Origin of the sequence: Phyllobacterium sp. (assembly GCF_037994425.1) — a bacterium.
In the GTDB taxonomy this organism is placed as follows: domain Bacteria; phylum Pseudomonadota; class Alphaproteobacteria; order Rhizobiales; family Rhizobiaceae; genus Phyllobacterium.
In genome coordinates this window covers 1-54,247 of sequence record NZ_JBBNAM010000275.1, presented here as the reverse complement: position 1 = coordinate 54,247, position 54,247 = coordinate 1, and the positions used below count along the sequence as shown (strand labels likewise).

The window sequence follows — 54,247 nt, the reverse complement described above, 5'->3', positions numbered from 1 at the left end:
TCTTGAAATCACCGCCCATCGTCGCGGCGAAGCAGGCCGGATCGGTCTTTGGCAGGTTGAGCATAAATTCCTTGAACTTTGCCTTCATATTGCTGTCGAGCGACGTGCGGACAACGATCGGACCATTCGGGATCAGCGGCGACTTCCACAGTTCGACGAAATCCTTCATGTCAATCAGGCCCTTGTCGACCATCTTGCGCAGATTGCCGGAGGTATAGCCTTCGTCAAACTTGCCGACGCCCGAGCCGAAGGTCGTGCCGGCATCGAACTTGCCGTCCTTGACGGCGAGAACGAGGTTTTCGTGGCCGCCGCCGAACCCGGTTTCACCGAAGTAGTCCTTGACTGATACCTTGATGTCTTTCGGCAGGGATGTGACCGGGATGAGGTAGCCGGAGGTAGAATCCGGGTCGGCAAATCCAAGCTTCTTGCCCTTCATGTCGGCAAGCGTCTTGATACCGCTGTCCTTGCGGGCGATCATGATCGAATAGTAGCCCGTTGCACCGTCGGTCTGCACTGTCGTCAGGATGGGTTCGACAGCCTTCGGATTGGTGAGGTAGATCTTGGCAAAGCCCGAAGCGCCGAGTTCGGCATAATCAAGCGTACCGCCGAGGAGACCTTGGATGACGCCGTCATAATCCGTCGCCGGGAAGAGCTTGACTTCCTTAACGCCAATAGCCTTCGGCAATTGGTCGACAATGCACTGGTAGTTACGTAGGCGATCGGCCTCGTTTTCACCGCCAATGATGCCGACGCGGAATGTTTCGAGGTTTTCAGCGCGCGCCATCGAACCGGCCAGCATGGCACCAATAGCGATCGCGCTAAGAAGGGCTTTCTTGAACATAGTTCTCTCCTGTCAACGTCTTAGTGAGTTTGTGATCAGTTTTATGTTGGCCCGTATCGTGGGCGAGCCGGTCTCGTTGCACTCAACGCGCGGCCAGAACGACCTCCAGCTCTGAAATCGGCTTGGGTGAGCCGCGGCCGATACTCGTCGAAGTAATTGCTTCTGAAAATGCGTCCTTCATGCCGTCCGCCCCATAGATGCGACGTGCAGCAAGCTCGGTCAGATCGTCGGGTCCACCGTCAAAAACGACCTTCCCACCCTGCATGCCGATGATGCGCTGGCAGAAATGGCGGGCCGTATCGAGCGTGTGCAGATTGGTGATGACCGTCAGTCCTTCCCGCTCATTGATGTCGCGCAGCGATTCCATCACCACCTGCGCGTTGCGCGGATCGAGCGAAGCGATCGGCTCGTCGGCGAGAATGACCTTTGGATTCTGCATAAGCGCACGAGCGATCGCTACACGCTGTTGCTGCCCCCCGGAAAGCGTCCCCGCCCTTTGCAGGGCAGTCTTTACAATGTCGAGACGCTCCAGCGCTGCGAGCGCCATTGCGCGCTCCTCGCGTGTGAACATGCCGAGCAGGCTCTTGATCGTCGAGCGATGATTGAGGCGTCCAAGCAGAACATTGGTCAGGACGTCGAGGCGCGGGACGAGATTGAACTGCTGAAAGATCATGGCGCAGTCGCGCTGCCAGTTGCGCAACGCCGCACCGCGCAACTGCGCGACATTGGTGCCCTCGAACAGGATCGCGCCCTCTGACGGATCGACAAGACGGTTGATCATGCGCAGCAGGGTCGATTTGCCGGCGCCTGATCGGCCGATGACGCCGACCATCTGACCTTGCGGGATCTCCAAGCTGACATCGTCAATGGCTACGAATTTGCCAAAGCGCCGCGTCACGTTTTCAATCTTCAGCATATGCAAGTCCTTGTTGGGCTGCACTGTCCTAGGACACGGATGTGAAGGTGCGATGTCGTTTTTGTTTCAGGTGGATGACAACTTGATGTCAGTCCGGCAACGTCATCGCTCGTTTGATTTAGGCCGCGTGCTTTTCGATAAAAGCCTCGATGGACAGGGAACGAAAATCGTCGAGCGCGGAGCGCAACTTGGCGTGGTCCCAGTTCCACCAGGCGAGTATCTGCAGTTGTTCCGCCGTTTTCCGGTCGAAACGATCGCGTATTTTGCGTGCTGGCACGCCCCCGACGATCGTGTATGGATCGACGTCCTTCGAGACAACGGCCCCTGCCCCGATCACGGCACCATCGCCGACAGTGACGCCCGGCAGGATGGTTGCACCATGGCCTATCCAAACGTCATGACCGATCGTGACCGTATTGGTGCGTCGCCAATCGAAGAACGCCTCGTCCACGGTGCTATCGTTCCAATAGTCGCCGGAACGATAGGTGAAGTGGTGAAGTGTTGGACGCCATGTCGGGTGATTGGGTGCGTTGAGGCGCACGCTCGACGCGATGTTAGCGAATTTGCCGACCTTGGCGCACCAGGCGGAACCATCCTGCATGATGTAGGAATAGTCGCCGAAGCTGGATTCGCTGAGCCGGCAGCACTCGGCCACTTCCGTATAGCGCCCGAGTTCGCAGCCTTCCACGCTTGCTGTCGGGTGTATCAGCGGGGTCTCGGAAAGTTTCGTCATGCTGCTAACCCGCCTGTGCTCGAAAATGCTGTGACATCAATGATCCGGTCGGCGACGGCCTCACGCACATCCTCGTCGTGGAAAATGCCGAGCATGGCGACGCCAGCCGCCTTCTTCGCCTGAATCATCGCCACAACGACGTTGCGGTTCTTGGCGTCGAGCGAGGCTGTGGGTTCATCGAGAAGCAGGATCGGATGATCGGTGATGAAACCACGCGCGATGTTGACACGCTGCTGTTCGCCTCCGGAGAAGGTGGCGGGCGGGAGTGCCCAGAGGCGTTCGGGCAGATTAAGACCGGAAAGCAGCGATGCCGCCTTGCTCCGGGCTTCGTCGCGGTCGATCCCACGGGCGACAAGCGGCTCAGCGACAACGTCGAGCGCCGAAACGCGCGGTACGGTACACAGGAACTGGCTGACATAACCAACCATCTCGCGGCGGATACCGAGCATGGTACGTGGATCGGCCGAGGCTATGTCGACGAGGCGATCCCGGTAGGGCACGATGATCTGCCCCTGATCCACGGCATAGTTGCCATAGACCATCTTCAGGATCGAGCTCTTGCCGGCGCCCGAGGGGCCGCCGAGAACGGCGCATTCCCCCGCCTTGATCGAGAACGTGACATTGGCGATCACCGGCAGGCGAATTCCGTCGCGCAGGTGCATGGTGAAACTCTTGGCAACATCGGAGACAACAAGGGGTGTCGGCATGATCTTCTCCTAGACCTGCAGGATGGATGAAACGAGGAGTTGGGTGTAAGGCGCTTGCGGATCATCGAGGACGCGGTCCGTAAGCCCGGTTTCGACGATATGGCCGTCCTTCATCACCATCATTCGGTGTGAGAGCAGCCGTGCGACCGCGAGGTCATGGGTAACCACGATCGCTGCGATACCGAGATCGCTGACGAGGCCGCGCAGGAGATCGAGAAGCCTTGCCTGGACCGATACGTCAAGACCGCCGGTCGGCTCGTCCATGAAGACGAGGCGAGGATTGGTGACGAGATTGCGTGCAATCTGTAGCCGCTGGCGCATGCCGCCGGAGAAGGCGCGCGGCTCGTCATCGATGCGGTCCTCGGCTATCTCGACCCGCCCGAGCCAATCGGCAGCGGTCGAACGGATCCGGCCGTAGTGCCGGTCGCCGACCGCCATGAGCCGTTCGCCGACATTCGCACCCGCAGAAACGGTCATGCGCAGGCCGTCGGCCGGGTTCTGGTGCACGAAGCCCCAGTCGGTGCGCATCAACAAACGCCGCTCGGCTTCGCTGATCCGGTAAAGGTCACGGAATTGACCGTCCCGCATACGATATTCGACGGATCCCGCTGACGGGGCGAGGCGTGTCGCGAGACAGTTTAGAAGCGTTGTCTTGCCCGAACCGGACTCGCCGACTATCGCGAGTACTTCGCCCGGCCAAAGTTCGAACGATACGTTCTGGCAGCCGATCCGGCTTCCATAGAATTTCGAGAGCCCGCTGACTTTGAGAAGTGGTGTATCGTTCATTCCGCTGCCTCCGCCGGATTGGCCGCAAGATGGCCGCGATGGCCATTCCTCTGCCGGTCTTCACAAAAATCCGTGTCCGAACAGACGAACATGCTGCCGCCCTTGTCGTCGAGGATCACCTCGTCGAGGTAGCTGCCCTTGGCGCCGCAGAGCGCGCAGGGCTCGGAAAACGTCTGGATTTCAAACGGATGGTCCTCGAAGTCGAGGCTGACAACCTCCGTATAGGGCGGGACGGCATAAATGCGCTTTTCCCGTCCTGCGCCGAAGAGCTGAAGCGCCGGCGATCGGTGCATCTTCGGATTGTCGAATTTCGGCGTAGGCGACGGATCCATGACGTAGCGTCCCTCGACCTTCACCGGATAGGCGTAGGTCGTCGCTATGTGGCCATGGCGGGCGATGTCCTCGTAGAGTTTGACATGCATCAGCCCATACTCTTCGAGGGCGTGCATCTTGCGCGTTTCCGTCTCGCGGGGTTCGAGGAAGCGCAGCGGTTCGGGGATCGGCACCTGATAGACGAGGATTTGCCCGGCCTGCAGGGGCGCTTCGGGGATGCGATGTCGCGTCTGGATGATGGAGGCCTCTGTCGTGCTTGTCGTGACGCGCACATTGGCGGTCTTCTGGAAGAAGGCGCGGATCGACACGGCATTCGTCGTGTCGTCGGCGCCCTGATCGATCACCTTGAGCGTATCGTCGGGGCCGATGATGGCGGCAGTGACCTGAACGCCGCCTGTCCCCCAGCCATAGGGCATCGGCATTTCGCGCGAGGCGAAAGGCACCTGGTAGCCCGGGATGGCGATAGCCTTCAGGATGGCGCGGCGGATCATCCGCTTCGTCTGTTCGTCGAGATAGGCAAAGTTATAGGTTGCTAGTTCGGTCATTCTGCAGCCTCCTGAACGTCGCGGCGTTCGTGTTCGACCCGCATCCGGCGCACCAGATCGAGTTCGGCCTGGAAATCCACGTAGTGCGGCAGCTTCAAATGCTCGACAAAGCCGGTCGATTGGACATTGTCGCTGTGGGAGATGACGAATTCCTCGTCCTGGGCCGCGGCGGTGACATCCTCGCCAAGCTCCCTTGCACGCAATGCACGATCGCATAGCGACATGGACATGGCCTTGCGCTCGCTCTGGCCGAAGACGAGCCCATAGCCCCGGGTAAATTGTGGCGGCTGTTTCGACGAGCCCTTGAACTGGTTGACCATCTGGCATTCGGTGAGGCGGATGCGGCCGAGGGTGAGCGGGAAATCGAGTTCCGCGACTTCAAGCTCGACTTCGACTTCGCCGATACGAATTTCGCCGACGAAGGGATGGCTGCGGGCATAGCCGCGCTGCGTCGAATAGGCGAGGCCCAGAATGAAACCCTCGTCGCCGCGCGCCAGCGCCTGGAGACGCAGGTCGCGTTCAAGGGGAAAAGCCAGGGGCTCGCGGGTCAGATCGCCCGGGACCGCTCCTTCCGGCAATTCCCCGTCTGCCTCGATCATCCCGTGGTGACCGAGAATATCGGTTACGCGCGGCGCCCGCTCGTGAGCTTCTGCCCGTTCCTCGGGTTCTTCGACGGGCATATCGGCCGCGAGTTCCGGATCGAGCAGGCGGTGGGTATAATCGAACGTCGGTCCCAGCAACTGACCGCCCGGCAGGTCCTTGAACGTTGCCGAGATGCGCCGCTCGATCGCCATGTCGGCGGTTTCGACGGGCAGCGTATAGCCGAAGCGCGGCAGGGTCGTGCGGTAGGCACGAACGAGAAAGATCGCCTCGATCATATCGCCCCGCGCCTGCTTGATAGCGAGCGCGGCAAGCTCAACATCGTAGAGCGAGCCTTCCGCCATGACCCTGTCGACGGCGAGCGCAAGCTGCTCGACGATCTGGTCGAGCCTGATCGATGGTACTGAACGGTCGCCCCTGCGCCTGTCGGCGAGAAGCTTATGCGCATTGCGGATGGCAGCTTCGCCACCCTTGACTGCAACATACATGGCTAATCCTCCTTGGTCGCAACGCGCGTCGTGCGCGGCAGGGCGGCAAGTGTATCCCTGCCCGCAAAGACCAGGTCGACACCGCGTGGAAAGGCGGCGCGGTTGGCCGCCCACTGATCGATGAACATTCTTGGAAGCCGACTCGGCGCAAATTGCTGCGTATCCTTGATGCCGGGGCCATTTAATGTGAGCGTTGTCGAACCGTCGAATCCCTCGACCTGCATGATGATAGTCGTCGAGCGATCCGGATATTCCGCCGTGCCCCTGGCAAAGATTTCGAACGATGGCATGGCCGCGATCTCGCGTACGAGCGCGAATTGCGCGCCTGCAGGTTCCGACACCAGTTCGAGCCCGGTGTGGAACTTCAACCAACCGATTGCCTCTTCCGACGATGCAATCGATTTGTCGCACCAAACGGTCGCGTCGTGGTCGAATAGGGTCACGGCGATCGATGCCATGACCGGTGTTAGCGGTGCCGGCGCTGCCACCAATTCCGGCACTGCAACGATAAGGCCGGGTTTGGCCATGGCGTCCATAAGCCCCCGGAAGATTTGTTGCGATCCGAGAACCGCGTCGGCGAAACCGCCCTCGAAAACCTGTGCGGCCGTACTCATCAATCGTCACCCCGTACCATCGTGAAGAAATCGACCTTGGTAGCCGCCGTTTCCGCGCGTCTCGTCTTGAGCTCGTCATCGAGCCGCTGTGCGATCGGCGCCAACACCGTCGTTTCGACGGCGTCGCGGTGCGCATTCTGCTGCCAAAGGGCGTCGAAGACGGCGGCAAGGCGGACCTTCTCGCCTTGGCGTCCGAGCGCATAAGCGTGGCCAACGGCACCGCCATCGAGCCGCACGGTTGCGCGGGTAACGGTCGCCTCCCCGAGGTTGAATGCTGCGCCGCCTCCGCCAATGCGGCCGCGAACCATGACCAATCCGGTTTCAGGCCCCCGCAGGGTTTCGACATGCGGCTTGTTATTCCAGCCGGACCAGAATTGGTGCATTTCATCAGCGGTAGCCTGCGCGAGCAACGCCATGGCGGCCTTGCGTCCGGCGTCGCCGGTCATCGGAAATTCCTGGTTTTCAATGGACATTGACACCTCGCTCAAATTTGTCTATTTATCTATACAACTAGACAATGAGGCCATCTATAAAGCCGGTCAATGACAGGAGCATGACAAAGCGTGACTTCAGCGAAATTCATTACGCGCAACAGCGGTGTCGCCGTCTGGCGCCAGATCGCGGATCAGATCCGCGGCGACGTCACGGCGGGGAGAATGGCGAGCGGTGCGCGGATGCCCCCTGAGACTGAGTTGGCGGCGCGCTTTTCCGTCAACCGCCATACAATCCGCAGTGCAATCGCGGCCCTTACGAAGGAGGGCGTTCTTCGCGCCGAGCAAGGACGTGGCACTTTCGTGGCCAATAGCCGGAAACTGATCTACCGCATCGGCGAGCGCACGCGCTTCTCGGAAGTACTCGCGACACAGGTTCGCGAAACCAGGGGTGTTTTGCTTTCCCATCGTATGGAGGTTCCCGCGCCAGAGGTAGCAGAGGCGCTGGGCATGTCTTCTGGCGAGGTCGTCCGCATCGATACCCTGCACATGGCGGACGGCAATCCTATCAGCTGCTCCACGGCCTGGTTCGACGCCGGCCGGGTCCCTAACGCCGCGGAGGACTATCGCACGTCCGGTTCGGTAACGTTTGCGCTTAAAGCCGCGGGAATTGCCGACTATCGGCGAAAATCCACGATCATCGCCGCCCGCCATGCCGATGCGGAGGATTTGCGCCACCTGCGCCTCTCGCCGGGCGCCATCGTGATAGTTGCAACCGCGATCAATGTCGACATGGATGATCGTCCAATCGAATATGCCAAGACCCGTTTCGCCGCCGACCGTATGGAAATCGCAATCAACAACTAGCCCGGCTGAGCTACCACATGGTCTTTGCCGCGCGCTCCGGCCATTCCCGATCATAAGCCTCGCCGCCGACGCGCTCTTCGCTGAGCGCAGCGAGGATCTGGCCGGGTGTCGGGAATTCTTTCGGCGAACGATGCTTCTGGGGATTCCAGAGCTCGGAGCGGATCAGGGCACGGGCGCACTGAAAATAAGCCTCCTCCACTTCAACGACAATGACCGAGCGCGGCGCCTTGCCCTCCACGGCGAAACTGTCGAGCAGGGATTCATCGGTGTCGAGGAAAGCCCGGCCATTGACACGAAACGTCGTGGTAAGGCCCGGGATCAAGAACAGCAGCGCCACATGCGGGTCGCGAACGATGTTACGCAGCGAGTCCACCCTGTTGTTCCCGCGCCGGTCCGGCATCATCAAGGTGCGCTCGTCGTGAACGCGGACAAATCCTGCGAGATCGCCGCGCGGCGAGCAATCGAGCCCTTCGGGGCCGGCCGTCGCCAGGGCGACGAACGGCGACCCCTCGATCAGCCGTCGGTATTCTGGCGTAATTCGATCGGCGACCTTCGCTGTCGACGCCTCCGTGACGCCGCTATAGATGGCCTCGAGCTCTTCGATTGACGTGATGCGCGACATTCAATTCTCCATACAATGTGGCGCGGCTAACATTGCATTATTAAGCGAATATGACAGCCCTCGCCTTCGGAACTTTCCCATGACAGCGGCCGCCCACTCGTATATCAGTCGCAGCCTGGCGTTTCGATTCCAACATTCGCATCGTGAATGTTTGAATCGAAGAACCGCTAGCAACTCAATGAATTCTAGTGGAGCTTTGAATTTGACATTCGAAACGAGCCTGAAGTCGGAGCGGGCTCGAATGCCAAATTCGCTCCACTAGCGGAATTGCGGAGGATTTCGTGAGCGGATTTGCAGCTATCGGCGAGTGCATGATCGAACTCTCAGGCGCCAATGGCGACCAGTGGCGCATGGGCTTTGCCGGCGACACGCTGAACACCACCTGGTATGTCCGCGCTCTTGCCGATCCGGACCTCGCCGTCGATTACGTGACCGCATTCGGTGACGATCCCTTTTCCGTCAAACAAAAAGCGTTCCTGCGCGACCATGGCATCAACACGGCCAACAGCCCGACCATTATAGGCGCCCGCCCCGGCCTCTATGCCATTACTTTGACCGGTGCCGAACGCTCGTTCACCTATTGGCGAAACGACGCCGCTGCTCGGCAGTTGGCGGATGACCCCGACGCGCTCGCCAAAAGCCTGGAAGGGCGCCGCATCATCTATTTCTCCGGCATTACCATGGGCATCCTTAGCCCGAAAAGCCGGCAGACTGTCCTCAACGCCATCAGCAATGCCCGGCGCCACGGTTCGCTCATCGTGTTCGACGCCAATTACCGACCGCGCTTGTGGGAAAATGCCGAGACGGCGAGACAGGTGCTGAGCAATGCCTTCCATGTCACCGACATTGCCTTGCCGACGTTTCCCGATGAAAATGCCCTCTTCGGCGACGTGACGCCGGCGGAAACGGCCCGCCGCCTCGCCGGCTACGGCGTCAAGGAAATCGTCGTCAAGGATGGTACCGAACCGGCGCTGGTGGTCACCGGAGGCGTGAGCACGGAGGTTCCGGCCGCGCGCGCCGAGGCCGTCGATACGACGGGGGCCGGCGATAGTTTCAATGGCGGCTATATCGCCGCACGCCTCGCCGATTTCGATCCCGTTGCCGCCGCTGCGAAGGCCCACAAGGTCGCAGCGCGCGTTGTCGAATTTCACGGCGCACTTGCCCCCATGGATGAGGCGCGGAAAGCGTTCAAAGCCTAGAGCCTTGCTCCAAGCAAGAACCTCCGACCTATTTCGACTTTCTGAAGCTGTACTTGGTCATCTGACTGTAGGTTTCGTCCGGCCGCAATATCGCCTGGGGGAAATAGGGAAAGTGGGTTGAATCGGGCCAGACCTGTGCCTCGAAACAGAAGCCCGCATAGTTGCCATAGGTGTTCCCGGTCAGCCCGATCGGTGGCCGTCCACCCAGCGTATTCCCCGCGTAGAATTGCACACCAGGCTCGGTGGTGAGCACGTTCATTTCCACGCCCGACTTTGCTCCCTGGGCCGATGCGACCAATCGCAATGGCTGGCGCTGGCTCGATAGGCAGAAATTGTTGTCGTAAACTACCTGCTCGCCGCCTTCCTCCCGCCGGATCGATCGGTACGCACGAAAATCATGAGTGGTCCCCTCAACCGGAAGAACGCGGCCGTCCGGAATTAGATCGCCATCGACCGGCAGATAGGCCTGTGCATCGATCCGCACCTGATGATCGAGCGCATCGGTCGCGCCTCCGTCATCAAGATTGAAGTAGCTGTGGTGGGCAAGGTTGCAGATGGTCGCCTTGTCGGTCACGGCATCCATTCGCACCGCCAGCGTTCCCTTCGATTCGAGCATGTAGGTGCAGGTGATGTTGAGGTTGCCGGGAAAACCCATCTCGCCATCCGCAAGCTGGATGGTGAGCGTCACATAATCGGTTCCGACCGCAACGACGTCCCAGTTGCGCTTGCCGGCGCCATGGCTGCCGCCGTGGATATTGTGCCCATCGTGAAAATTCTTCTCCAGCGCATAGGTTTTGCCATCGATCGACAGTTCGCCGTCACGAATGCGGTTGATCGAACGGCCGACAGTCGCGCCGAGATAGGGCGAATGAGCCGGATAGTCGGCGAATTCCTGATAACCGAGGACCAGCGGTGGTTCGTGGCCCCTGAGGCGCAGGTCCTGAATAACTGCGCCCCATGTTAGAATCTTGGCGGTCAGGCCGCCGCCCGAGATCGTGATGCGATGAACCGCTTCGCCCGCAGGCAGGGGGCCGAATATTTCCGTGTTCATTTACAGGCCGAGACCTCCGACGCAGACATATTTGGTATCGAGGTAGTCTTCGATGCCCTGATGCCCGCCCTCCTTGCCGAGGCCCGATTCCTTGACGCCGCCGAAAGGCGCCTCAACCGTGGTGATCATGCCTTCGTTGACACCGACCATGCCGTATTTCAGCCCTTCGGAAACGCGGAACACGCGGCCGAGATCCTGCGTGTAGAAATAGCTCGCAAGGCCGAACTCCGTGTTGTTGGCAAGGTCGATCGCCTCCTGCTCGGTCTCGAACTTGTAAACCGGCGCGACCGGACCGAAAATTTCTTCCTTGGTGAAGAGCATGTCTTCCTTGGCGTCGCTGATGATGGTCGGCTCATAGAAGCTGCCGCCGAGCGCATGGCGCTTACCACCGGTGACCACCTTGCCGCCCTTTTGCTTGGCGTCGGCGACAAATTCCTCGACCTTCTCGACCGCCTTCTCGTCGATCAGTGGCCCCTGCTGGGTTCCAGCTTCGAGGCCATCACCGACCTTGAGCTTTTCCGTCGCGGCGGCAAATTTCTCGACAAAAGTGTCGTAGATGCCGGACTGGACCAGGAACCGGTTGGTGCACACGCACGTCTGGCCGGAATTGCGGAATTTGGCAATCATCGCCCCTTCAACGGCACGGTCAACGTCTGCATCGTCGAACACGATGAAAGGCGCATTGCCGCCGAGTTCCATCGACACCTTCTTTACGGTGTCCGATGCCTGCTTGATGAGAATCTTGCCGATCGCGGTCGAGCCGGTGAAGGTGATCTTGCGCACGAGGGGATTGCTGGTGATTTCGCCGCCGATCTCCGAAGCTGAACCCGTCAGAATGTTGACGACGCCTTTCGGAATGCCGACTTCCTCGCATAGCGCTCCCCAGACAAGTCCTGAATAAGGTGTCTGCGTCGCGGGCTTGACGACGGCGGTGCAGCCGGCGGCGAGCGCCGGCCCGATCTTGCGGGCAAGCATCGACGACGGAAAATTCCAAGGCGTTATGGCGCCGATAACGCCCACCGGCTCTTTGGTGACGAGGATGCGGCGATCGGCCCAGGGCGAAGGAACAATATCGCCATAGGTGCGCCGCGCCTCTTCCGCATACCAGAGAATATAGGCCGCCGACATGCCGACCTCGCCCTTGGATTCGAATAGCGACTTGCCCTGCTCCAGTGTCAAAAGCTCAGCCAGTGCGTCCTGGTTGTCGAGGATCGCGTCGTGCAGCTTACGCATCAATTTTGCGCGCTCGAGTACCGATGTCTTCCGCCATGTCTTGAAAGCTTCGGCGGCAGCGTCGATGGCGCGCCGCGTTTCGGCCTTGCCGGAATTCGGAACGGTACCGATCTTCAGGCCGGTTGCAGGGTTGACGACGTCGATCGTCTTGCCGGAATCGGCGCCCACCCACTCACCATTGATCAGGTTCGCCTGCTTCATGAACGGGCTGGATTTCTGCAACATCATGTTTCTCCCTGTGCTCGAAGGGTTATTGTTGTCCGTGAGTTCCGTGAAGGATAACCCTGCATTGCTATGGCAATGTGCGTCTCGTGAAGACGTTGCGGCCACCCTGCTCCTTTTTGCCGAAAGCTGCAACAGCCTTGCTTAACCGTAAATATGGCTGACGACGAAAACCCAGAATGCGAGGGTTACCGCCGAGAGGGCTGTCGCCATGACCATTGAATTCGACGCCAGTGCCTGTCCCGTGCCGAAGCGCGTCGCGATCAGATAGGAGTTGACACCGGCAGGCAGGGCCGCCGACGTCACGGCAATTTTGGCGGTGAGCGGGGGGAGACCGATCAGCCAGGCCGCAGCCAGTACCACGGCGGGCATGATGAAAAGCTTGATTGCCGACATGACGAGCGAAGCGGCAATATGACCTGACACACCGAATTTCTTGAGACCCATGCCCATGGCAAACAGTGCGACGGGACCGGCGACACTTCCCAGCGTCTGAATGAGGGAATCTGCGACGGGAGGCATGCGCAGGCCGGTCAGGCGCCACAACCAGCCGGCGAGAATTCCGATAGCGAAGGGATTGCGCAGCAGGCTCTTAAAAAAAGTGGCGACGACAGCGGTCAAGTGGCCCTCGCCTTCGAAAACGCCATCGCGGCGCATGGCCACTTCGTGCAGTGTTATCGAAGCAGCCATCATGATCGGCATGTGCACGGCGACGATCAGTGAAAGGATGGCAAACCCCTCCTGGCCGAAGACCCCAAGCATCAGCGGCATGCCGAGGAACACGAGATTGGAGAACGCGCCGGAAACGCCGGCGACCACCCCGGCGCGATTATCGCGGCCAAAGATCATTTTGATTGCGATGTCGGCGGCGATCCAGGCAATGATGACCCCGGTGAAATAGGCAAACCATAATTGCCACGGCGCAGCGCCGTGAAAATCCGCCGTTACCATCGTACGGAACAAAAGGAGCGGCGCCGCAACGACAAAGACAAAATCCGACAATCCATCGCCCACCCGCTCGTCCAGCAGCTTGAAGCGGGCTGCAGCGTAGGCGATGGCAATCACACCGAAGACGACAATGATTGTTTCAACGAGACCCATCGTTTTCCGCAATAGGCGCGCAGGTCATGCTGCGCAAGCGGTTCCAAAGACTTCACTTTATTTTTCTTCGCCAAATCACCATCTCGCTTGATAAGGAGACCTGATGTCGAAGCGATTCCATCCACTAAGTGTGCATGCGCTTGCACTGGCATTGAGCGCGCTTGCGTTTCTTTCCACGGCCGAGGCGACGGATGCCGCGTGGGCCCGCGTGCAGCGAGGTGGATATACAATTCTCATGCAGGGTGCCGACGCATCGGGGACGCTCAGCCCGACCGTGGATCATTCCGTCGACTGCTCCGCGACACAAACGCTTTCCGACCGGGGCCGCCAGCTCGCCCAGAAGCTAGGAGCGCGCTTTGCGGCTCGGGGTGTGCGGATTGAACGGATTCTGACCAGTTCCACCTGCAACGCGCGTGAGACAGCGCGATTGTCCTTTGGTTCGATTCCCGCCGAGATTTTCAAGTCGCTCGATCCGCTGCCCGCCGATGACGCGGGCAAGGGGGTTGAACTGGAGAAAATCCGCGCTCTGATCCTAGGGTTCAAGGGTTCCGGCAACCTGGTAATGCTGACCGATCGCACCAATATAACAGCCCTCACGGGTATCTCGCCGCGACCGACGGAGGCCGTCGTTGTCGGCCCCAACGGAGAGGGCGCGGAGATTCACGTGGCTGGTAGGATTATATTCGACTAGGCAGTGCACAACCTTGGGTCTTTCCATAGACCTTGAAAAACGTTAGATACCGGCTCATCAGACATCAGTGCCTTTCAACAGGCACCGGAAGAAAAAGGAAAATCAATTGTCCGAAACATTCGACAAGGTCGCCGATATCATTGCCGAAACCAGTGAGATCGATCGCGATTCCATTACGCCGGAAAGCCATACAATTGACGATCTCGGCATCGATAGCCTTGATTTCCTTGACATTGTTTTTGCGATCGACAAGGCCTTCGGTATCAAGATCCCGCTCGAACAGTGGACGCAGGAAGTCAATGACGGCAAGGTTCCGACCGAAGAATACTTCGTGTTGAAGAATCTCTGTGCCAAGATCGACGAACTCGTCGCCGCCAAAAACGCCTGATTTCCGAGCAACGATTCGGGCAGGCTCGATTATCCACCTAACCGGGTGCACCGCATGGACGGTGTTGCGAGACAATGCAGAACAACACCGTCGTCATCACTGGGATTGGACTGATCTCATCTCTGGGCGAAGGCGCTGAAGCCCATTGGCAGGCATTCAGCGGCAAAGCTGAACCGCGCATCGATAGCGAGACCTTCAAGCCCTATACGGTACATCCGCTCGGCGAGGTCGACTGGAACAACCAGATCCCGAAGCGGGGTGACCAGCGGCAGATGGAAACCTGGCAGCGCATCGGCACCTATACGGCCGGTCTCGCGCTGCAGGACGCCGGCATCAAGGATGACGAGGCGCTGTGCGCAACGATGGACATGGTCGTGGGTGCAGGCGGCGGCGAGCGCGATGTTGCGGTCGACCTCCAAATCCTGGCCGAGGCACGCGTGCGCAACGATCTTGGCACCATGCTCAACGAGAAACTGTCGACGGAACTGCGCCCTACCCTGTTCCTCGCCCAGCTCTCCAATTTGCTGGCCGGCAATATTTCGATCGTACACAAGGTCACAGGTTCTTCGCGCACCTTCATGGGTGAAGAGGGATCGGGCATCTCGGCGATCGATACGACCGTCGCGCGCATTCGCTCGGGCCAGAGCACGCACGCCCTCGTAGGCGGCGCCTACAATGCCGAACACCCCGACATGCTTCTTGGCTACGAACTCAATGGCATGCTGAAATCCGATGGCTGGGCACCTTTATGGCAACGTGAAAACGCCGCCGGCGGCGGCATCGTTACCGGTTCGGGCGGCGCGTTCCTCGTGCTTGAAAGCGCGGAACACGCCAAAAAGCGCGGCGCCCGCGCCTATGCCGCCATTGATGGTGTCTACAGCACGCAAATCCGCCGCAGCCGCGACGATCTCAAGGAAACCGTGGCCAAGCTGCTCGGTGCCGCAACGGCCGATTGGCCCGCGGACGTCATCGTTTCGGGGGCGTCCGGCGCCAAGCGGATCACCGCCGCCGAGAAGGCTGCCCTCGATGCGTTTTCGAGTTCGTCCATACGCGGGGTCGCCGGCAAACTCGGCCATTTCCGCGAGGCGCAATTCCCCCTCGTTGTCGGTCTCGCCGCGCTCAGCATCTATCACGGCACTGCTTTCCCACCCATCGATCCGGACAATGAAAAGGCCGGTCCGGAGCGCGTCAACACGGCACTCGCAACGTCGATCGGCGGCTCGCGCGGCGAAGGCGTTGCCCGCCTCGTCAAGGCTTAAGGATATCTCGCATGTCCAAATACACTGATCATCTGGGCCGCCCTCTCGTTGCGATCACCGGTCTCGGCGTTGTTTCCTCGCTCGGCCAGGGCAAGGAGGAAAATTGGGCCGCGCTGACATCCGGGACGTCCGGCATTCATACGATCACCCGCTTTCCCGTCGACGGACTGCGTACGCAGATCGCCGGCACTGTGGATTTCCTCGAAGAAAGCAACAAGGGCGCGGTTGCGCTCTCGAAGAAACTTGGCTCGCTCGCCGGCGAGGAAGCAATCACGCAAGCCGGTCTGTCGGTCGATGATTTCGGCGGTCCGCTGTTTCTGGCGGCGCCGCCGGTCGAACTCGACTGGCGCAACCGTTTTGCGCTCGATGCTCTCGTTCGCTCAGAGGGCGAACCCGGTTACGATCTCCTGCTCGCCGCCTGCCGCCGCGCGCCGCAGGTCGACATGTTCAACACCGTCGAATTCGGCTACATCGCCGAGCAGCTGGCCGAGCGATTTGGGACGCGCGGCCTGCCGGTAACGCTCTCCACGGCCTGCGCCTCGGGCGCAACCGCCATTCAGCTCGGCGTCGAGGCGATCCGCCGCGGCGAGAGCGATCGTGTGCTGTCGATCGGCACCGACGGGTCGGTTTCCGCGGAGGCCCTGATCCGCTTCTCGCTGCTCTCCGCACTTTCAACCCATAACGAGCCGGCCCACAAGGCAGCCAAGCCATTCTCCAAGGATCGCGACGGCTTCGTTATGGCCGAGGGTTCGGGCGCGATGGTAATGGAATCGCTGGAATCGGCGCTGGCGCGGGGCGCAAATATTCTCGGCATCATGCGCGGTTGCGGCGAAAAGGCCGACGATTTCCACCGTACCCGCTCCAAGCCGGATGGTTCGCCAGCGATCGGTGCAGTCCGTGCCGCGCTCGATGACGCCGGCATCGAGGAAGACGCGATCGACTACATCAACGCCCATGGCACGTCGACGCCCGAGAACGACAAGATGGAGTATCTTGCGCTGTCGACCGTGTTCGGCGAGCGCATCTCCAAGCTACCGACTTCGTCGAACAAGTCGATGATCGGTCACACATTGACGGCGGCCGGCGCAATCGAGGCGGTGTTCTCGATGCTGACGATCCAGACGGGGACAATCCCGCCGACGATCAACTACGACAATCCTGATCCGGCAATCGATCTTGACGTTGTGCCGAATGTGAAGCGGGAAGCGAGCGTTTCCTCGGTGCTTTCCAGCTCATTCGGCTTTGGCGGACAAAATACCTGTCTTGTCATGACCGCAGAACCGAACTAATCCGTGGCCTGAACAAGGAAACGGATATGCGCGCATTACAGCTGATCGAAGACCGCAAGCTCGAAATGGTCGATATTGCTCCCCCGCCTCCACCCGGTGCGGGCGAAGTGACAGTGAATATCAGGGCCGTCGCGCTCAATCATATCGACGTATGGGGCTGGCGTGGCATGGCCTTTGCCAAGCGCAAGATGCCGCTGACGATTGGCGCAGAAGCATCTGGTGTGGTCGATGCGATCGGACCCGGTGTCAGCTCTGTCCTGCCTGGGCAGCTTGTTTCGATCTACGGTGCACAGACCTGCGGCCTCTGCCGGCCGTGCCGCGAGGGGCGCGACAATCTTTGTGAGCATGTTTCTGGGGTCCACGGCTTTCACCTTGACGGCTTCGCCCAGGAACAGGTGAACCTGCCCGCGCGCCTGCTCGTACCTGCGCCTCCCGGCGTCGACGAGATCGGCGCAGCGGTAGCCCCCGTTACGTTTGGTACCGTCGAGCATATGCTTTTCGACAATGCAAAGCTTGAGCCGGGCGAAACAATTCTCGTTCACGCCGGCGGCTCGGGCATCGGGTCGGCAGCGATCCAGCTGGCAAAGAAGATCGGCTGCACGGTCATTACCACCGTCGGTTCCGACAACAAGATCGAGAAGGCCAAGGCGCTCGGCGCCGATCATGTCATTAACTACCGCGAAGATCGCTTCGAAGGCGTTGTTCGCAAGCTGACGAAGAAGAAGGGCGTGGACGTCGTCTTCGAGCATGTCGGCGCTGATACATGGGCAGGTTCGATGCTATCGCTGCGTCGCGGCGGACGCCTCGTCACCTGCGGCTCGACGTCTGGCGTTTCGACCAACATGAACCTGATGATGCTGTTCCAGCAGCAATTGAAGCTGCTCGGCTCCTTCGGCTGCCGCATGGAAAACATGGCCGATGCCATGCAGAAGATGGCGCGTGGCCTCGTCCATCCGGTCATTGATACGGAAGTCGGTTTCGACGAAATCGACACGGCGCTGAAACGGATGGAAGGCCGGGACGTTTTCGGCAAGATCATCCTGCGCATCAACTGATTTTCCAATGAAACTCAAAACAAAACTTGCTCTGTTCCGGTGGAGCCAGAGGCTCAAGGCGTTCAACTACTGGCTGACGGCGAACGTCGTCTTCGGCATTCTGTGGCTGTTGCGCCGCCTGCCAGCAAAGGCAGCGATGGATTTCATGGACGCGGCCGCGCGTAAAATCGGGCCGTTGATGGGCCGCCATCGTGTTGCCATGACCAACCTTCGCAAGGCCTATCCGGAAAAATCCGAGGAAGAATTGCAGGAGATTGCCCGCGACATGTGGGGCAACATGGCGCGCCTTACTGCCGAATATGTCTTCCTCGATGCCATCTTCGACTACGATCCGCACAGCGACGAGACGGGACTCATTGAAGTTCATGGCCGCGAAATCTTCGAGCGCCTGCTCGGCGAGAAAGACCGGCCACATATCTTCTTCACCGGACATACGGGCAATTTCGAGCTGTTGCCGATCTGTGCCGCAACGTTCGACCTCAATGTCACCGCGCTGTTCCGACCGCCGAACAATCCCTACGTGGCCAAGAGGATTTTGGGCGCCCGGCGCACCAATATGGGACATCTCGTTCCTTCAAAGGCCGGGGCCGCATGGTCGCTTGCAACCGTGCTCAATGACAACGGCAATGTCGGCATGCTTGTTGATCAGAAATTCCGCCGCGGCGTCCCCTCTACCTTCTTCAACCGTCCCTGCAAGACCAATCCGCTCTTGGCAAAGCTCGCGCGTCAATATGATTGCGACGTTTATCCGACCCGCTGCATCCGCTTGCCCGGCGGCCGGTTCCGCCTCGAACTCGAGGAAAAGATGGAGTTGCCACGTGACGAAAAGGGTGCGGTCGATCTTGCGGCGACCGTGCAGGCCCTGAACGACAAGGTAGAAAGCTGGGTGCGCGAATATCCCGGCCAGTGGATGTGGTTCCACAAGCGCTGGAACTGATCCTTAGTAGTAGTTCATCACGGCGTGCCTGGCCTCGGCAAAGAAGAGCCAGCGTTCGACAAAGATTCCGAGAAGATGCGCGATCACCGCAGCGGCAAGGATGAATTGTGAGAGAAGCCCGCTTCCGATCGCCATGACCAGAAGCAAGGCCAGGATGGGCAGCACGGCGCCACTCACGAAGGCGATCATCCAAAGCTTGGCCGCATGCTTGCGGGCAACACGAAATCCCATTTCGCGCGTCAGATAGTTCTCGAGTGCGTGCGGCCGCTCGAACAGGCGCACCTTGCCGATATGGCCGAGCCCGGTCGCGGTCTCCGGTGTCGAGATCGGCACAAGCGTAATCACGCGTTTGCGCCAGATCATCTTGGCAACAAGGGCAAGGACTATTAACAGCAGCGCCGGAAGCTCGATGCCAAGGGCATTTTCACCCGAAAAGACGCCTGCCAACAGAAACCCGCCGGCGAGTGAAATCAACAGGAAGCACAAGGGCGTCAGCCATGTGTTCCAGTTGCCGACAGTTTTCAGCGACGCATAGATCATCGATGTGCAATACACTGTTGTGAGCGCGCCAATGACGGTAATCAGGCCAAGCAGCGTATCATGCCGATCTTCGAGTAGGGCAAGGGCCCCGCTCAAACTCAGGGGCACGAAAGTGGCAATGGCCATCACCCCTTCCCGCGACAGCCAGCTCGATCGCCATTGGCTGAGCGCTCGCCAGGCGCGTTGCGGGTTGCCGAGATGGAGCAGGGACGACAACAGCCCGATGCCGATCAGAGCCAACGCGACGAAATAGGCGATCTTGGTCGACAGCATCGACGGATCGAGGCAACCAAGGCCAAGGGCGACGGCAAGACCGTAGCCAAGGCCCGACAATGTCGTGAAGGCGATGATCGAATAAGCTGGATGCATTCAGTGCAGCCTCGGGGGGGTGCTTCGCATATCTTGCTCAAACATACTCAGTTACATCCGATCAAGCGTTCTATCGAGCCAGGCGAAGAAGCCCCGTGCGCCGTCGGTATTTTCGGCGAGTGGCACCAGCGGCGCACTGTCGCTCAGCGCCCTTCTCGGGCGTGGCGGCAGATATTTATTGGTGGGCCGCGTTGCCTGTTCAGGCATCAGGTCGAACCCGCCGCGCTCCGCGACCATGATGGAAACGTCCGATGTAGGATCGCCGAGATCGCCGAAATGGCGGGCATTGGCCGGACAGGTGCGAACGCAGGAAGGAATTCTGTCCTCCTGTTGCAATGTCTCATTGTAGATGCGGTCGACGCACAGCGTGCACTTCTTCATGACACCGGCGGCGAGATCCATCTCGCGGGCGCCATAGGCGCAGGCCCAGGCGCAGAGGCCGCAGCCGATGCACTTGTCCTCGTCGACGAGCACGATGCCGTCTTCGGCACGCTTGTAGGAAGCGCCAGTCGGACAAACGGTGACGCAGGGCGCGTCCTCGCAATGGAGGCATGACTTCGGAAAATGCACGATGCGCGCGTCGCCCGCCTCACCGATGATCTCGCCGCCTTCAGGCACCACTTCGAAACTGTGGATGCGGTTGAGAAACGTGCCGGATACGTCGTCGCCATAGGGATGCTGGTCCGAAAGCGCATTGCCGTAGCCGCCCGTATTCCACTCCTTGCAGCTGATTACACAGGCGTGGCATCCGACGCAGACATCAAGGTCAATGACGAGGCCAAGCTTCTTCGTGGTGCGGCTTTGCGGCAGGCTGGTCATTTTTGCGCCCACTCCTGCCCATAGCGCAATTCCCCGGCGGCAGGCTTTTGGCTGCCCGGCCGTACGATTGCGCCGAATTGCGGCTCGCTAACCGCCTCGCCTTCCTCTGCCTTCTCGATACGGACGCGCAGGTCGTACCAGGCGGCCTGGCCGGTTATCGGATCGGAATTCGACCAGCGCATGCCGTCCGCCTTCGGGGGCAGCAGTTCATGAATGAGGTGGTTGAGGAGAAAGCCTTTTGTGGCCTCTGGTGCGTCGGGCGCGAGCGCCCAGGCACCCTTGCGTTTGCCGATCGCGTTCCATGTCCACATCGTGCGCCCGTTTACTGCCTCGGTCCGTGCGATCTCGCATTTGATCCGGCCATGGTGCGACGTGACCCAAGCCCAGTCGCCATCCTTGAGCCCGACTTCATCGCAGATTGTACCGGGAACGTAGAGGGGGTTGCGCGTATGGATTTGCCGGAGCCAGGCATTTTGCGATCCCCAGGAATGGTACATCGCCATGGGGCGCTGCGTCAGGGCGTGGTAGGGAAACGCATTCGTGTCGATCCCCTGCTCTTCGAATGGCCGGTACCAGTCCGGGAGCGGATCGAAGCAGTCGAGCAAGCGCTGTCGGTACTCCTTAGGTGCGACCGGCTGGCGGATGCCCTCGGCCGACAGGCGGAATTTCTGTAGCGTTTCGACATAGAGCTGGATCGTGACTGGCTGGGGGGCATCGAAGAACCCCATGTCGATCGCGAATTGCTGGTAGGCTGCGTTGTGATGCTTGAAATAGAGCGCCTCATCCGGAATGTGTTTCTTCCAGAACGCGCCATTTTCGACATATTGCTTGAGCTGATCCTTGTTCGGCGCGCCCCTGCCCTCGTCCTTACCCATTTCGCCGCGAAAGCCGGAAAGCGGCCCGATGCCGGGCTTGCGCTGATGATTGACGATATAATCGGCGTAGTCCTTGTAGAGCGGCCCGCCCTTCTCATCGACGAAGCCCGGGAGCTTCAGCCGTGCGCCAAGATCGATCAGCACCGACTGAAAACCCCGTACATCGCGATCCGGCCTCAGGACGGGCCACCTGATCGCATCACAGGCGGCATCCGGCTCGGAGATCGGCCGGTCGAGCAGCGATATGCAGTCGTGGCGCTCGAGATAGGTCGTATCCGGTAGGACAAGGTCAGCATAGGCCACCATTTCCGACGAATAGGCGTCGGAGTAGATTATCCTTGGTATCCTATACTCGCCTGTAGCCGGATCATGCTCTTCAAGCATCTTGATCGTGCCACGCGTGTTCATCGACGAGTTCCACGCCATGTTGGCCATGTAGAGGAACAGCACGTCGACGGGATAGGGATCGCCCGCCGATGCATTGGCAATCACCATGTGCATCATGCCATGCGCGGAGAGCGGCGCTTCCCAGGAAAATGCCTTGTCGATCCGTTGCGGTTTGCCATCAGCGTCGACCAGAAGGTCTTCCGGCCCCAGCGGATAGCCTAGATGCGCGCCGGCCAGCGGTTGGCCCGGCCTCACATGATCGGGCTTGCCGTGCGGCCGTGGATGGGCTGTGGCGGGCTTCGGATAGGGTGGCTTGTAGCGGTAGCCACCGGGGCAGTCGATCGAACCGATGATCGTTTGCAACACATGCAATGCTCGGGCCGATTGAAAGCCATTGGAATGCGCGGAGATTCCGCGCATTGCATGGAAACTCACCGGGCGACCGATCATGACCTCATGCTGCTCGCCCTTCATGTCGGTCCAGGGCTGTGCAATGACGATCTCCTCCTCGAACGCCACGCGAGCGATCTCCGAAGCCAGTCCGCGGATGGTTTTAGCGTCGATCCCGGTCTCGGCGGCGACCGCCTCTGGCGCATATTTCGGATCGAGGTACTTTTCAGCCATGAGGCGCAGTACGCTGCACACCTTGCGCTTATCCGTCGTGGTGAAATCCGCGTTGAGATCCGCAACGTGTCCCGGTTCGTCGAACCGAACAAGGGCGCCTGTCACCCGGTCGCGTACCAGCGCCTTGCCAAGGTCGTCGCGCAGGAAGAGGCCATGATCCTCGTGCCCCTCATCGTCGATGACGAGCCATGGCGCATTGGTGTAGCGCCGCAGATAATCAAGATCGATTCTGCCGGTGCGGAAGAGTTCATGGATGATGGAAAGGATCAGCAGGCCGTCCGTGCCAGGCCTGATACCAATCCAGTTGTCGGCAATGGCGGAATAGCCGGTGCGAACAGGATTGACCGAAACGAACCGCGCTTCACGTTTCTTCAGCTTCGAAATGCCGATCTTTATGGGATTCGAATCGTGGTCTTCGGCAACACCGAAGAGGACGAACAGCTTGGTCTTGTCCCAGTCGGGTGCGCCGAACTCCCAGAAGGCGCCGCCAATCGTGTAAATGCCCGCAGCCGCCATGTTGACGGAACAGAAGCCGCCATGGGCCGCATAGTTCGGCGTGCCGAAATTCTGCGCCCAATAACTGGTCAAAGCCTGCGATTGGTCACGCCCCGTAAAAAAGGCAAGCTTCTGCGGTGCCGCCTCCCGGACTGGTTGCAGCCATTCGACAGCTAGCGAGAGCGCTTCCTCCCAACTGATCTCCTTGAACTCGCCGGAGCCCCGCGGCCCCGTGCGCAAGAGTGGCGCCCGCAGCCGCGCTGGCGAATAGTGCTGCATGATGCCCGCCGAGCCCTTGGCGCAGAGCACGCCCTTGTTGATGGGATGATCGCGATTACCCTCGATGTAGCGGACCTTGCCATCCTTCAGATGGACATCGATGCCGCAACGGCAAGCGCACATGTAGCAGGTGGTTTTGCGAACTTCATCACCAACCGGCTCCGACAGGGCAAGGTGTGGTTCTGAATTCATTTCCTGAGTCGCCCCGCTGATTGCATGCACCCGATTGTTTCACAATACGTAGTGAAAACAATCCTGTAACAGTCGATCAGCTTCGGTCAGGTGAAAACGTGTCAGCCATGACCGCGACAGCCGGCGCGACTCGGGAGCATCTTAGCGTGTTTGCAGCGCGGTATTATCAGGAAAGCGGCACAAGAGTTTATTTGTGCAGACAAATTCTCACGGCGCTGCAGGATCAGGTCCGGGCGCCGCGCCGATGCTTGTACATGGTCCAGGCGTCGCGGATTTCGCGCAGCGGCATCTGCGGATCGACGATCCTGGCAAGAGGAACGATGTCTGCAAGCGACCCGGCCTTCGGTCGCTCAACGGATATAAGATCGATGAGCCGCTCGCGACGATCAAAAAGCGGCATCATTCCCAGAGGCCCATCGTGTCAGCGGTCCAGGCGCCCTGGCGAACCATCCGGCGCCTGGCCTTCAGAAAAAGGAGGGTTGCCAGCGCCGAAACAAGCAAGCCGGCCCCGATGTTCCACACCATCGATATGGCAATGGCGATGATGAGAATGAGGACCGGAACGAGCCAGCGAGACCATGTCTCGAGCTTCGCGTCGCGGTCGGCCTTGCGGCGCCGTTCTCGCATCAGTTCCGCCTTTTCGTGCCTGGTCATGACGACACCTTCGAACATCACAGCACAAGGATCATAGCCCTCGGCTTCCGGATCGAACGCCTCGTCCACACGTCGCTGCCGGCGGTACTCCGCCAATGTCCAACGTGTCATTGTACGAGCTCTACTGCAGAACGGGGCATCGGCACGGTGGCATGGGACGGCGCGAGGAGCGCAATCGCAATGATGATGCTAATGACGCAGAGTACGCCAAGAACGCAGGAGCCCCGGCGCTCGTCGGCGCTTCCCTCGTGCTCTTGTTCAATGCGTACAAGTTCTTTCTCTGCTACTCGTTCTTCGCGGAGCATGGTCGTGGTCCAGTTTGGTGAAAAAGTGGCCGCTACATTGCGGCGACAAAGCAAATGGCCCTTGCAGCTTTCAAGTTCAACCGGGTGCGACAAAACTGTACAAACACGCAATTTACTTGCGGCGAATCGGCTGTTCGCAACGCTTACTTACGTTTGCAGTGTCGCCGCCAAGGAAAACGCAAAGTAGTGCATTGCATTCATGAACCGTGCTTGAAGTTACGCGACGGTCATAAGTTGCCTCTTGCCAAATCAGGATGCCGCCTGATTTGATGCGCGAATGGACGAGAAGCTGCGCAGAGCCATCGAGAAGCGACGTGATGACCTGATCACGCTGACGCGCGAACTCATTCGCTTTCCGACGATCAATCCTCCCGGCGAAGCCTATACGCCTTGTGCGGAATATCTCGCAGGGCGGTTGCAAAAATTCGGATTTGAAACGCAATTGATTCGGGGGGTCGGCACGCCGGGCGATAACGACCGTTATCCCCGGACCAATGTGGTCGCCCGCTTCGACGGCCGTACGCATGGCCAAACCGTGCATTTCAACTCGCATATCGACGTCGTCGATACCGGCGAAGGCTGGACTGTCGATCCGTTCGAGGCGGTCGTAAGGGACGGCAGGATATATGGCCGTGGCGCCTGCGACATGAAGGGCGGGCTTGCAGCCTCGATCATCGCTGCGGAGGCCTTCCTTGAGGTCTATCCGGATTTTGCCGGTGCAATCGAGATTTCCGGCACTGTCGATGAAGAGTCGGGCGGGTTCGGCGGCGTTGCCTATCTCGCAAGCAAGGGCTTCTTTTCGAAACCGCGTGTCGATCACGTCATAATACCGGAGCCGCTCAACAAAGACCGCATCTGTCTAGGTCACCGCGGCGTATGGTGGGCGGAGATCGAAACCAAGGGCGAAATCGCGCATGGTTCGATGCCATTTCTTGGTGACTGCGCCATCCGGCACATGAGCGCCGTGCTCGAGGCTTTCGAGAAGGAGCTTTTCCCCGCCCTGGACAAGAAACAGACAAAGATGCCGGTGGTGCCGGAAGGCGCGCGGCGCTCGACGATGAACATCAATTCCATACATGGTGGCCAGACTGACGACTATTCCGGTCTGCCCGCGCCGAACGTTCCGGATTCGTGCCGGCTGACGATTGATCGCCGCTTCCTGCTCGAGGAAGACATCGCCGATGTGAAGCGCGAGGTCACGTCGATCCTCGACCGTCTCGAGTGGGAGCGGCCGAAGTTCCATTACGAAATTCGCGACGTCATGGAAGTGCAACCGCTCATGACCGCGCGTGATGCTCCGGTTGTGACAGCGGTTGCGGAAGGCATTCGTTCGGTCTTCGGGCGGGAGCCGGCTTATGTGATTTCGCCCGGCAGCTACGACCAGAAGCATATCGCCCGTATCGGGCTCCTCCACGACTGCATCGCCTACGGACCCGGCATTCTCGATCTCGCGCATCGGCCCGACGAATATGTCGGCATCGACGACATGATTGAATCCGCTACTGTCATGGCGCTTGGGCTCAAGATTCTCTTGTCCGGATCGGTTTGACATATTGGGAGAGGTTGAATGATGAACTTGGTGAAATCGGCCCTGACGGGCGCTGCTATGGCGTTGTTCGCGTCAACCGCAGCTTTTGCCGCGCGGACCGATCTCGTGCTCGGAGTCGTCCTCGAACCGCCGCATCTCGATCCGACTGCAGGCGCAGCCGCGGCCATCGACGAGATCGTCTATGCCAATATCTTCGAAGGATTGACCCGGATCGGGCCAAAGGGCGAGGTAATGCCGGGGCTCGCGGAAAGCTGGACGCTTTCCGACGATGGCAAGACCTATACGTTCAAGCTACATAAGGACGTGAAATTCCATGATGGCACGGCCTTCGACGCCGACGATGTGAAGTTCTCGCTCGACCGGGCGCGGGGCGACAAGTCCACCAACGCGCAGAAGGGCCTGTTTGCGGCAATCGAAAAGGTCGAAGTCGCCGATCCGTTGACAGTCAAGGTTACGCTCAAGCAACCGAGCGGCGATTTTCTCTACAATATGGGCTGGGGCGACGCCGTGATCGTCGCGCCGGAAACCGCTGAAACCAATAAGGAAAAGCCGATCGGCACGGGGCCATTCAAATTTGACTCCTGGGCCAAGGGATCGCAGATCGTCATTTCGAAGAACGCCGCCTATTGGGGCAAGCCGGCCCTCCTAGACAAGGCTGTATTCCGCATTATCCCAGACCCGGCCGCCGCGACATCAGCGTTGATGGCGGGTGATGTGCAGGCCTTTCCGGTATTTCCGAGCTACGAAACCATTGCACAATTCCAGGCCGATCCTCGCTTCAAGGTCGTCATCGGTACGACCGAAGGCGAAACCATCCTCGGCATGAACAATAAGAAGCCGCCTTTCGACAACCTGAAGGTGCGCCAGGCCATTGCCCATGCCATCGACCGCAAGGCGCTGATCGACGGAGCCATGTTCGGATTGGGCACCCCGATTGGATCGTTCTTCCCGCCACATCATCCTGCCTATATCGACCTGACGTCGGAAACGGCGTTCGATCCCGAGCTTTCGAAAAAGCTCCTTGCCGAGGCTGGCCATGCCGATGGGTTCAAGACCACCCTCAAGCTCCCGCCGCCGACCTACGCGCGGCGCGGCGGCGAAATCATCGCGGCGGAATTGCGTGACGTGGGGATCGAGGCGGAGATCGTCCCGCTGGAATGGGCGCAGTGGCTCGAACAGGTATTCAAGGGCAAGGACTACGACATGACGATCGTTTCGCATACGGAGCCGAACGATCTGAATATTTTCGCCCGCGAAGACTACTACTTCAGCTACGACAATCCGGCCTTTAAGGATTTGATCAAGGAGATCGAGGCTACTTCTGACCCGGAGAAGCGAACCGAATTTTATCAACAAGCCCAGAAAATCCTGGCGGTCGACGTTCCCGCGGCTTTTTTGGTCCAGTTGCCGAAGACGGGAGTCTGGGATGCCAAGATCGAAGGCCTCTGGGAAAATGGCCCCATCCAGGCAAACGATCTGACCGCGGTGAAATGGGCAGACTAGGGCATACCCCCCTCTGCCCTGCCGGGCATCTCCCCGACAAGGGGCGAGAACAGCTTTCAGAGCTGTTACGACTCACCCTTTCATGCCACGTGGTTGCAGCGTTGTTGGGATATCGATGGCATGATGCCGATTTGATCTCCCCCCTTGTCGGGGAGATGCCGGGCAGGGCAGAGGGGCATGAGACCCACCCATGCTGAACTATGCTTTGAAGCGCACCGCCATTGGTCTCGCCACCATCCTGGCGGCGTCGATCGTTGTCTTTGCGATGCTGGAGATCGTTCCGGGTGACCCGGCGCGGCTCATGCTTGGCATGAATGCGACAGAGGATGCGGTTCGCGCCCTGCAGGAGCAGATGGGCCTGAACCAGCCGCTCCTCGTGCGCTATTTCCATTGGCTCGGCGGTCTTGTGACGGGAGACCTCGGCAAATCCTATACCTATTCCGTTCCGGTGATTGATCTCGTCGCTGAACGCATCACGGTATCCCTGCCTCTTGCCGTGATCTCGCTCGTGCTATCGACGGCGATAGCATTGCCGGTCGGCCTCTATTCGGCATCGCGGCGAGGAACATTCGCCGATACCGCCACCATGGGCGTTGCACAGGTAGGAGTTGCCATTCCCAATTTCTGGTTCGCCCTCCTCCTTGTCTACGTCTTTGCCGTGACGCTGCGACTCCTGCCCGCGGGCGGATTTCCCGGCTGGAACGCCGGCATCTGGCCGGCGTTGAAAGCGCTGATCCTGCCATCCATTGCACTGGCGCTGCCCCAGGCGGCGATTCTCGCGCGCGTCGCCCGCTCCGCCCTCCTCGATGTTCTCGGAGAAGACTACATCCGCACAGCGCGGGCGAAGGGGCTGACCCGGCGGGGTGTTCTTTATCGCCACGCCCTGCGCAATGCGCTTATCCCGATTCTCACCATAGTCGGCCTGCAATTCGCCTTCCTGCTTGCCGGCACGATCATCATCGAAAACGTGTTTTATCTACCCGGGCTCGGACGGCTGGTGTTCCAGGCGATCACCCAGCGCGACCTGATCGTCGTCGAGGGCGTCGTCATGCTGCTGGTCGCGACGGTCATCCTCATCAATCTCATCGTCGATCTTTCCTATGGCATCGTCGACCCGCGCCTGCGGAGCCATACGTGACAGCCTCCGCAGGGTACGAAGGATTTTCGAGGGCGATTGCCAACAGGTCGTTCGCAGTTGGTCTCGTGATTACGGGCGTCATTGCCATCATTGCTGCGCTCTCGTTCGTCTGGACGCCCTATGCCGTCGCGACGCTGGATATCGCCGGCAAACTGAAGCCGCCATCGCCCAGTCATTGGCTCGGCACCGACCATTACGGCCGCGATATCCTTTCGATGATCATGGCGGGCAGCCGCAACTCGATTGCGGTCGCGTTCGTATCCGTCGCGATCGGCCTCGCAATCGGCGTGCCGCTCGGGCTATGGGCCGCAGCGCGCCGTGACTGGATCGACGAATTGCTTATGCGGTTCAACGACCTGATCTTCGCCTTTCCGGCCCTCCTGTCGGCGGTCATGATTACCGCGGTCTTCGGTCCGGGCGCGATTAACGCGATTATCGCCATCGGCATATTCAATATCCCGGTCTTCGCCCGCGTCGCGCGCGGCGCGGCCCTTTCCTTGTGGCCGCGCGAATATATTCTGGCCGCGCGCGCATCGGGCAAGAGCGCGGCGCGCATCACGATCGAACACATTCTACCGAACATCGCCAACCTGTTCGTCGTCCAGGCGACAATACAGTTTTCGCTGGGCATTCTTGCCGAAGCCGGACTGTCCTATGTCGGGCTCGGCTCGCAGCCGGCCATGCCGAGCTGGGGCCGGATGTTGTTCGAAGCCCAAACCATGATCGGGCTTGCGCCGCACATGGCCCTGTTTCCGGGCCTCGCCATCATCATCACGGTGCTCGGCCTCAACCTTCTTGGCGACGGCCTGCGCGACGTGCTGGATCCGAGATTGCGGCGGGAACGTTGATGGCGCCTCTCCTCGACATCAGGGACCTGCGCCTCACGATCGGCGACACCCCGGTGCTGAATGGCATCGACCTGGCCGTCGCGCCGGGGGAAATCCGCGCGCTGGTCGGCGAATCCGGCTCCGGCAAGTCGATGACCGCGCTCAGCGTCATGAAACTGCTGCCCAATGGCGCGCGCGCCGAAGGCCAGATCCACTTCAACGGCACGGATATTCTTGCCGCAAGCGAAGCGGATATGTGCCGCCTGCGTGGTGACGACATCGGCATGGTGTTTCAGGAACCGATGACTGCCCTCAACCCAATGAAGACAATGGGAGAACAGGTTGCCGAGGGTATAAGGCTGCACACCGGCGCGAGCCGCGCCGTCGCGGAGGAGCGTACGCGTTCCATCCTCGACCGCGTTGGCCTGCCGGCTGCGAAATTTCCGCTGAGCCGCTATCCGCACGAACTTTCCGGCGGCCAGCGGCAACGCGTAGTCATCGCGATCGCCTGCGCGCTGAAGCCAAAACTCCTGATCGCCGACGAACCGACGACCGCCTTGGATGTCGTGCTTCAGGCACAGATTCTCGAGTTGTTGCAAAGCCTGGTCGATGACGAGAAGATGGGACTGCTCCTTATCAGCCATGATCTTGCGGTCGTCGCCAACATCGCCCACAGCATCACTGTTCTCCGGCACGGCGAAGTCATGGATCGAGGCGAGACCACAAAAATTCTGACAGAACAAACGCATCCCTACACGCGGCAGCTAGCGCAAGCATCAATGCATGTTCCCGACCGGTCGCGCTCGCATATCCAACACGGCGAAGGACCGCTTCTGAGCGTACGCAACGTCGCGCGCAGCTATCCTGGTAGTCGCAAGGGGCTGTTTGCGAGAAGTGAGCCGACGACAGCGGTCGACGATGTCAGTTTTGATCTCGAGCCCGGCCAATCCATGGCCCTCGTCGGGCGTTCCGGCTGCGGCAAGTCCACGCTTGCGCGAATGGTGCTTGCGCTGGACAAGCCAACGCACGGCGAAATCGCACTGTCAAACCAGCGAATCGACAATCTCGACGAAGATGCGCTTCGCCCGATGCGGCGGAGCATGCAGGTGGTCTTTCAGGATCCGTACGGTTCGTTCGATCCCCGCCACAAGGCCGAACGGCTCGTAGCGGAACCCCTGTTCCTGCTTGATACTCCGCTCTCGAATGCCGAGAAGCGAGACCGAGTCGACACAGCGCTGGAGCGTGTCGGGATTGCGCCGAAGGATCGCGACAAATATCCGCATGAATTCTCCGGTGGCCAGAGGCAACGCCTCGCTATTGCCCGCGCCATTATCACCGAGCCGAAACTCGTCGTCGCCGACGAACCGGTTTCGGCGCTCGATGTCTCAATCCGCGCGCAGATTCTGGACCTTTTTGCCGATCTCAACGGCCGTCTCGGCATCGCCTATCTATTCATCACTCACGACCTTGCCGTCGCGCGGGCCATCACCGACACGGTCATGGTCATGGCTGAGGGCAGGATTGTCGAGCGGGGCCGGACTGACGAGGTATTGCGCAATCCGCAATCGGGTGCCGGGCGGGCTTTGGTGCAGGCGTCGCCGGACCTGCACAAGGCGCTGGCCCGCCGCATCGGTGAGCAGGGCTAGAGCATCAACCCCAACAGGAAGAGCACAAGCACGACGCCGGTCAACGTCGCGGTTGTCACTCCAAAAATATCAAGCGCATCTTCGATATTATCTGCGCCCGCATCGCGGCGGCCCGCGCCGTTGAGCATCGGTTCGTTGGCGACCTCGCCCCCATAGACACGAGGGCCCGCGAGTGCGACCTCTATGGCGCCGGCCATAGCGGCTTCAGGCCAGCCCGCATTGGGCGAGCGGTGCAATCGGGCATCCCGCATCATGACATTGAAGGAACGACGCGCAGCGTCGTAGCCATGGACGATCCAGGCAGCAGCCGAGATCAGAAGGCCCGTGAGCCTTGCCGGTATCCAGTTGGCGGCATCGTCGAGTTTTGCGGCAAAACGCCCGAAATCCCGGTGCCGGTCATTCAGATGGCCGATCATGGAATCCGCTGTGTTCAGCATTTTGTAGGCCAGCAATCCAGGCAGCCCCAGGAGCGCATACCAGAATGCCGGCGCGACGATGCCGTCTGACGTGTTCTCCGCAAGGCTTTCAATGGCAGCGCGGCTAACGGCGGCATCGTCGAGGACTTCAGGGTCGCGACCGACGATCATCGACACGGCGCGCCGCGCGCCAACAATACCTTCCTGGCGAAGGGCGACCGCTACGCGGCTGACGTGATCGGCAAGGCTCTTCTGAGCAAGAAACACAGCAACGATCAGCGCTTCGATCAGTTCGCCGAAGGGCGGGATAGTGCGCAATGCGAGATGAATGAGCACTCCGGCGACGGCAGCGACTGCGAGCAGGCCAAGCGCGACGACGAAACCGACCCGCCGGCGCTCCTCCTCGGACCTGGAAGACTTGTTGAACCGCTTGTCGGCGAAATCGATTGCCTTTCCGAAAAGCACGATCGGGTGCGGCACGCGCTCCCAAAGCCATTCCGGGTCGCCAAAATAGCGGTCAGCAAGGAGCGCAAGAAACAAGATCAAAAGATTGATTTCCATAAATGAATCGATCCTGTTGAATCAGAATGTCAGCTGCCGACTCGCGCGAGCGCCGTATGAAGACGTTGTCGCAGCTTGTACGCCGCTTTGTCATCCAATGGCAGACCAAAACGCAACCATTGTGGCGCATAGCCAAATTTTCTGGTGAGAACGTGTTCACGACACAACGCTTCATGCAGCCGCTGCGCCTGTCTGGACTCGACGAGCGAGAACAACATCGTTCCGCCAAATTCGGCAAGTCCCGCATCTCCGAGCACATCGGATAGCAGCTTCCGGCGCAAGCGCAGCCGGTCCATATAAGCAATTAGTACATGGCGATCGGAAAATGCATGAGTCGCAATGGCAAGGGCTGGTCCTGACGCTGCCCAGGGACCGAGCCGCCGCGTCAGCGCCCGCGCGACGTCCGGATTGGTCAGCGCAAATCCCAGCCGCAGTCCACCAAGGCCGAAGAATTTGCCGAAGGATTTCAGCACGACCAAGCCGGCCATGCCGGCATGCGCAGCGAGGCTTGTTTCAGGGTGCGGATCGGCAAAGGCTTCGTCCACGATCAGAAATCCACCCCTCACCGCCAGTCGACGGGCAAGATCGAGCAGCGCGTCTGCGGCAATCACCCGGCCGTCAGGATTGTTGGGGTTGACAACCACGGCGACCTTTGCCGATTGCGGAGTATCCTCGACGTTGCGGCAATCCGAAATCATCCACCCCGCGTCGAGAAATGACACTTGGTGTTCCTGGTAGGTCGGCCCAAGGATGGCGACTTCGCCTTTTCCGGCAGTATCGGGCAGGAGTTGAATAAGGGCTTGCGTTCCGGGCGCGGCGACGATCTGCGCCGTCGCCCCCGCACCGTAGTAGTCTCTTGCTTTGGCAAGGGCCGTCGCAAGCAGTTTCTCGTCGGGAAGCCTGTTCCAGATTTCCGGTGCGATCGCAGGCAGCGGAAAAACTTCCGGATTGATCCCGGTCGAAAGATCGATCCAGTCTTCTTGCATCCCGCCGAAACGCTGCATGGCGCGGTCCAGTGCGCCTCCGTGCTCGATCTGCATCGCACTAATCCGCCAAATCGATAATATGCATATAAGAACCGCTCACCGAACCAACGCGCAAGCCTGTCTCGCCAAGATCATCGCCGAGCGCATCGCTGACGCGGAAAAGCCGTGCAGCATCCCCTTCCCGCACGATGCTTGCATAGTGAAATTCATGCCCCGTCAAGTGCGCCGCAAAGGGCGATGCTGCAAGAGGCGCCAGGCGCCGATAACCGAGGTAGAGCTTTCGTTTGGCAAAACTCGTCTCTACCGGCAGCAATCCCAACATCCTGTGGGACATGCCCTCCGCGTCTTCTATGCTTTCGCCGAGCACCATGTAGCCGCCGCACTCGCCGTAGATCGGCGTCCCGCGAGACGCGGCTTCCCGCATGCCCGATGCGAAGGTGGCAGTCGAAGCAAGTTTTTCCGCATGAAGCTCGGGATAACCGCCCGGAAGATAGATCGCGTCGCAATCGGCCTGCGGTGCCTCGTTGGCAAGTGGGGAGAAGAAGCGGATCTCGGCGCCGCGGCGCCGCCAGCCATCAAGCAGGTGCAGATAGCAAAAGGCAAAGGCGTTGTCGCGGGCAACCGCCATGCGCTGGCCGAGGGGAGGAACGCGCGCGACATTGGCCATGGATGCGCTAGGGCCGTAGCTGCCCGCGATCTGTTCCAGACGCCTCAAATCAACGTTTTTACCGATCACTGAGGCGGCATAATCGATGAAAGCTTCGAGATCGGCATGTTCGCCCGCCTGGACCAGCCCCAAATGCCGTTCCGGCAGTTGCAGACGTGGGTCACGCGGCAGCGCACCGAGGACCGGAATGCCGACCGGGTCAAGCGCCGATCGCAAAATGGCTTCATGGCGGGCACTGCCGACACGGTTGAGGATCAGGCCCGCAATCATCACGTTGCGGCGAAAATCACGAAAGCCGCTGACCAGCGCGGCAATGGAATGCGACTGCCGGGCGCAATCGAGTACGAGGATTACCGGCAGTGACAGGTGTGTTGCAAGGTCCGCCGCCGATCCGCGCCCATCGATCGCCCCGTCGAAGAGACCCATCATACCCTCGACGGCAAGCAATTTACCGCCTTCGGTATGGCGCGCGGCAAGCGCGCTGATCAAATCCGGCCGCATAGCCCAGGGATCGAGATTGACGCATGGGGCACCGCTCGCCACCGTGTGATAGGCGGGATCGATATAGTCCGGTCCAGCCTTCGCAGGAGCCACCTCAACGCCGAGATCGCGCCAAGCGCGCAGGAGGCCGAGCGTAATCGTGGTCTTGCCGCTTCCCGAGGCCGGTGCGGCGACAAGCAAGCCTTTCATCCCGCATCCTTTTCACGGCGGGTGCCAAGCGGATCTTGAGTCAGCACACGCCCTTCGATCGCTCCGAGCCAGTCGAGCGCGGCGCGCAGGCGTACGACCTCGCCAACGACGACAATCGCCGGGGGGCGCAGGGCAACACGTTGGACTTCGGCTTCGGCATTCCCGAGCGTCGTTTCGAGGACCCGTTGCTCACCTGTCGTAGCATTGCAGACGAAGGCGATCGGTTCACTCTTCGAACGTCCGGCCGCGATCAGCCGCGAGGCGATGAGGCCGATATGCTTCATCGCCATATACATAACGATAACCGAGGAACCCTTTGAAATGCTGGTCCAATCCATCGAATCGGGCACGAGCCCGGTAGCATCGTGCCCGGTCAGGAACGTGACGCTTTGGTTTGTCTCCCGATGCGTAACCGGGATGCCCGCATATGCGAGGCCGCCGATGCCGGCGGTAATGCCCGGCACGATGCGGAAGGGCACGCCGTGCTCAACGAGGGTCAGCGCCTCTTCGCCGCCGCGCCCGAAGACGAACGGATCGCCGCCCTTAAGGCGAAGCACCCGATTTCCGGCATTAGCGAGTTCGACCAGCCGCAACGAAATATCCCGCTGCTGCGGCGATGGCTTGCCGCCGCGCTTACCGGCATATTCGAGTGTCGCAGAAGGGGTCGCATAGGAAAGGCAGTCTTCATTAACGAGCGCATCGTAAACAATCACATCCGCCTGTTCGAGCGCATTGACCGCATGCAGCGTCAAAAGGCCTGGATCACCAGGGCCCGCACCCACCAGCCAAACATGCCCGGCCTCGAATTTCGGCAGCCTAGATTTCATTGTGCCCATCGCCAACTCCAGTCTTTTGCGCATAGCACAATTTTTCCCGCGGCAAGCATGAACTTATCGGAAAAATCATGCAACGGGCGATAGAGCCCGTTATAAGGAGCGCATGAACGACGAACCCGATGCTGGGCAACGCAAACCAGATGAGACCAAGGAACGGCGATTGCGCCGCGGATGGACCACAGGCGCCTGTGCGACAGCCGCAACGAAGGCGGCGCTGATTGCTTTGATCACCGGCGAGTTTCCCGATCCCGTTGCCATCATTCTTCCGAAAGGCGAAGTGCCCCATTTCCAGCTGGCGATCGAATCGATCGGCGAAGGCTATGCCATGGCCGGCATTGTCAAAGATGCGGGTGATGATCCTGACGTCACGCATGGTGCGACGATAATCTCCACCGTGTTTCCGGCTCCGCCCGGAAGCGGCATCCAGTTTGTCGCGGGCGAAGGGGTCGGCACAGTTACCCTGCCGGGCCTGCCGATCCCTCCTGGCGAGGCGGCGATCAATCCCGTTCCCCGCGAAATGATGACGAAGATCTGCGAGGAGATTTGCGCCCAACACGACCTGCCGGCAGACTTGGTGATTACCATCTCGGTACCCGAGGGCGAGGACCTTGCCAAGAAGACCTGGAACCCCCGCCTCGGCATCGTCGGCGGCATTTCGATTCTTGGGACGACGGGCGTCGTCCATCCCTTCTCCTGCTCTTCCTGGATTCACTCGATCCATCGCGGCATCGACGTTTCGCGTGCGGCCGGCCTTACCCATGTGCTCGCGGCTACCGGTTCGACCTCCGAAGATGCCGCGCAGGCGATCTATAACCTGCCCGAAATAGCCCTCCTCGATATGGGCGATTTTGCCGGGGGACTACTCAAATATCTGCGCGTCCACCCCATCGACCGTCTCACCATTGCCGGCGGCTTCGCCAAACTGACGAAACTCGCACAGGGTGCCCTTGATCTTCATTCCGCCCGCAGCCAGGTGAGCATGGCCTTCCTTGCCGACGAGGCGGAGAAGCTTGGCTTAATGCCTGACATGAGGCAGCGGATTCTCGATGCCAATACGGCGCAGGAAGTTCTTGAATTGACTAAAGGACTTGGCATCGACCTTGCTGCCCCCGTCGCGGCAAAGGCCAAGGCGACCGCCCTCGCTACCCTCAAAGGCGCGCCAGTCGAAGTCGAGGTCATCGTGACTGACCGCAAGGGAGCAATCCTTGCCCGCATCTGAACGGTCTATCCTTATACTTGGCGGAACGGCCGAAGCATCCACGCTTGCAGCGCGTCTGGTGGAGCAAGGCTACCGCGTCGTTTCCTCGCTCGCGGGGCGCACGAAGGATCCAGCCAAGCTGAAGGGTGAAGTGCGGAGCGGCGGATTTGGCGGCGGCGCCGGGCTCGCTGACTATATTGCCCGCGAGCACATAGCCATTCTCGTCGACGCGACCCACCCCTTTGCCACGCAGATCTCGGACAACGCTCTCGCGGCAGTTGCTTTGACCAACATACCCTTCCTACGGTTGGAGCGCCCGGCCTGGTTGTCAAAGCCGGGGGATGCTTGGACGACCGTTGCCACGCTCGACGAGGCCGTCGCGGCCGTTCCCTCCAGGGCGCGGGTGCTCCTGGCGCTGGGCCGGCAGCACATAGCGCCATTTGCACGGAGGGGCGACGTTCACTTCGTCGTCAGGATGATCGATCCGCCAGAGGTCGCCCTTGGCCTTATCGACTTCGAACTGGAGCTATCAAGACCCGGTAGCGTCGAGGAAGAAACGGCGTTCCTTACGGCAAGGCGACTTTCGCACATCATATGCCGCAATTCCGGCGGCGCCGCTTCCTACGCAAAGATCAGGGCCGCGCGCCAACTCGGTCTGCCGGTGATCATGATCGAGCGGCCGCACCGTCCTCAAATGAACGTGGTCCCGGACATCGAGAGCGTCATCCAATTCGTCGAAGAGAACGCGCACTCACTCTGAACGCGAGCGCAGGCTGTGGGTATGGCTTTTATGGTAGAGCGCCGAGTCGCGAAATGCATCGGCGGACAGGCCGCGACCAACGAAGACCATCGCGGATCGAGTGAGACCGGACGTTGCTATCTTTCCACCGATATCGGCCAAAGTTCCGTGGATGAACTGCTCGTCTGGCCAGCCCACCCGATAGGCGACAATGACCGGGCAATCCACGCCATAGAGCGGCGTCAGCTCTTTTTCGATGCGCGCGAGGTTGCGTATCGACAAGTGGATGACGAGGGTTGCGCCCGATTTCCCGAGCGTCGCCAGATCTTCACCCTCCGGCATGGCCGAGGATTTCATCGAGGTCCGTGTGAGGATGATGGTCTGGCAGACTTCCGGTACGGTCAGTTCCTTCTTGAGTGCGGCCGCAGCGGCGGCAAATGCCGGTACCCCGGGCGTTACATCATAATCGATACCCAGCGCATCGAGACGGCGCATCTGCTCGGCGACAGCGCCATAGATCGAAGGATCACCCGAATGAACGCGCGCCACGTCCTTCCCTTCGCCATGCGCCTTTTCAAGTTCGGCAATGATTTCGTCGAGCGTGAGCGAGGAGGTGTCGATGACCCGCGCCCCCGCTGGCACTTCCGCCACCATCTCCGGCGGCACAAGCGACCCGGCGTAGAGGCAGACCGGGCAGGACTGGATTAATTTCAGCCCGCGAACGGTGATGAGGTCTGGCGCGCCCGGTCCCGCGCCGATGAAATGAACTGTCATGATGAACCCGTCGCCTAATTCTTCGTCGCAAGCGCTGCAGTGGCATGCGCTGATTTGGTCTTGCCGACCAGCAATATGCCATCAGGGCCAACTCCGACAAGCGCCGCCGCTTCCGCCACGCCATGGCAGCCGGTCAGCGCAAACACCCGATCCGACGGGTTAAGCAGTCGCGGCGTCTGTGCCTCGAGCACGTCAGCGCTAAAACATTGCAGCGTCAGGCCTAGAGTTTTCGCTGTCAATAGGATTGCAGGTTCCGCGGCGCGCGCGTCGATCGAGTAGACGCCGGTCAGATCTGCCGCAGCGATACCCGCCTGCCTGAGCACATCCGTAGCCAAGGCCAGCACTTCGTGCGGCCCGCAGCCCCGCTCACAGCCGAGGCCAAGCGCGTAGCTTGCCGTCATCCGCGCTTCTTGTGCAGTTCTTCCGGGGTCACGCCTAGGAGTTCCGCAGTTGTGCGGATCAGGTTTGCCTCTTTGGGGTCGAGGTCATTGTCGGCATTGGCGATCGTCAGGAGATGTCGCAACAATTGGACCTTGCGCTCGAACGGCACGTCCGCAAAGGCGAGCACAGCCTGCTTGCTCGTCGTCTCGTAGCCAAAATCCTTGAGATACTCCGCGACTTCGGCAAACTCATCGCGAGGAATGCCGAAATCGGTCTCCGCAATGCCGAGGATTGCTCCATATTCCGTCTTGTCGGTCTTTCCGTCGGCCAGTGCCACATGCAGGAGCAGCAACAGCTCGGCCGTCAGCACCGGGTCCTCAGCGACCTTCTGCACGGCGCTCTTCGCGGTAAAAAATTCGCTGATCCGGTCAAAAATACTTTCGCTCATCGTACCCCCAACGCTATTCGCAAAACGATTGCAGTGCAGCGCGCCGAATTCAAGTGCCGAAACAACACACTGGCGGGCGATTCGAACACGCTTGCGCGAGGGGGCGTGAAAATAGCTCGCCAACGAAGCAAATCGGTCTATGGTCCCGCCCCGTCGCAGCGAGATCCCGATGTCCGCCTTCTTCGAAAACATACCCCTCCTCCTGATCATTGCCGCCTTTGCCGCAGGCTTCATCGATTCCATTGCCGGCGGCGGTGGCTTGATTACCGTCCCCGCCCTGCTCCTTGCCGGCTTCTCGCCAGTCGAATCCCTTGGCACGAATAAATTGCAATCGCTGTTCGGGTCGGCATCGGCGACGATCGCCTATGCCCAGAAGGGCTTTGTCCACCCGAGCAAGCAACTTCCGTCGGCATTGATGGCAGCGGTCGGCGGGGTAGCGGGTGCACTTCTCGCCGGCTTCTTGCCGGGCGATGTGCTTCGCGCATTCCTGCCAATACTGTTGATTGCGATAGCCGTCTATTTTGCCGTGAAGCCCAATATGGGTGATGTCGACCGCGCCCAGCGCATCACGCCGTTCATGTTCGGCGCAACGATCGTCCCCCTCATCGGCTTCTATGACGGCCTGTTCGGTCCCGGCACGGGGTCCTTCTTCATGTTGAGCTTTGTCTCGCTTGCGGGGTTCGGCGTCTTGAAGGCCACCGCCAATACCAAGCTTCTCAACTTCGCGTCCAATCTCGGCGGCTTTGTCACCTTCGCCTTCCTCGGCGTGATCAACTGGAAAATCGGCCTGCTGATGGGTGTCGCCCAGTTTGCCGGGGCAAGGGTCGGCGCAAGCCTTGCCATGCAGATCGGCGCAAGAATCATCAAGCCCTTGCTGATCGTCGTTTGCCTGGCGCTTGCGGCAAAACTCTTGCTCGATGCCGACAATCCACTCCGATTGTGGCTGGCTGGGTCTGCCCGCTAAGATTTGACGCGCTAGCTCTCTCTAGAATTCAATACCCTTCTGCGCCTTGATGCCCGCCCGGAAGGGATGCTTGATCATTTCCATCTCCGTGACCAGGTCGGCAAACTCGATGAGTTCATCCTTGGCATTGCGCCCGGTGATGATGACATGCTTCATATGCGGCTTCTGTTTCAGCACCTCAATGATCTCTTCAACGGGAAGATAGTCGTATCGGAGTGCGATATTGAGTTCGTCGCAAAGGACGAGTTCGGTCTCATCGTCGAGGATCATGGCCTTGGCCTGCTCCCAGGCGTCGCGCGCCATGGCGATATCGCGGGCGCGATCCTGCGTTTCCCAGGTAAAACCTTCGCCCATGGCCGAGATCGTCACTTGGTCCGGAAATTTCTCGAGCACCCAGCGCTCGCCAGTGTCCCAGGAGCCTTTGACAAACTGGACGACGCCGATCTTCATGCCGTGGCCGAGCGCCCGGAAGACCACGCCGAACCCTGCCGTCGACTTGCCCTTGCCCTTCCCGGTATTCACGATGACGAGGCCCTTCTCGTCCGTCTTCGTGGCAAGAATCTTGTCCCGAACGGCCTTCTTCTTGCGCATCTTGTCGGCGTGGCGCTCGTTGATTTCCTCTTCGGTCAGATTCTGCAATTTTTGCGATTTTTCAGCCATTTGGCGCTTCCTTCAGATTCTATTTGTTAAGCCGCGAGCTTGCTCAGCTCATAGCGTGCCGAATTGGAACGCGGCGTCCAGAAGCCCCGTTCGACTGCTTCTTCGAGTTTTTCCGCCATCTCGCGCAAGGCATGCGGGTTCTTCTCCTTCAGAAACACGCGTACATCCTCGTCCACAAGGAACGCCTGATAGACAGCCTCGAAATGGTGGTTGCCAACGGCGCCGGTCGTCGCCGCGAAAGCGAAGAGGTAGTCCACTGTCGCGGCCATCTCGAACGCGCCCTTATAGCCATGGCGCATCACACCGGCGATCCATTTCGGATTGGTGACGCGGCCGCGCACCGTTCGTGCGATTTCCTCGTCAAGCGTGCGGATGACCGGCTTTTCGGGACGCGAGTGGTCGTTGTGGTAGATTGTCGGCCGCTCGCCTGAAAGCCGCTCCACCGCCGCCGACATACCCCCTTCGAACTGATAGTAGTCGTCGGAATCGAGAAGATCGTGCTCGCGGTTGTCCTGGTTCTGCACCACGGCATTTACGACACGCAGGCGTTCTTCGAGAAGTCCGCGCTCCGGCTTGCCCTCCTCGCCGGCGCCATAGGCATAGCCGCCCCAGACAAGCCACGCCTCGGCAAGGTCATCGCGCTTGTCCCACTGTTTCTCATCGATCAGCATCTGCAAGCCCGCACCATAGGCGCCGGGTTTCGAGCCGAAAACGCGAAAGCCGGCACGCTGCTTCGCCGTCTTCTCGTCGGCGCCTTCGCCGACCATCCGCTCACATTCGCTGCGCATCCGTGCCGCGATGGGGTTGTCGGCGGCATCTTCGTCGAGCGCCCCCACCGCCCGAACAGCGGTATCGAACAGGGCGATCTGATCGGGAAAAGCATCGCGGAAGAAGCCGGAAATACGCAAGGTCACGTCGACGCGCGGTCGCCCAAGCGTGGCCGTCGGCAATATCTCGTAGCCGGTCACGCGGCGCGAGGCCATGTCCCAAACCGGTTTTACGCCGATAAGGGCAAGGGCCTGTGCAATGTCGTCGCCGCCAGTGCGCATGTTGGATGTACCCCAGGCGGTTAGACCGAAGGAAGTCGGCCATTCGCCGTGATCCTGCGTATAGCGGCGGATCAGGAGCTCGGCGGATTTCTGTCCGAGTTCCCAAGCAGCCGGTGTCGGCACGGCACGGCTGTCGACCGAGAAGAAATTGCGCCCCGTCGGTAATACGTCCGGCCGGCCGCGTGTGGGCGCACCAGAAGGTCCCGGCGGGACAAACCGCCCGTCGAGCGCCTGAAACAGGGCGTTCATCTCGGCATCGCCGCACCGGGTAACAGCTGGCTGCAACTCGGTCCGAATACCCTCAAGCACGGCGCTTGTGGCGAACCAATCAGCTGGACATGGAATATCTTCCGAAACAAATCTTGCCGCCAGAAGCTCGATGCGTTCCACCGTATCGCCGGCGATGCGCCACGGCGCGTCAGACACGTGCTGCAGAAATTCCGGCCTCTTACCCTCCCACGCCGCGGCCATGTCGCAGTCGAGGGGATCGAAACCTTCCAGTCCGAGATCAAGCGCGATGGCCCGCTGCAGGCTTTGTTCCGCGCCTTGGCCAGAACCGCGTGGCACCCGAGCCAAGGCGACCACGAGGTCGGTCAAAAGGCGCCCTTCCGGCGATTGCCCGAAGATATGGAGCCCGTCGCGTATCTGCAGTTCCTTGAGATCGCAAAGATAGGCGTCGAGCTTCTGCAGCGCGAGATCGTCGGCGTCGTGGTCGTGAATACCGGCATCGCGATCGAGCCCGATATCGCGAACCAGATCGAGGATTTGCCCTTTCAGGCGCACCAACCGGCGTGGGTCGACGCCGGACGCTTCATAATATTCATCGACGAGCGCCTCCAGATCCTTCAACGGACCGTAGCTCTCGGCGCGGGTCAGCGGCGGCGTCAGATGGTCGATGATGACGGCGGAAGACCGGCGCTTGGCCTGGGTACCCTCGCCCGGATCGTTGACGATGAACGGATAGATGTGCGGCATCGGGCCGAACACCGCTTCCGGATAGCAGTTTTCCGAGAGTGCCAGCGATTTGCCCGGCAGCCATTCGAGGTTGCCGTGCTTGCCGACATGGACGATGGCATGGGCGCCATAGACTTCGCGCAAATAGGCGTAGAAGGCGATATAGCCGTGCGGGGGCACCAGATCGGGCGAATGATACGTGTCTTTCGGATCGATATTATAGCCTCGGGCTGGCTGGACACCGACGAGGATTTCGCCGAAGCGGGCGAGCGGCAGGGCGAACGCATCTCTCTCATCCAGAAAGAACGGATCATCGCCGGGCCCGCCCCAACGCTCGTTAACAGCATGCCGAATCGACGCAGGAAGAGATGCGAAGAAGCGATTGTATTGATTCAGCGAAATGGTTTCGCGAACCTCGCGGCCGTCGCGCGCAGCATTGGTCGGCCCCGCCAACAAATGCTTTATGAGAGCATCGCCGTCATCGGGAATATCCGCAATGGAATAACCCTTCTCGCGCATTGCCTGAAGGATATGCCAAGTCCCTGCTGGAGTGTCGAGACCGACGCCATTGCCAAGCCGTCCGTCGCGGTTCGGATAATTGGCCATCACCAGCGCTACCCGCCTCTCGTCCGCGTCCGCACGCCGCAGCCGCGCCCAGTTTGCCGCAAGCTCGGCGACGAACGCCACGCGGTCCGGCATTGGCTCGTGCGTCACGATGTTGGCCTCGACAGCCTCGTCGAACGTTTTTGCCGACTTGAACGAGACAGCGCGGGTGAGAACGCGTCCATCGACCTCCGGAAGCGCCACATTCATGGCGAGGTCGCGCGCTGAAAGCCCCTGATCCGAAGTGCGCCATTGCTCGGCGCTTGATCCGGAAAAAATCATCTGCAGGACGACCGCGCCTTCATGCTCCAGCACGGTCGGCTTGCGCGCCGCACCCGGCGCCGAGACGGCAAATCCCGTGGCGTTGAGAACCACCGCTGGTGCCGCTTCGGCGAATATGCTCTGAAGCGTCGCCACGGAAACCGGGTCTTTAAGGCTCGAAACAAACACAGGCAAGGGGTTGAGACCCTTGAGCTTAAGGGCATCGATCAGCGTCTCGACCGGCTGAGTCTGCCCGCTCTGCACCAGCGCCCGGTAGAAGCAGATGGCGACCACGGACGCGTCCGTCTGCCAATGCGAGCGCAAAAGCGTGAGGGATGGTGCCGGATCGCCCGGCCACCATAACCCTCCCTTGAGCAGCGGCGCAGCCTCTTGCGGCTTTTCCGCCCCTCTTACGAGAGCGGCGCAATAGTCGAGAAAGCGCCGGGCATTCTGTACACCGCCTTCAAGGAGATAATGCCAGAGTGCCTCGCGGTCATGGCGCGCGACCGTCGAAAACCGGTCGAGGCCAGGATCAGGTTTGTCATCGCCCGGAAGAACTGCGAGTTGCACATTGTGGTTGACCGCGCAGGCATGCAGCGCCTCAAGGCCATACGGCCAATAGCTTTCGCCCCCAATGATGCGCACGACGATCAGCTTGGCGTGCCGCGCGGTTCGTTCCACATAGGCGTCCACCGACATCGGATGCGCCAGCGTCATCATATTGGCAAGGCGCAGGGAAAGGCCTTCGCCATTCTGCCGCTGTGCCGATGCGAGGCTTGTCAGCTCCGTATCGGCGGCGGAAAGGAACAATACATCTCCCGGCGTCTGGCCGAGATCGATCGCCTCGGTGCCTTCGGCTATCGTGCCTTTTTGGGCTAGCAGGAGATGCATCGGTCTTCCTTGTCAGACGGCCGCCGCGTTCATAGCGGATTCGATCGCGGCCGTGTCGATATCGTGGAGGCCGATCACAACGAGCCTTGTCTGCCGCTCCTCGCCGGGGTGCCAGCTGCGATCAAAATAGTGTTCGATGCGCGAACCCACGGCCTGCACAACGAGGCGCATCGGCTTGCCGGGAACATCGACGAAGCCCTTGAGACGCAGAACGTCGTGATCAGCGATCACGCCCTTGAGCTTGTCGACAAAGGATTTTGGCTCCGCGACCGGTCCAAGGCCGACGACAAAGCTCTCGAACTCATCGTGGCTATGTTCCTCGCCCGCTTCGTGTTCCATTTCATGGTGCGATTTGCGGTTGGCGATGTCTTCCTCTGTACCGATGCCAAGCCCGAGGAGCAACTGATTGCTGATCTTGCCGAAGCTCGCCGGAATCATGTTGAGGGGGCGGTGCGAACGACCCTGCACGTCGCTTTTCACTCCGTCGAGGTCTGCGCTGCTGATAAGATCGGTCTTGTTGAGAACGATGAGATCTGCCGCGCGGATCTGGTCCTCGAACAATTCCTCGAGCGGGCTCTCATGGTCGAGCGCTTCATCCTGCACGCGCTGCGCATCGACCTTGTCGTGGTCATCGGCAAAACGCCCTTCCGAGACCGCGGCGGCGTCGATGACGGTTACCACGCCGTCAACGGTCACCTGTGTCTTGATCTCGGGCCAGTTGAAGGCGGCGACCAGAGGTTGCGGCAGCGCAAGGCCGGAGGTTTCGATGACAATATGATCCGGACGATCGGGTCGATCGAGCAACTTGGTCATGGTCGGGATGAAGTCATCAGCGACCGTACAGCAAATGCAACCATTGTTGAGTTCAATCACATCCTCGTCGCGACACGCTTCGATACCGCAGCCCTTGAGCAATCCGCCATCGACGCCGAGGTCGCCAAATTCATTGATGATCAGCGCGATGCGCTTGCCATCGGCGTTCTCGAGCAGATTGCGGATCATCGTCGTCTTGCCCGAACCAAGGAAGCCGGTGATGACTGTTGCGGGAATCTTCTGACCCTGCATGGTGTTATCCCTTCATTTTGAGCGGCAGACCGGCTGCCACGAAATAGACTGTCGCCGCGGCAGCTGCCACGGCTTGGTGAAGACAGCCGGCATGATCGCGAAAGTCGCGGGCCATGCGGTTCTCCGGAACGATGCCGAGTCCCACCTCGTTGGACACGCATATGACAGCGCCTTCAAGGTGCCGCAGCGCGGCGGCGAGTTTGGCGGTTTCCGCACCGACATTGCGCTCCGCCATCATCAGATTGGTGACCCACAGGGTAAGGCAATCGACAAGGATCGCCGTGCCCTCGGCTGCGTGCACCTCCAGCGCTGGAACAAGATCGAGAGGTTCTTCAACTGTCGTCCACAAGCTGCCGCGCCGCGCCCTGTGCTGATCGATGCGATCGGACATTTCAGCGTCCCACCCCCTGCCCGTTGCCAGGTAGATCGCCTCACGGCCGGACGCTTCGACCAGCCCTTCGGCGAAGGAGGATTTGCCGGAACGCGCGCCGCCCAGCACAAAGGTGACGCCGCGCTCCAGCATGGTCATCAGGCCTCAAGCTCCGAAGCAGCGTAGCTCTGAATGGCAAATCCAAGCGCCGAACCGAGCACCACCCAGAAGAAAAGGTTGGTGGCAAGTGTCGAGACCGCGAACTCGGAAGCGAGCGTCGGCGGCACGGCGGAGGTCAGATCCTCGGCCTCCGGAGCACCGTAGACATGCGGCGCGACGATGAGCACAAGGCCAAGCACCCGAGCCCAAATCTCTTCTCGCAGCACGATGAAATAGACGCCGCCGGCCGTCAGGAGCACGGTAACCAGCCACCAGGCCTGCCGCGCGGCAAGATCAGCGGCCGGCATGGCCGGGAGCTCTGGCGCAAGACTAAACGAGGGCGCAAGGTTGAAGATGAAGAACCCGGCGAGGCCCCAGTAGATTCCGTTTTGCAGGGTGATCCTGCGGCCAAGGAAAAGCGCTGCGGCGCCAGTGATCAGGGCGAAACCCGCACCGGCGACAAGATTGATCAGCAGCGTGTTGCCCAGACGGCCGAATGGCAGTGCCGGGCTCGCCTCTTCCTCTTCATGAGTGTGGGGCGCTACGGCTGGCGCAGTCTCACCAGTCGTGGCGGGCGTGGTGGCGTGTTCGTGCTCATGGCCCCCTGCAGCATTTTCATATTCTTCCGCGTGCAGAATGAGCGGCACGCTGCGCACATACATTGCCGGCGTCAAAAGAATACCAGCGAACAGACCGGCTACGATCGTAGCCAGAAGATATTTGACCAACATCGAGGTCTCTCCCAATCCCAAATCAAGACACCGGGCTGTCGAAGCGACACCCGGACCAATTAACCCACAGTTTTCAATGCTTAAGCGGTGGCGGCCGAATCATTTCATTCAGCCGGCTCCAACCTCAATGGCAGGGGAATCCGTATGAATGGCGGGTATCATGTGCAGTGTCGTGCAGCGTTTCGGAATGGGAAAGACCGACGCCGTAGATGATGAACACGCCGAGCATCAACGAAAATACCGCAGTCGTCAGACGTGTTGCGAGCGGGAGAGAAATCGTAGTCGAAGTACGTGCAGCCATAACAACCTCCGTGCAGGGCCAGAAGGGACGATCCCCTTCGGTTTTGGGCACCATTGCCCTATGACTGGCAGGTCTCCTGGCTCGCGGGTCGCAGGATCGATGCCGCCTTCCCGGTTTCCCAGTGGCTGCCCTCGGCTTTCGCGTCAGGCCTTGGCACAAATCCTCACCGCTCTACAGTCGCGGGGTCGGCTACGGTTGGGCCGCCCTGATGGGTACGGCCGTCGCATTCCCTTTTGATCCCATGGCCTTTGGCCAAAACGGGAACCAATCATTGATGGAACGTTATTCACCAAGCACGCGGAATGTCAAACGAAACTGCGACATTGTTGGAGCTCGCCGCGTCACGCCAGCCGTTTAGCTGTCAACAGCGGCTCGACATCGAGGACTTCGGCCAATTGATCGGCTATCGAATCGAGCGCCGCTTCGACACCCGCTTTGTAGTCGAACGTATTCGCTTCGATGCCGAGCGAGCGCAGCAAGGCGGAGCGGAAGCCATCGGAAGCGAAAAGCCCGTGCATATAAGTCCCGAATACCTTGCCGTCACTGGACATCGCGCCGTCCTCGACGCCGTTGATCCTTGTCGTCGGGCGACTGCAGTCCGGACCGGTCGTCTTGCCAAGATGGATTTCATAGCCGCTGAGCGGCACATCGAACTGCAGGGAATGCGCCGCGGTGTTGCGAACCGTCTTTTCCGGCTCCATGACCGTGTCGATGTCGAGATGGCCGAGGCCCTCGACTCCTCTCACCGCGCCTTCGATACCCTCCGGATCACTCACCGTGCGTCCGAGCATCTGGTAGCCCCCGCAGATCCCCATGATGGAGCCGCCGCGACGCCGGTGGAGGTCAAGGTCCTTGTCCCACCCATTCTCACGGAACCGCAACAGATCGCCGATCGTCGACTTGGAACCCGGTATGATCATGAGACCAGCGTCGGCTGGCAGCCTTTCGCCACTTTTGACAAACACGACCTCAATGTTTTCCTCGGCGATGAGCGGATCGAGGTCGTCGAAATTGGCGATGCGATCCAGCACAGGCACGGCAATCTTTAGCGCGCGCCGCCTACCTTTGACCAACCGCTCCAGCACCACGGAATCCTCGGCGGGCAATCTCGAGGCATCTCTAAGCCACGGCACGACACCGAAAGACGGCCATCCCGTGAAACGGGTGATCGATTTCAGGCCCTCGTCGAACAGCGATACGTCGCCGCGGAACTTGTTGATGAGATAGCCCATGATCATGGCGCGGTCTTCGGGCGACAGTATCGCATGAGTGCCGACGATCGATGCGATAACACCGCCGCGATCGATATCACCGACTAGGACGACCGGCACATTGGCGCGGGTGGCAAAACCCATATTGGCGATGTCGCCTGCCCTCAAATTGATTTCGGCCGGCGATCCTGCCCCCTCGACGATGACGAGATCGGCACCCTTGCGGACAATTTCCCAGGATTGCATGACCGCATCGAGCAGTTGGCCCTTGAGCTTCTGATAGTCCCTGCCCTTCGCCTGCCCCCAGACTTTGCCCTGAACGATGATCTGGCTCCCGGTCTCTGACTGCGGCTTCAGGAGCACCGGATTCATGTGGACCGAGGACGGGACGCCGCAGGCGAGCGCCTGCAGCCATTGCGCGCGGCCAATCTCGCCGCCGTCGTCGCTTACCGCCGCGTTGTTCGACATGTTCTGCGGCTTGAATGGCCGGACATGCAGCCCCCGCTTGCGCGCAAGCCGGCACAGGCCCGCCACCAGGACGGATTTCCCAACATCTGAACCTGTTCCCTGCAACATGATTGCGCGCGTCATGGGCTTTGAGTAGCGGATATGTCTTTCTCTTCCTAGCCCCACTCAAAACGTTGCGCACTGGGAAGCTTGGGTTAGAGTGGCGGACAATAAGAAATGCTGGGAGGTAGCCATGGATAGCAGCATAGATTCGACGGCTGGCCAGTTCGAACTCAATGAGGATCAACTGGCGATCCAGGACATGGCGCGCGCCTTTGCCGCCGACCGCGTGGCGCCCAATGCGCTGGCCTGGGATCGTGACAAGCATTTCCCCGCCGATGTCATTCGCGAAACCGGACCGCTCGGAATGGGCGGCATCTATGTTCGCGAGGATGTTGGCGGCTCAGGCCTGAAACGGCTCGACGCGGTGCTGATCTTCGAGGCACTTGCCGCCGCCTGTCCGGCATTTTCGGCATTCATATCCATCCACAACATGGGAACATGGATGATCGATACGTTCGGCAGTGACGAGCAGCGGCGGCGCCTCGTGCCGAACCTGACATCGATGGATTGGCTTGCAAGCTATTGCCTGACCGAACCGAACTCCGGTTCCGACGCCGCCGCGCTGAAGACCCGCGCCGTGCGTGACGGCGATCATTACGTTCTCGACGGCGCCAAGCAGTTCATCTCAGGCGCAGGGGATTCGGATATCTACGTGACAATGGTGCGCACGGGTGAGGACGGACCAAAAGGCATCTCCGCGCTGGTCGTTCCAAAGGATGCGCCTGGCCTCTCGTTTGGCGCCAATGAATACAAGATGGGTTGGAACGCGCAATCCACCCGCCAGGTCATTTTCGAGAATTGCCGCGTCCCTGTTGAAAACCGGCTCGGCGAGGAAGGTGATGGGTTCCGCATTGCCATGGGCGGGCTCGACGGAGGACGGCTCAACATCGCGGCCTGCTCGCTTGGCGGCGCACAATCGGCCCTCGACAAGGCGCTTGCTTACGCGAGCGAGCGCAAGGCGTTCGGGAAGGCAATTAACCAGTTCCAGGCGCTTCAATTCAAGCTGGCCGATATGGAGACCGAGCTTTCCGCCGCGCGCATGCTGCTTTACACGGCAGCATCGAAGCTTGACCGAAAGGCGCACGACGCGTCCAAATGGTCCGCTATGGCCAAGCGCTTCGTCACCGACAAGGGATTCGATATCGCCAATGAGGCACTGCAAATCCATGGCGGCTACGGCTATTTGCACGACTATGGCGTCGAGAAGCTCGTGCGCGACTTGCGCGTGCATCAGATCCTGGAAGGCACGAACGAAATCATGCGGGTGATCATCGCGCGGCATATGACAGGCCGCTGAAATCAAAAACTAAGGAGAAATGCGATGACGACAATCGCTTTTATCGGTCTTGGACATATGGGCAATCCGATGGCCGCCAATCTTGTCAAGGCAGGTCACAAGGTCCTTGGCTACGACCTCATCACGGAGAACCTGACCGCGGCCGAGGGCAACGGCGTGACGATCGCTGCGAGCGCGCAGGCCGCTGTCGCCGATGCCGATGTCGTCATCACCATGTTGCCGGCGGGCAAGCACGTGCTTTCGGTCTACGAAGCCATCGCGCGGGGTGCGAAGCACGGCGCTCTGTTCATCGATTCGTCGACTATCGACGTCGACTCTGCCCGCAAGGCGCACGCAATCGCCAAGGACCATGGATTGTTGTCCATCGATGCGCCGGTGTCTGGAGGTATTGGCGGCGCCGCGGCAGGCACCCTTACCTTCATGGTCGGCGGCTCGGATGAAGCATTTGCCAAGGCTGAACCCGTCCTGAAGCCGATGGCCGGACGGATCGTTCATTGCGGCGAGGCAGGCAATGGCCAGGCCGCCAAAATCTGCAACAATATGATCCTCGGCATTTCGATGATCGGTGTCGGCGAAGCGTTCACGCTGGCTGAAAAGCTGGGCCTGTCACACAAGGCCTTGTTCGACGTCGCATCCACGTCTTCAGGCCAGTGCTGGTCGCTCACAACCTATTGTCCTGTACCCGGACCTGTGCCGACGTCTCCGGCAAACAACGGCTACAAGCCAGGCTTTGCCGCCGCCCTCATGCTGAAGGACCTGAAATTGTCGCAGGAGGCGGCTCTAAGCGTCGGTGCGGCAACGCCGCTTGGTGCCCATGCCGAAGCGCTCTATGCGCAATACGGCGCGGCGGGTAACGAAGGATCCGATTTTTCCGGCATCATAAACTTTTTGCGTGACGCCAAGCGCGAAGCGTGAATGCTCAACAGGAATCTCAGCGGAAAAACCGCAAATTTAGATTTGCTTAAGCTCTCGATAACCTCGCGGTAACGATGTCCGGCTAAAACTTTACGGGTGAGCTCAAACACGCTCCCGCTCCGGATCAGGTACTGCGTACCGGAGCTGTATCTTTCTGCCCGCGTAAAGTTGGGCAGGACTGCCATGCGTAACTTGGCAAAGACCGCGCTGTTCCACCACGGACAGGGCGGTTTTTTGCGGTCGGCGACGAAATCGCAAGCAAAGAAAAACCGCCACCTCCAAGGCAGCGGTTCACGCGGACTCCTATGAAGTGCCGTGGATCAGCCGGCCGAGCGAGTCCAGATAAAGGACAATGCCGATCCGATGCCGCTCTTCGCATTGCTGGAAGGAACGTTGCGCTTTTCGGTTGCATTCCACGAAATGTGCACGCGGTTATTGCGGTTGAAAATGTAGAGCATTTGGGCGACCTCGAAAGGAAAACTGTTGTTGCCGATGAAATGCGCTTTTTGCTTAAAGATTGATCATGAAATTTCGCCATGGCATGTCGCATTTACAGCAGGAACCCTTGCATATTTGCATGGGCCCCATGCCAGAACCGCATACCTGGGCCGCTAGGACCTTAATTTCGGCAGATCAGAGCCAAAGAAGGTATGATGGCGCTAATGGAGAAGCTGATTAAGCCCCTCCGGGCGAAAGCCGCTTGTAGTTGGCCCGCAACGTCTTTCGTCCAGGCCTTAACGCCGCGGCCGTCGCTTTGTTGGCGGCCTCCGAGACGAGGCTCGCGGGCGACCTTCCACGCATGATGTCGAACCAGAATGTCGCTCCCGAATTCATTAGTGAAATCTGCGCCGAGACGACGCCGTCCACCGCGGCAGCGACCTTTTCGGAAACGGCCCGATGCGTTTCCACGCCGCCCGCCTTGTCGCTCATGGATTCCAGCATCATCACGGGCAAGCGCATGGCGATGACCATCGAGGCCAAGTGGAGGTCATGGGCGTGACGCCCCGTCTTAAGCGCTGATTTCATCGAGAAGTCCCTTCAGGTTCGTTGGCAGGCCAATCTCTAACCGTCTGCGCCCAAATTGGTTTCACGCCGCGATGAAAATACCGAGCACCAGCGAATCCGGCCGGTCGGGAAAGGAAATTGCCTAAAGCGTTGATCTTTCGTCTAAACCCTTGTTACGATGCTTGATGAGCCATGTGCCGTTTTGGTGTCGCATACTTTATCCCAGCGTCGCTATATCGACAGGCCTTGTCGCGATACACCGCATTAATTGGATGATTCCATTGCATTCTGACGGGATAAAGATGCCAAACGGCACATAAGCGATCAACTGGGTAAGGCAGTACCAAGTTAGAATTCGTTACCGGGTGAACTGTCAAAGAGTGGGAGATAAAGAACATGAAGAAGCTGTTTGCTTCAACTTTTCTGATTGCTGCTGGGTTTTTCGGTTACTCTGCGTCGGCCTCCGCCGCGGAATGCGGCACAGTCACCATTGCCAACATGAACTGGCAATCGGCGGAAGCACTTGCCAATCTCGATAAGATCATCCTGAGCGAAGGCTATGGATGCGACGCCGAACTCGTCGCCGGCGACACTGTGCCGACCTTCACGTCCATGATCGAGAAGGGTCAGCCGGACATCGCACCTGAAGGCTGGCTCAATACCGTACGTGAGCCACTCGAAAAGGCGGTGAAGGAAAACAAGCTCGTCTTCGCAGCCCCGGCCATCACGGAAGGCGGCACGGAAAGCTGGTGGGTCCCGAAGTACTTCGCGGAAGCACATCCCGATATTAAGACCGTTGCCGATGCGATGAAGCATCCGGAATTGTTCCCGTCACCGGAAGATCCGAAGAAAGGCGCAGTCTTTAGCTGTCCATCAGGCTGGGCCTGCCAGATCACCACGACCAATTTTTTCAAAGCCTTTGAAGGCGAAAAGCATGGCTTTACACTCGTCGATACCGGCTCTGCGGCCGGCCTCGATGGTTCGATCGCAAAAGCATACGAACGTAAAGAACCCTGGTTGGGTTATTATTGGGGTCCGACCGCGATCCTCGGTAAGTATCCGATGGTCAAGCTCGACAACGGCGTACCGTTTGACGAAGCGGAATGGAAGCGATGCACTGTCGTTGCCGACTGCCCTGACCCCAAGCCCAACAACTGGGCAATCTCAGATATTTACACAGTTGTTACAAAGAAGTTTGCCGACTCGTCTGGTCCAGCTTTCGACTATTTGAAAAAGCGGCAGCTTTCGACTGATGAGTTCAACAAGTTGCTTGCCTGGATGGTGGACAATCAGGCCACGGGCGAAGACGGCGCAAAGTACTATCTCAAGAACAATGAAGCCGTCTGGTCAAAGTGGGTCTCCCCCGAAGCGGCAGAGAAAATCAAGGCTGCCGTACAATAATGATCGGGTGCGGCAGGACAGGGTTCTGCCGCACCACCACCTCGCTGGAACAGGCTGAACGCTTAATCCGTTCAGCGCTTCGGTCATTTGAGAGAACGAGCCTCGATGGCCCAATGAAGGGGATACCAACATGGATTGGTTCTATTCATTCCCGAACATGAATGATGACACACTGCGGAATCTCAAGAAGGCCATGGACGAAGGCTTCAAGGCTTTCACGCGCGAATATGGCGACATAATCGAGGCTTTCTTTCAGCCGCTGCAGTATTTTCTCATCGAGGCCGAGCGCTTCATGACCACGACGCCATGGCCGATCATGCTCCTTCTGATCGGCGGCATCGCCTGGATCGCCAGTCGCAACTGGAAGATCGTCGCCGGGACCATCATCACGCTCCTTCTCATCGGTTATTTCGATATGTGGAGCGATGCGATGAAGACGGTCGCCATGATCTTCGTCGGCACAGTCGTTTCGATCTTCCTTGGCATTCCGATCGGCATCATCATGGCTCGCTCCGACAGTTTCCAGCGTCTGGTCAATCCCGTACTCGACGTGATGCAGACGATGCCGAGCTTCGTCTACCTCATCCCGGTCGTCATGCTCCTTGGCATCGGCAAGGTGCCGGGCCTCATAGCGGTGGTGATCTATGCTATTCCGCCGATGATCCGCCTCACCAATCTCGGCATCCGCCTGGTAGACAAGGACGTCCTCGAGGCGGCCGATGCGTTCGGTTCGTCCAGTTGGCAGCGCCTGAAGAACGTGCAGATCCCCCTCGCTTTGCCGACCATCATGGCCGGCATCAACCAGACCATCATGATGGCTCTGGCGATGGTCGTCATCGCCTCGATGATCGGTGTCCAGGGACTTGGTCAACCGGTACTGCGCTCCGTCAACGGGCAGTTCTTCTCACTCGGACTTTTCAACGGCCTTGCCATTGTCGGCATCGCCATCATTTTTGACCGCGTTAGTCAGGCCTATGGCAAGCGTCTTCAGAAGCATCAGGAGGTGGTCCATGGCTGATCGTTCGGTCCAGGGT

53 protein-coding genes, 1 pseudogene and 1 riboswitch are annotated in these 54,247 nt (G+C 59.8%); of the genes and pseudogenes, 20 read left to right on the top strand and 34 right to left on the bottom strand.

All coding sequences use genetic code 11. The features are described 5' to 3' along the window. The 9 genes from phnD to phnG all read right to left on the bottom strand — a co-directional run. The coding region (gene phnD / locus AAAB35_RS19095; protein WP_340669862.1) for a phosphonate ABC transporter substrate-binding protein at positions 1-841 on the bottom strand (841 nt) is incomplete at its 3' end. An 82-nt stretch (positions 842-923) separates the two neighbouring features. After that, positions 924-1,757: a phosphonate ABC transporter ATP-binding protein gene (phnC, locus tag AAAB35_RS19090; protein ID WP_340669861.1), complete on the bottom strand. Its 834-nt coding sequence runs from the start codon at positions 1,755-1,757 to the stop codon at positions 924-926. Positions 1,758-1,875: 118 nt separating this feature from the next. Continuing rightward, complete coding sequence (locus AAAB35_RS19085; RefSeq protein WP_340669860.1) at positions 1,876-2,490, bottom strand: DapH/DapD/GlmU-related protein; 615 nt, start codon at positions 2,488-2,490, stop codon at positions 1,876-1,878. After that, positions 2,487-3,197: a phosphonate C-P lyase system protein PhnL gene (gene phnL, locus AAAB35_RS19080; RefSeq protein WP_340669859.1), complete on the bottom strand. Its 711-nt coding sequence runs from the start codon at positions 3,195-3,197 to the stop codon at positions 2,487-2,489. The genes AAAB35_RS19085 and phnL overlap by 4 nt, the downstream gene beginning before the upstream one ends. Before the next feature lie 9 nt (positions 3,198-3,206). After that, a complete protein-coding gene (gene phnK, locus AAAB35_RS19075; protein ID WP_340669858.1) occupies positions 3,207-3,983 on the bottom strand; it encodes a phosphonate C-P lyase system protein PhnK in 777 nt (258 codons plus the stop codon). Then, a complete protein-coding gene (locus AAAB35_RS19070) occupies positions 3,980-4,861 on the bottom strand; it encodes an alpha-D-ribose 1-methylphosphonate 5-phosphate C-P-lyase PhnJ (RefSeq protein WP_340669857.1) in 882 nt (293 codons plus the stop codon). The genes phnK and AAAB35_RS19070 overlap by 4 nt, the downstream gene beginning before the upstream one ends. Continuing rightward, a complete protein-coding gene (locus AAAB35_RS19065; RefSeq protein WP_340669856.1) occupies positions 4,858-5,949 on the bottom strand; it encodes a carbon-phosphorus lyase complex subunit PhnI in 1,092 nt (363 codons plus the stop codon). The genes AAAB35_RS19070 and AAAB35_RS19065 overlap by 4 nt, the downstream gene beginning before the upstream one ends. A 2-nt stretch (positions 5,950-5,951) precedes the next feature. Further along, positions 5,952-6,563, bottom strand: coding sequence for a phosphonate C-P lyase system protein PhnH (gene phnH, locus AAAB35_RS19060; protein ID WP_340669855.1), 612 nt, complete (start codon positions 6,561-6,563; stop codon positions 5,952-5,954). Further along, complete coding sequence (gene phnG / locus AAAB35_RS19055; RefSeq protein WP_340669854.1) at positions 6,563-7,036, bottom strand: phosphonate C-P lyase system protein PhnG; 474 nt, start codon at positions 7,034-7,036, stop codon at positions 6,563-6,565. Before phnG ends, phnH begins: the two co-directional genes overlap by 1 nt. 90 nt (positions 7,037-7,126) lie before the next feature. Here phnG and phnF point away from each other — a divergent pair, with 90 nt between their 5' ends. Continuing rightward, on the top strand, positions 7,127-7,861 hold the full coding sequence (phnF, locus tag AAAB35_RS19050) for a phosphonate metabolism transcriptional regulator PhnF (RefSeq protein WP_340669853.1): 735 nt from the start codon (positions 7,127-7,129) through the stop codon (positions 7,859-7,861). Between the two features lie 10 nt (positions 7,862-7,871). On the opposite strand, the gene AAAB35_RS19045 is transcribed toward phnF, so the two are convergent. Continuing rightward, the gene (locus tag AAAB35_RS19045) at positions 7,872-8,483 is read right to left on the bottom strand and encodes a pyridoxamine 5'-phosphate oxidase family protein (protein WP_340669852.1); all 612 of its coding nucleotides are present in this window, start codon (positions 8,481-8,483) and stop codon (positions 7,872-7,874) included. A 281-nt stretch (positions 8,484-8,764) separates the two neighbouring features. Here AAAB35_RS19045 and AAAB35_RS19040 point away from each other — a divergent pair, with 281 nt between their 5' ends. After that, a complete protein-coding gene (locus AAAB35_RS19040) occupies positions 8,765-9,682 on the top strand; it encodes a sugar kinase (RefSeq protein ID WP_340669851.1) in 918 nt (305 codons plus the stop codon). A 28-nt stretch (positions 9,683-9,710) separates the two neighbouring features. Here the strand turns inward: AAAB35_RS19040 and AAAB35_RS19035 are convergent, their stop codons facing one another. From AAAB35_RS19035 to AAAB35_RS19025, 3 genes are all read right to left on the bottom strand, one after another. Next, positions 9,711-10,733, bottom strand: a complete 1,023-nt coding sequence (locus tag AAAB35_RS19035) for an aldose epimerase family protein (RefSeq protein WP_340669850.1) — start codon at positions 10,731-10,733, stop codon at positions 9,711-9,713. Then, positions 10,734-12,191, bottom strand: coding sequence for an NAD-dependent succinate-semialdehyde dehydrogenase (locus AAAB35_RS19030; RefSeq protein WP_340669864.1), 1,458 nt, complete (start codon positions 12,189-12,191; stop codon positions 10,734-10,736). Between the two features lie 141 nt (positions 12,192-12,332). Then, on the bottom strand, positions 12,333-13,289 hold the full coding sequence (locus tag AAAB35_RS19025) for an AEC family transporter (RefSeq protein WP_340669849.1): 957 nt from the start codon (positions 13,287-13,289) through the stop codon (positions 12,333-12,335). A 103-nt stretch (positions 13,290-13,392) separates the two neighbouring features. On the opposite strand from AAAB35_RS19025, the gene AAAB35_RS19020 reads away from it, so the two are divergent. The 6 genes from AAAB35_RS19020 (at position 13,393) to AAAB35_RS18995 (ending at position 18,908) form a co-directional block, all read left to right on the top strand. Further along, positions 13,393-13,980, top strand: a complete 588-nt coding sequence (locus AAAB35_RS19020; protein WP_340669848.1) for a histidine phosphatase family protein — start codon at positions 13,393-13,395, stop codon at positions 13,978-13,980. A 106-nt stretch (positions 13,981-14,086) separates the two neighbouring features. Further along, positions 14,087-14,368 carry an acyl carrier protein gene (locus AAAB35_RS19015; protein WP_340669847.1) on the top strand — a complete coding sequence of 94 codons (282 nt, stop codon included), beginning with the start codon at positions 14,087-14,089 and terminating at the stop codon, positions 14,366-14,368. A 74-nt stretch (positions 14,369-14,442) separates the two neighbouring features. Beyond that, entirely contained in the window at positions 14,443-15,627 is a 1,185-nt protein-coding gene (locus tag AAAB35_RS19010; protein ID WP_340669846.1) for a beta-ketoacyl-ACP synthase, read from the top strand. Between the two features lie 11 nt (positions 15,628-15,638). Beyond that, positions 15,639-16,916: a beta-ketoacyl-ACP synthase gene (locus AAAB35_RS19005; RefSeq protein WP_340669845.1), complete on the top strand. Its 1,278-nt coding sequence runs from the start codon at positions 15,639-15,641 to the stop codon at positions 16,914-16,916. A gap of 26 nt (positions 16,917-16,942) precedes the next feature. Continuing rightward, positions 16,943-17,971, top strand: coding sequence for a zinc-binding dehydrogenase (locus AAAB35_RS19000; RefSeq protein ID WP_340669844.1), 1,029 nt, complete (start codon positions 16,943-16,945; stop codon positions 17,969-17,971). 7 nt (positions 17,972-17,978) lie between these two features. Beyond that, the gene (locus tag AAAB35_RS18995; RefSeq protein ID WP_340669843.1) at positions 17,979-18,908 is read left to right on the top strand and encodes a lipid A biosynthesis lauroyl acyltransferase; all 930 of its coding nucleotides are present in this window, start codon (positions 17,979-17,981) and stop codon (positions 18,906-18,908) included. 3 nt (positions 18,909-18,911) lie between these two features. Here AAAB35_RS18995 and AAAB35_RS18990 read toward each other — a convergent pair whose 3' ends face one another. The 5 genes from AAAB35_RS18990 to AAAB35_RS18970 form a co-directional block, all read right to left on the bottom strand. Next, the gene (locus tag AAAB35_RS18990) at positions 18,912-19,817 is read right to left on the bottom strand and encodes a DmsC/YnfH family molybdoenzyme membrane anchor subunit (protein WP_340669842.1); all 906 of its coding nucleotides are present in this window, start codon (positions 19,815-19,817) and stop codon (positions 18,912-18,914) included. A 51-nt stretch (positions 19,818-19,868) separates the two neighbouring features. After that, positions 19,869-20,636: a 4Fe-4S dicluster domain-containing protein gene (locus AAAB35_RS18985; RefSeq protein WP_340669841.1), complete on the bottom strand. Its 768-nt coding sequence runs from the start codon at positions 20,634-20,636 to the stop codon at positions 19,869-19,871. Continuing rightward, complete coding sequence (locus AAAB35_RS18980; protein WP_340669840.1) at positions 20,633-23,488, bottom strand: molybdopterin oxidoreductase family protein; 2,856 nt, start codon at positions 23,486-23,488, stop codon at positions 20,633-20,635. Before AAAB35_RS18980 ends, AAAB35_RS18985 begins: the two co-directional genes overlap by 4 nt. A 223-nt stretch (positions 23,489-23,711) precedes the next feature. After that, entirely contained in the window at positions 23,712-23,891 is a 180-nt protein-coding gene (locus tag AAAB35_RS18975) for a hypothetical protein (protein ID WP_340669839.1), read from the bottom strand. Further along, positions 23,888-24,253 (bottom strand): hypothetical protein, encoded by a 366-nt coding sequence (locus AAAB35_RS18970; RefSeq protein WP_340669838.1) that lies wholly within the window; start codon positions 24,251-24,253, stop codon positions 23,888-23,890. Before AAAB35_RS18970 ends, AAAB35_RS18975 begins: the two co-directional genes overlap by 4 nt. A gap of 471 nt (positions 24,254-24,724) precedes the next feature. Here AAAB35_RS18970 and AAAB35_RS18965 point away from each other — a divergent pair, with 471 nt between their 5' ends. The 5 genes from AAAB35_RS18965 (at position 24,725) to AAAB35_RS18945 (ending at position 31,110) form a co-directional block, all read left to right on the top strand. Continuing rightward, the gene (locus tag AAAB35_RS18965; RefSeq protein ID WP_340669837.1) at positions 24,725-25,996 is read left to right on the top strand and encodes an acetylornithine deacetylase/succinyl-diaminopimelate desuccinylase family protein; all 1,272 of its coding nucleotides are present in this window, start codon (positions 24,725-24,727) and stop codon (positions 25,994-25,996) included. Positions 25,997-26,017: 21 nt separating this feature from the next. Then, the gene (locus AAAB35_RS18960) at positions 26,018-27,499 is read left to right on the top strand and encodes an ABC transporter substrate-binding protein (RefSeq protein WP_340669863.1); all 1,482 of its coding nucleotides are present in this window, start codon (positions 26,018-26,020) and stop codon (positions 27,497-27,499) included. Between the two features lie 190 nt (positions 27,500-27,689). After that, a complete protein-coding gene (locus tag AAAB35_RS18955; RefSeq protein ID WP_340669836.1) occupies positions 27,690-28,637 on the top strand; it encodes an ABC transporter permease in 948 nt (315 codons plus the stop codon). Then, positions 28,634-29,485, top strand: coding sequence for an ABC transporter permease (locus tag AAAB35_RS18950; RefSeq protein ID WP_340669835.1), 852 nt, complete (start codon positions 28,634-28,636; stop codon positions 29,483-29,485). The genes AAAB35_RS18955 and AAAB35_RS18950 overlap by 4 nt, the downstream gene beginning before the upstream one ends. Next, positions 29,485-31,110 (top strand): dipeptide ABC transporter ATP-binding protein, encoded by a 1,626-nt coding sequence (locus AAAB35_RS18945; RefSeq protein ID WP_340669834.1) that lies wholly within the window; start codon positions 29,485-29,487, stop codon positions 31,108-31,110. The genes AAAB35_RS18950 and AAAB35_RS18945 overlap by 1 nt, the downstream gene beginning before the upstream one ends. Here AAAB35_RS18945 and cbiB read toward each other — a convergent pair. The 4 genes from cbiB to cobA are packed head-to-tail and all read right to left on the bottom strand — an operon-like array spanning position 31,107 to position 35,266. Further along, complete coding sequence (cbiB, locus tag AAAB35_RS18940; protein ID WP_340669833.1) at positions 31,107-32,087, bottom strand: adenosylcobinamide-phosphate synthase CbiB; 981 nt, start codon at positions 32,085-32,087, stop codon at positions 31,107-31,109. The two genes, AAAB35_RS18945 and cbiB, sit on opposite strands and share 4 nt — an antisense overlap. Before the next feature lie 29 nt (positions 32,088-32,116). Further along, positions 32,117-33,127, bottom strand: coding sequence for a threonine-phosphate decarboxylase CobD (gene cobD / locus AAAB35_RS18935; protein WP_340669832.1), 1,011 nt, complete (start codon positions 33,125-33,127; stop codon positions 32,117-32,119). 4 nt (positions 33,128-33,131) lie between these two features. Next, positions 33,132-34,430 (bottom strand): cobyrinate a,c-diamide synthase, encoded by a 1,299-nt coding sequence (locus tag AAAB35_RS18930; RefSeq protein WP_340669831.1) that lies wholly within the window; start codon positions 34,428-34,430, stop codon positions 33,132-33,134. Then, the gene (gene cobA / locus AAAB35_RS18925) at positions 34,427-35,266 is read right to left on the bottom strand and encodes a uroporphyrinogen-III C-methyltransferase (RefSeq protein WP_340669830.1); all 840 of its coding nucleotides are present in this window, start codon (positions 35,264-35,266) and stop codon (positions 34,427-34,429) included. Before cobA ends, AAAB35_RS18930 begins: the two co-directional genes overlap by 4 nt. A gap of 103 nt (positions 35,267-35,369) precedes the next feature. Between cobA and AAAB35_RS18920 the strand changes: the two genes are divergently transcribed. Both AAAB35_RS18920 and AAAB35_RS18915 read left to right on the top strand, forming a co-directional pair. Then, positions 35,370-36,485, top strand: a complete 1,116-nt coding sequence (locus tag AAAB35_RS18920; protein WP_340669829.1) for a cobalt-precorrin-5B (C(1))-methyltransferase — start codon at positions 35,370-35,372, stop codon at positions 36,483-36,485. Further along, positions 36,472-37,224: a cobalt-precorrin-6A reductase gene (locus tag AAAB35_RS18915; protein ID WP_340669827.1), complete on the top strand. Its 753-nt coding sequence runs from the start codon at positions 36,472-36,474 to the stop codon at positions 37,222-37,224. Before AAAB35_RS18920 ends, AAAB35_RS18915 begins: the two co-directional genes overlap by 14 nt. Here the strand turns inward: AAAB35_RS18915 and cobM are convergent. The 3 genes from cobM to AAAB35_RS18900 are packed head-to-tail and all read right to left on the bottom strand — an operon-like array spanning position 37,216 to position 38,806. After that, the gene (gene cobM / locus AAAB35_RS18910) at positions 37,216-37,977 is read right to left on the bottom strand and encodes a precorrin-4 C(11)-methyltransferase (protein ID WP_340669826.1); all 762 of its coding nucleotides are present in this window, start codon (positions 37,975-37,977) and stop codon (positions 37,216-37,218) included. The genes AAAB35_RS18915 and cobM overlap by 9 nt on opposite strands. Before the next feature lie 14 nt (positions 37,978-37,991). After that, positions 37,992-38,378 carry a cobalamin biosynthesis protein gene (locus AAAB35_RS18905; RefSeq protein WP_340669825.1) on the bottom strand — a complete coding sequence of 129 codons (387 nt, stop codon included), beginning with the start codon at positions 38,376-38,378 and terminating at the stop codon, positions 37,992-37,994. Next, positions 38,375-38,806, bottom strand: a complete 432-nt coding sequence (locus tag AAAB35_RS18900) for a TerB family tellurite resistance protein (RefSeq protein ID WP_340669824.1) — start codon at positions 38,804-38,806, stop codon at positions 38,375-38,377. The genes AAAB35_RS18905 and AAAB35_RS18900 overlap by 4 nt, the downstream gene beginning before the upstream one ends. Positions 38,807-38,975: 169 nt before the next feature. Between AAAB35_RS18900 and AAAB35_RS18895 the strand changes: the two genes are divergently transcribed. Further along, positions 38,976-39,770: a TSUP family transporter gene (locus tag AAAB35_RS18895; RefSeq protein WP_340669823.1), complete on the top strand. Its 795-nt coding sequence runs from the start codon at positions 38,976-38,978 to the stop codon at positions 39,768-39,770. Between the two features lie 21 nt (positions 39,771-39,791). On the opposite strand, the gene cobO is transcribed toward AAAB35_RS18895, so the two are convergent. The 7 genes and pseudogenes from cobO to AAAB35_RS18860 form a co-directional block, all read right to left on the bottom strand. Next, positions 39,792-40,430, bottom strand: coding sequence for a cob(I)yrinic acid a,c-diamide adenosyltransferase (cobO, locus tag AAAB35_RS18890; RefSeq protein WP_340669822.1), 639 nt, complete (start codon positions 40,428-40,430; stop codon positions 39,792-39,794). A gap of 19 nt (positions 40,431-40,449) precedes the next feature. Beyond that, a pseudogene (gene cobN, locus AAAB35_RS18885) lies at positions 40,450-44,188 on the bottom strand (cobaltochelatase subunit CobN). A gap of 12 nt (positions 44,189-44,200) precedes the next feature. After that, positions 44,201-45,253 (bottom strand): cobalamin biosynthesis protein CobW, encoded by a 1,053-nt coding sequence (cobW, locus tag AAAB35_RS18880; protein WP_340669821.1) that lies wholly within the window; start codon positions 45,251-45,253, stop codon positions 44,201-44,203. A 4-nt stretch (positions 45,254-45,257) separates the two neighbouring features. Further along, positions 45,258-45,782 carry a bifunctional adenosylcobinamide kinase/adenosylcobinamide-phosphate guanylyltransferase gene (gene cobU, locus AAAB35_RS18875; protein WP_340669820.1) on the bottom strand — a complete coding sequence of 175 codons (525 nt, stop codon included), beginning with the start codon at positions 45,780-45,782 and terminating at the stop codon, positions 45,258-45,260. After that, positions 45,782-46,513: a CbtA family protein gene (locus AAAB35_RS18870; RefSeq protein WP_340669819.1), complete on the bottom strand. Its 732-nt coding sequence runs from the start codon at positions 46,511-46,513 to the stop codon at positions 45,782-45,784. The genes cobU and AAAB35_RS18870 overlap by 1 nt, the downstream gene beginning before the upstream one ends. Before the next feature lie 124 nt (positions 46,514-46,637). After that, positions 46,638-46,814, bottom strand: a complete 177-nt coding sequence (locus tag AAAB35_RS18865; RefSeq protein WP_340669818.1) for a CbtB-domain containing protein — start codon at positions 46,812-46,814, stop codon at positions 46,638-46,640. Between the two features lie 48 nt (positions 46,815-46,862). Further along, positions 46,863-47,098: riboswitch (cobalamin riboswitch) on the bottom strand. 57 nt (positions 47,099-47,155) lie between these two features. Then, complete coding sequence (locus tag AAAB35_RS18860) at positions 47,156-48,616, bottom strand: cobyric acid synthase (protein WP_340669817.1); 1,461 nt, start codon at positions 48,614-48,616, stop codon at positions 47,156-47,158. Positions 48,617-48,725: 109 nt separating this feature from the next. Between AAAB35_RS18860 and AAAB35_RS18855 the strand changes: the two genes are divergently transcribed. After that, positions 48,726-49,892 (top strand): isobutyryl-CoA dehydrogenase, encoded by a 1,167-nt coding sequence (locus AAAB35_RS18855; protein ID WP_340669816.1) that lies wholly within the window; start codon positions 48,726-48,728, stop codon positions 49,890-49,892. 24 nt (positions 49,893-49,916) lie between these two features. Next, a complete protein-coding gene (mmsB, locus tag AAAB35_RS18850; RefSeq protein WP_340669815.1) occupies positions 49,917-50,807 on the top strand; it encodes a 3-hydroxyisobutyrate dehydrogenase in 891 nt (296 codons plus the stop codon). Between the two features lie 320 nt (positions 50,808-51,127). On the opposite strand, the gene AAAB35_RS18845 is transcribed toward mmsB, so the two are convergent. Continuing rightward, a complete protein-coding gene (locus tag AAAB35_RS18845; protein WP_340669814.1) occupies positions 51,128-51,265 on the bottom strand; it encodes a hypothetical protein in 138 nt (45 codons plus the stop codon). Between the two features lie 217 nt (positions 51,266-51,482). Continuing rightward, positions 51,483-51,833 (bottom strand): hypothetical protein, encoded by a 351-nt coding sequence (locus AAAB35_RS18840; RefSeq protein WP_340669813.1) that lies wholly within the window; start codon positions 51,831-51,833, stop codon positions 51,483-51,485. Between the two features lie 375 nt (positions 51,834-52,208). Here AAAB35_RS18840 and AAAB35_RS18835 point away from each other — a divergent pair, with 375 nt between their 5' ends. Together AAAB35_RS18835 and AAAB35_RS18830 are read left to right on the top strand one after the other, a co-directional pair. Further along, complete coding sequence (locus AAAB35_RS18835; protein ID WP_340669812.1) at positions 52,209-53,213, top strand: ABC transporter substrate-binding protein; 1,005 nt, start codon at positions 52,209-52,211, stop codon at positions 53,211-53,213. A gap of 130 nt (positions 53,214-53,343) precedes the next feature. After that, entirely contained in the window at positions 53,344-54,231 is an 888-nt protein-coding gene (locus AAAB35_RS18830) for a proline/glycine betaine ABC transporter permease (RefSeq protein ID WP_340669811.1), read from the top strand. Positions 54,232-54,247 lie beyond the last annotated feature (16 nt).

Coding starts and splice junctions, on each gene's coding strand:
- AAAB35_RS18895 (WP_340669823.1), top strand. CDS start 38,976: ATGTCCGCCTTCTTCGAAAACATACCCCTCCTCCTGATCATTGCCGCC.
- AAAB35_RS18970 (WP_340669838.1), bottom strand. CDS start 24,253: ATGACACGTTGGACATTGGCGGAGTACCGCCGGCAGCGACGTGTGGAC.
- AAAB35_RS18900 (WP_340669824.1), bottom strand. CDS start 38,806: ATGAGCGAAAGTATTTTTGACCGGATCAGCGAATTTTTTACCGCGAAG.
- AAAB35_RS19005 (WP_340669845.1), top strand. CDS start 15,639: ATGTCCAAATACACTGATCATCTGGGCCGCCCTCTCGTTGCGATCACC.
- AAAB35_RS18865 (WP_340669818.1), bottom strand. CDS start 46,814: ATGGCTGCACGTACTTCGACTACGATTTCTCTCCCGCTCGCAACACGT.
- AAAB35_RS19035 (WP_340669850.1), bottom strand. CDS start 10,733: ATGAACACGGAAATATTCGGCCCCCTGCCTGCGGGCGAAGCGGTTCAT.
- AAAB35_RS18920 (WP_340669829.1), top strand. CDS start 35,370: ATGAACGACGAACCCGATGCTGGGCAACGCAAACCAGATGAGACCAAG.
- AAAB35_RS19025 (WP_340669849.1), bottom strand. CDS start 13,289: ATGGGTCTCGTTGAAACAATCATTGTCGTCTTCGGTGTGATTGCCATC.
- cobA (WP_340669830.1), bottom strand. CDS start 35,266: ATGGGCACAATGAAATCTAGGCTGCCGAAATTCGAGGCCGGGCATGTT.
- AAAB35_RS19020 (WP_340669848.1), top strand. CDS start 13,393: ATGTCGAAGCGATTCCATCCACTAAGTGTGCATGCGCTTGCACTGGCA.
- phnG (WP_340669854.1), bottom strand. CDS start 7,036: ATGTCCATTGAAAACCAGGAATTTCCGATGACCGGCGACGCCGGACGC.
- AAAB35_RS18845 (WP_340669814.1), bottom strand. CDS start 51,265: ATGCTCTACATTTTCAACCGCAATAACCGCGTGCACATTTCGTGGAAT.
- AAAB35_RS18975 (WP_340669839.1), bottom strand. CDS start 23,891: ATGATGCCGCTTTTTGATCGTCGCGAGCGGCTCATCGATCTTATATCC.
- phnL (WP_340669859.1), bottom strand. CDS start 3,197: ATGCCGACACCCCTTGTTGTCTCCGATGTTGCCAAGAGTTTCACCATG.
- phnH (WP_340669855.1), bottom strand. CDS start 6,563: ATGAGTACGGCCGCACAGGTTTTCGAGGGCGGTTTCGCCGACGCGGTT.
- AAAB35_RS18960 (WP_340669863.1), top strand. CDS start 26,018: ATGAACTTGGTGAAATCGGCCCTGACGGGCGCTGCTATGGCGTTGTTC.
- AAAB35_RS19010 (WP_340669846.1), top strand. CDS start 14,443: ATGCAGAACAACACCGTCGTCATCACTGGGATTGGACTGATCTCATCT.
- AAAB35_RS18830 (WP_340669811.1), top strand. CDS start 53,344: ATGGATTGGTTCTATTCATTCCCGAACATGAATGATGACACACTGCGG.
- AAAB35_RS18985 (WP_340669841.1), bottom strand. CDS start 20,636: ATGACCAGCCTGCCGCAAAGCCGCACCACGAAGAAGCTTGGCCTCGTC.
- AAAB35_RS18995 (WP_340669843.1), top strand. CDS start 17,979: ATGAAACTCAAAACAAAACTTGCTCTGTTCCGGTGGAGCCAGAGGCTC.
- AAAB35_RS18965 (WP_340669837.1), top strand. CDS start 24,725: ATGGACGAGAAGCTGCGCAGAGCCATCGAGAAGCGACGTGATGACCTG.
- phnK (WP_340669858.1), bottom strand. CDS start 3,983: ATGAACGATACACCACTTCTCAAAGTCAGCGGGCTCTCGAAATTCTAT.
- AAAB35_RS19070 (WP_340669857.1), bottom strand. CDS start 4,861: ATGACCGAACTAGCAACCTATAACTTTGCCTATCTCGACGAACAGACG.
- AAAB35_RS18870 (WP_340669819.1), bottom strand. CDS start 46,513: ATGTTGGTCAAATATCTTCTGGCTACGATCGTAGCCGGTCTGTTCGCT.
- mmsB (WP_340669815.1), top strand. CDS start 49,917: ATGACGACAATCGCTTTTATCGGTCTTGGACATATGGGCAATCCGATG.
- AAAB35_RS19065 (WP_340669856.1), bottom strand. CDS start 5,949: ATGTATGTTGCAGTCAAGGGTGGCGAAGCTGCCATCCGCAATGCGCAT.
- AAAB35_RS19045 (WP_340669852.1), bottom strand. CDS start 8,483: ATGTCGCGCATCACGTCAATCGAAGAGCTCGAGGCCATCTATAGCGGC.
- AAAB35_RS18930 (WP_340669831.1), bottom strand. CDS start 34,430: ATGAAAGGCTTGCTTGTCGCCGCACCGGCCTCGGGAAGCGGCAAGACC.
- cbiB (WP_340669833.1), bottom strand. CDS start 32,087: ATGGAAATCAATCTTTTGATCTTGTTTCTTGCGCTCCTTGCTGACCGC.
- phnC (WP_340669861.1), bottom strand. CDS start 1,757: ATGCTGAAGATTGAAAACGTGACGCGGCGCTTTGGCAAATTCGTAGCC.
- cobD (WP_340669832.1), bottom strand. CDS start 33,127: ATGCAGATCGAGCACGGAGGCGCACTGGACCGCGCCATGCAGCGTTTC.
- AAAB35_RS18955 (WP_340669836.1), top strand. CDS start 27,690: ATGCTGAACTATGCTTTGAAGCGCACCGCCATTGGTCTCGCCACCATC.
- cobU (WP_340669820.1), bottom strand. CDS start 45,782: ATGACCATGCTGGAGCGCGGCGTCACCTTTGTGCTGGGCGGCGCGCGT.
- AAAB35_RS18945 (WP_340669834.1), top strand. CDS start 29,485: ATGGCGCCTCTCCTCGACATCAGGGACCTGCGCCTCACGATCGGCGAC.
- AAAB35_RS18860 (WP_340669817.1), bottom strand. CDS start 48,616: ATGACGCGCGCAATCATGTTGCAGGGAACAGGTTCAGATGTTGGGAAA.
- AAAB35_RS18835 (WP_340669812.1), top strand. CDS start 52,209: ATGAAGAAGCTGTTTGCTTCAACTTTTCTGATTGCTGCTGGGTTTTTC.
- cobO (WP_340669822.1), bottom strand. CDS start 40,430: ATGGCTGAAAAATCGCAAAAATTGCAGAATCTGACCGAAGAGGAAATC.
- AAAB35_RS19030 (WP_340669864.1), bottom strand. CDS start 12,191: ATGTTGCAGAAATCCAGCCCGTTCATGAAGCAGGCGAACCTGATCAAT.
- AAAB35_RS18990 (WP_340669842.1), bottom strand. CDS start 19,817: ATGCATCCAGCTTATTCGATCATCGCCTTCACGACATTGTCGGGCCTT.
- cobM (WP_340669826.1), bottom strand. CDS start 37,977: ATGACAGTTCATTTCATCGGCGCGGGACCGGGCGCGCCAGACCTCATC.
- AAAB35_RS18840 (WP_340669813.1), bottom strand. CDS start 51,833: ATGAAATCAGCGCTTAAGACGGGGCGTCACGCCCATGACCTCCACTTG.
- AAAB35_RS19085 (WP_340669860.1), bottom strand. CDS start 2,490: ATGACGAAACTTTCCGAGACCCCGCTGATACACCCGACAGCAAGCGTG.
- AAAB35_RS18905 (WP_340669825.1), bottom strand. CDS start 38,378: ATGACGGCAAGCTACGCGCTTGGCCTCGGCTGTGAGCGGGGCTGCGGG.
- AAAB35_RS19000 (WP_340669844.1), top strand. CDS start 16,943: ATGCGCGCATTACAGCTGATCGAAGACCGCAAGCTCGAAATGGTCGAT.
- AAAB35_RS18855 (WP_340669816.1), top strand. CDS start 48,726: ATGGATAGCAGCATAGATTCGACGGCTGGCCAGTTCGAACTCAATGAG.
- cobW (WP_340669821.1), bottom strand. CDS start 45,253: ATGCAGGGTCAGAAGATTCCCGCAACAGTCATCACCGGCTTCCTTGGT.
- AAAB35_RS18980 (WP_340669840.1), bottom strand. CDS start 23,488: ATGAATTCAGAACCACACCTTGCCCTGTCGGAGCCGGTTGGTGATGAA.